At 64.8% G+C, this 55787-nt stretch carries 54 protein-coding genes (2 of these 54 cut by a window edge); 14 read left to right on the top strand and 40 right to left on the bottom strand.

Annotated features, from left to right (window positions below; genetic code table 11):
* The 7 genes from IB236_RS18810 to IB236_RS18780 all read right to left on the bottom strand — a co-directional run.
* Nucleotides 1-325 carry the start of a citrate synthase gene (locus tag IB236_RS18810; protein ID WP_056064903.1) on the bottom strand. The gene continues 986 nt to the left of window position 1, outside the view, so 325 of the gene's 1311 nt are visible here — the first part of the coding sequence; the start codon lies at nt 323-325; its stop codon lies beyond the left edge, outside the window.
* A gap of 59 nt (nt 326-384) precedes the next feature.
* On the bottom strand, nt 385-711 hold the full coding sequence (locus IB236_RS18805; RefSeq protein ID WP_192421772.1) for a succinate dehydrogenase assembly factor 2: 327 nt from the start codon (nt 709-711) through the stop codon (nt 385-387).
* A gap of 25 nt (nt 712-736) precedes the next feature.
* On the bottom strand, nt 737-1441 hold the full coding sequence (locus IB236_RS18800) for a succinate dehydrogenase iron-sulfur subunit (protein WP_056642496.1): 705 nt from the start codon (nt 1439-1441) through the stop codon (nt 737-739).
* Between the two features lie 25 nt (nt 1442-1466).
* A complete protein-coding gene (gene sdhA, locus IB236_RS18795; RefSeq protein WP_121942397.1) occupies nt 1467-3272 on the bottom strand; it encodes a succinate dehydrogenase flavoprotein subunit in 1806 nt (601 codons plus the stop codon).
* Nucleotides 3273-3294: 22 nt separating this feature from the next.
* Nucleotides 3295-3660, bottom strand: a complete 366-nt coding sequence (gene sdhD, locus IB236_RS18790) for a succinate dehydrogenase, hydrophobic membrane anchor protein (protein WP_192421771.1) — start codon at nt 3658-3660, stop codon at nt 3295-3297.
* A 63-nt stretch (nt 3661-3723) separates the two neighbouring features.
* Complete coding sequence (sdhC, locus tag IB236_RS18785; RefSeq protein ID WP_192421770.1) at nt 3724-4158, bottom strand: succinate dehydrogenase, cytochrome b556 subunit; 435 nt, start codon at nt 4156-4158, stop codon at nt 3724-3726.
* A 133-nt stretch (nt 4159-4291) separates the two neighbouring features.
* Nucleotides 4292-5080 carry a GntR family transcriptional regulator gene (locus IB236_RS18780; RefSeq protein ID WP_056064891.1) on the bottom strand — a complete coding sequence of 263 codons (789 nt, stop codon included), beginning with the start codon at nt 5078-5080 and terminating at the stop codon, nt 4292-4294.
* Between the two features lie 236 nt (nt 5081-5316).
* Here IB236_RS18780 and IB236_RS18775 point away from each other — a divergent pair, with 236 nt between their 5' ends.
* From IB236_RS18775 to sbmA, 5 genes are all read left to right on the top strand, one after another.
* Nucleotides 5317-6303, top strand: coding sequence for a malate dehydrogenase (locus IB236_RS18775; protein WP_192421769.1), 987 nt, complete (start codon nt 5317-5319; stop codon nt 6301-6303).
* A gap of 20 nt (nt 6304-6323) precedes the next feature.
* Nucleotides 6324-7391, top strand: a complete 1068-nt coding sequence (locus IB236_RS18770; RefSeq protein ID WP_192421768.1) for a CoA ester lyase — start codon at nt 6324-6326, stop codon at nt 7389-7391.
* Between the two features lie 32 nt (nt 7392-7423).
* Complete coding sequence (locus IB236_RS18765) at nt 7424-8065, top strand: hypothetical protein (RefSeq protein WP_192421767.1); 642 nt, start codon at nt 7424-7426, stop codon at nt 8063-8065.
* Nucleotides 8066-8152: 87 nt separating this feature from the next.
* The gene (gene acnB / locus IB236_RS18760; RefSeq protein WP_192421766.1) at nt 8153-10744 is read left to right on the top strand and encodes a bifunctional aconitate hydratase 2/2-methylisocitrate dehydratase; all 2592 of its coding nucleotides are present in this window, start codon (nt 8153-8155) and stop codon (nt 10742-10744) included.
* 203 nt (nt 10745-10947) lie between these two features.
* Nucleotides 10948-11937: a peptide antibiotic transporter SbmA gene (sbmA, locus tag IB236_RS18755; protein ID WP_121942402.1), complete on the top strand. Its 990-nt coding sequence runs from the start codon at nt 10948-10950 to the stop codon at nt 11935-11937.
* Between the two features lie 104 nt (nt 11938-12041).
* Here the strand turns inward: sbmA and IB236_RS18750 are convergent, their stop codons facing one another.
* Genes IB236_RS18750 through cyoA form a run of 7 tightly spaced genes read right to left on the bottom strand, consistent with a single transcriptional unit; the run spans nt 12042 to nt 18852 of the window.
* Nucleotides 12042-12587, bottom strand: a complete 546-nt coding sequence (locus IB236_RS18750; protein ID WP_056064872.1) for a response regulator transcription factor — start codon at nt 12585-12587, stop codon at nt 12042-12044.
* A gap of 19 nt (nt 12588-12606) precedes the next feature.
* Entirely contained in the window at nt 12607-13938 is a 1332-nt protein-coding gene (locus tag IB236_RS18745; RefSeq protein ID WP_056747020.1) for an ATP-binding protein, read from the bottom strand.
* Nucleotides 13913-14731: an SURF1 family protein gene (locus IB236_RS18740; RefSeq protein ID WP_192421765.1), complete on the bottom strand. Its 819-nt coding sequence runs from the start codon at nt 14729-14731 to the stop codon at nt 13913-13915. The genes IB236_RS18745 and IB236_RS18740 overlap by 26 nt, the downstream gene beginning before the upstream one ends.
* The gene (gene cyoD / locus IB236_RS18735) at nt 14731-15153 is read right to left on the bottom strand and encodes a cytochrome o ubiquinol oxidase subunit IV (protein ID WP_116747561.1); all 423 of its coding nucleotides are present in this window, start codon (nt 15151-15153) and stop codon (nt 14731-14733) included. The genes IB236_RS18740 and cyoD overlap by 1 nt, the downstream gene beginning before the upstream one ends.
* The gene (gene cyoC / locus IB236_RS18730; protein ID WP_015015041.1) at nt 15154-15789 is read right to left on the bottom strand and encodes a cytochrome o ubiquinol oxidase subunit III; all 636 of its coding nucleotides are present in this window, start codon (nt 15787-15789) and stop codon (nt 15154-15156) included.
* Nucleotides 15782-17785, bottom strand: a complete 2004-nt coding sequence (gene cyoB / locus IB236_RS18725; protein ID WP_192421764.1) for a cytochrome o ubiquinol oxidase subunit I — start codon at nt 17783-17785, stop codon at nt 15782-15784. The genes cyoC and cyoB overlap by 8 nt, the downstream gene beginning before the upstream one ends.
* Nucleotides 17786-17793: 8 nt before the next feature.
* Nucleotides 17794-18852, bottom strand: coding sequence for a ubiquinol oxidase subunit II (cyoA, locus tag IB236_RS18720; RefSeq protein ID WP_116747559.1), 1059 nt, complete (start codon nt 18850-18852; stop codon nt 17794-17796).
* A 260-nt stretch (nt 18853-19112) separates the two neighbouring features.
* On the opposite strand from cyoA, the gene IB236_RS18715 reads away from it, so the two are divergent.
* On the top strand, nt 19113-20453 hold the full coding sequence (locus IB236_RS18715; protein ID WP_056065185.1) for an MFS transporter: 1341 nt from the start codon (nt 19113-19115) through the stop codon (nt 20451-20453).
* Nucleotides 20454-20732: 279 nt separating this feature from the next.
* Here the strand turns inward: IB236_RS18715 and tolA are convergent, their stop codons facing one another.
* The 11 genes from tolA to IB236_RS18660 all read right to left on the bottom strand — a co-directional run bounded on the left by tolA (nt 20733) and on the right by IB236_RS18660 (nt 28790).
* Nucleotides 20733-21704, bottom strand: coding sequence for a cell envelope integrity protein TolA (tolA, locus tag IB236_RS18710; protein ID WP_056747025.1), 972 nt, complete (start codon nt 21702-21704; stop codon nt 20733-20735).
* Between the two features lie 31 nt (nt 21705-21735).
* Complete coding sequence (locus IB236_RS18705; protein ID WP_056064849.1) at nt 21736-22158, bottom strand: ExbD/TolR family protein; 423 nt, start codon at nt 22156-22158, stop codon at nt 21736-21738.
* 15 nt (nt 22159-22173) lie between these two features.
* Complete coding sequence (gene tolQ, locus IB236_RS18700; protein ID WP_192421763.1) at nt 22174-22887, bottom strand: protein TolQ; 714 nt, start codon at nt 22885-22887, stop codon at nt 22174-22176.
* The gene (gene ybgC / locus IB236_RS18695; RefSeq protein WP_192421812.1) at nt 22884-23303 is read right to left on the bottom strand and encodes a tol-pal system-associated acyl-CoA thioesterase; all 420 of its coding nucleotides are present in this window, start codon (nt 23301-23303) and stop codon (nt 22884-22886) included. The genes tolQ and ybgC overlap by 4 nt, the downstream gene beginning before the upstream one ends.
* Nucleotides 23304-23323: 20 nt before the next feature.
* On the bottom strand, nt 23324-24508 hold the full coding sequence (locus tag IB236_RS18690) for a pyridoxal phosphate-dependent aminotransferase (protein WP_192421762.1): 1185 nt from the start codon (nt 24506-24508) through the stop codon (nt 23324-23326).
* A gap of 119 nt (nt 24509-24627) precedes the next feature.
* Nucleotides 24628-25167, bottom strand: a complete 540-nt coding sequence (gene nusB / locus IB236_RS18685; RefSeq protein ID WP_192421761.1) for a transcription antitermination factor NusB — start codon at nt 25165-25167, stop codon at nt 24628-24630.
* Nucleotides 25164-25628 (bottom strand): 6,7-dimethyl-8-ribityllumazine synthase, encoded by a 465-nt coding sequence (gene ribH / locus IB236_RS18680; RefSeq protein ID WP_056064840.1) that lies wholly within the window; start codon nt 25626-25628, stop codon nt 25164-25166. The genes nusB and ribH overlap by 4 nt, the downstream gene beginning before the upstream one ends.
* A 19-nt stretch (nt 25629-25647) precedes the next feature.
* Entirely contained in the window at nt 25648-26769 is a 1122-nt protein-coding gene (ribBA, locus tag IB236_RS18675) for a bifunctional 3,4-dihydroxy-2-butanone-4-phosphate synthase/GTP cyclohydrolase II (RefSeq protein ID WP_192421760.1), read from the bottom strand.
* 225 nt (nt 26770-26994) lie between these two features.
* Complete coding sequence (locus tag IB236_RS18670) at nt 26995-27291, bottom strand: 2Fe-2S iron-sulfur cluster-binding protein (protein WP_056064834.1); 297 nt, start codon at nt 27289-27291, stop codon at nt 26995-26997.
* A gap of 12 nt (nt 27292-27303) precedes the next feature.
* On the bottom strand, nt 27304-27942 hold the full coding sequence (locus IB236_RS18665; protein WP_192421759.1) for a DUF938 domain-containing protein: 639 nt from the start codon (nt 27940-27942) through the stop codon (nt 27304-27306).
* Nucleotides 27943-28508: 566 nt separating this feature from the next.
* Nucleotides 28509-28790 carry a DUF427 domain-containing protein gene (locus IB236_RS18660; protein ID WP_192421758.1) on the bottom strand — a complete coding sequence of 94 codons (282 nt, stop codon included), beginning with the start codon at nt 28788-28790 and terminating at the stop codon, nt 28509-28511.
* A 317-nt stretch (nt 28791-29107) separates the two neighbouring features.
* Here IB236_RS18660 and IB236_RS18655 point away from each other — a divergent pair, with 317 nt between their 5' ends.
* Together IB236_RS18655 and gshA are read left to right on the top strand one after the other, a co-directional pair.
* A complete protein-coding gene (locus tag IB236_RS18655) occupies nt 29108-30016 on the top strand; it encodes an SDR family oxidoreductase (RefSeq protein WP_099730762.1) in 909 nt (302 codons plus the stop codon).
* A gap of 71 nt (nt 30017-30087) precedes the next feature.
* Nucleotides 30088-31614: a glutamate--cysteine ligase gene (gene gshA, locus IB236_RS18650; RefSeq protein ID WP_099730761.1), complete on the top strand. Its 1527-nt coding sequence runs from the start codon at nt 30088-30090 to the stop codon at nt 31612-31614.
* Between the two features lie 95 nt (nt 31615-31709).
* Here the strand turns inward: gshA and IB236_RS18645 are convergent, their stop codons facing one another.
* Nucleotides 31710-31880 carry an oxidoreductase-like domain-containing protein gene (locus tag IB236_RS18645; protein ID WP_056747202.1) on the bottom strand — a complete coding sequence of 57 codons (171 nt, stop codon included), beginning with the start codon at nt 31878-31880 and terminating at the stop codon, nt 31710-31712.
* A gap of 56 nt (nt 31881-31936) precedes the next feature.
* Nucleotides 31937-32188, bottom strand: a complete 252-nt coding sequence (locus tag IB236_RS18640) for a hypothetical protein (RefSeq protein WP_192421757.1) — start codon at nt 32186-32188, stop codon at nt 31937-31939.
* Nucleotides 32189-32282: 94 nt separating this feature from the next.
* On the opposite strand from IB236_RS18640, the gene ylqF reads away from it, so the two are divergent.
* Both ylqF and IB236_RS18630 read left to right on the top strand, forming a co-directional pair.
* Nucleotides 32283-33269, top strand: coding sequence for a ribosome biogenesis GTPase YlqF (gene ylqF, locus IB236_RS18635; protein ID WP_192421756.1), 987 nt, complete (start codon nt 32283-32285; stop codon nt 33267-33269).
* Between the two features lie 169 nt (nt 33270-33438).
* A complete protein-coding gene (locus IB236_RS18630) occupies nt 33439-35715 on the top strand; it encodes a bifunctional diguanylate cyclase/phosphodiesterase (RefSeq protein WP_192421755.1) in 2277 nt (758 codons plus the stop codon).
* A gap of 142 nt (nt 35716-35857) precedes the next feature.
* On the opposite strand, the gene IB236_RS18625 is transcribed toward IB236_RS18630, so the two are convergent.
* Nucleotides 35858-36001: a hypothetical protein gene (locus IB236_RS18625; protein ID WP_167514358.1), complete on the bottom strand. Its 144-nt coding sequence runs from the start codon at nt 35999-36001 to the stop codon at nt 35858-35860.
* Nucleotides 36002-36085: 84 nt separating this feature from the next.
* Nucleotides 36086-37372 carry an MFS transporter gene (locus tag IB236_RS18620; RefSeq protein WP_192421754.1) on the bottom strand — a complete coding sequence of 429 codons (1287 nt, stop codon included), beginning with the start codon at nt 37370-37372 and terminating at the stop codon, nt 36086-36088.
* Nucleotides 37373-37593: 221 nt separating this feature from the next.
* Between IB236_RS18620 and IB236_RS18615 the strand changes: the two genes are divergently transcribed.
* Nucleotides 37594-38247 carry a VOC family protein gene (locus tag IB236_RS18615; RefSeq protein ID WP_225581238.1) on the top strand — a complete coding sequence of 218 codons (654 nt, stop codon included), beginning with the start codon at nt 37594-37596 and terminating at the stop codon, nt 38245-38247.
* Between the two features lie 139 nt (nt 38248-38386).
* Here the strand turns inward: IB236_RS18615 and IB236_RS18610 are convergent, their stop codons facing one another.
* Nucleotides 38387-41515, bottom strand: a complete 3129-nt coding sequence (locus tag IB236_RS18610; protein ID WP_192421753.1) for a polymer-forming cytoskeletal protein — start codon at nt 41513-41515, stop codon at nt 38387-38389.
* Nucleotides 41516-41620: 105 nt separating this feature from the next.
* Here IB236_RS18610 and IB236_RS18605 point away from each other — a divergent pair, with 105 nt between their 5' ends.
* On the top strand, nt 41621-42556 hold the full coding sequence (locus IB236_RS18605; protein WP_192421752.1) for a succinylglutamate desuccinylase/aspartoacylase family protein: 936 nt from the start codon (nt 41621-41623) through the stop codon (nt 42554-42556).
* Nucleotides 42557-42599: 43 nt separating this feature from the next.
* Here the strand turns inward: IB236_RS18605 and IB236_RS18600 are convergent, their stop codons facing one another.
* The 7 genes from IB236_RS18600 to IB236_RS18570 all read right to left on the bottom strand — a co-directional run bounded on the left by IB236_RS18600 (nt 42600) and on the right by IB236_RS18570 (nt 51612).
* Nucleotides 42600-42815, bottom strand: coding sequence for a hypothetical protein (locus IB236_RS18600; RefSeq protein ID WP_056064801.1), 216 nt, complete (start codon nt 42813-42815; stop codon nt 42600-42602).
* A 128-nt stretch (nt 42816-42943) separates the two neighbouring features.
* Nucleotides 42944-43855, bottom strand: coding sequence for a DMT family transporter (locus IB236_RS18595; RefSeq protein WP_225581237.1), 912 nt, complete (start codon nt 43853-43855; stop codon nt 42944-42946).
* A 215-nt stretch (nt 43856-44070) separates the two neighbouring features.
* Nucleotides 44071-47724, bottom strand: a complete 3654-nt coding sequence (locus IB236_RS18590; protein ID WP_192421751.1) for a response regulator — start codon at nt 47722-47724, stop codon at nt 44071-44073.
* A gap of 25 nt (nt 47725-47749) precedes the next feature.
* Nucleotides 47750-48457 carry a histidine phosphatase family protein gene (locus IB236_RS18585; RefSeq protein ID WP_192421750.1) on the bottom strand — a complete coding sequence of 236 codons (708 nt, stop codon included), beginning with the start codon at nt 48455-48457 and terminating at the stop codon, nt 47750-47752.
* Nucleotides 48458-48460: 3 nt separating this feature from the next.
* Nucleotides 48461-49639, bottom strand: coding sequence for a two-component system response regulator (locus IB236_RS18580; protein ID WP_192421749.1), 1179 nt, complete (start codon nt 49637-49639; stop codon nt 48461-48463).
* A gap of 163 nt (nt 49640-49802) precedes the next feature.
* Nucleotides 49803-50753 (bottom strand): nitronate monooxygenase family protein, encoded by a 951-nt coding sequence (locus IB236_RS18575; RefSeq protein ID WP_192421748.1) that lies wholly within the window; start codon nt 50751-50753, stop codon nt 49803-49805.
* A 70-nt stretch (nt 50754-50823) separates the two neighbouring features.
* Nucleotides 50824-51612: a pseudouridine synthase gene (locus tag IB236_RS18570; RefSeq protein ID WP_225581236.1), complete on the bottom strand. Its 789-nt coding sequence runs from the start codon at nt 51610-51612 to the stop codon at nt 50824-50826.
* A gap of 272 nt (nt 51613-51884) precedes the next feature.
* Here IB236_RS18570 and IB236_RS18565 point away from each other — a divergent pair, with 272 nt between their 5' ends.
* Nucleotides 51885-52220, top strand: coding sequence for an ankyrin repeat domain-containing protein (locus IB236_RS18565; protein WP_116747541.1), 336 nt, complete (start codon nt 51885-51887; stop codon nt 52218-52220).
* A gap of 77 nt (nt 52221-52297) precedes the next feature.
* On the opposite strand, the gene IB236_RS18560 is transcribed toward IB236_RS18565, so the two are convergent.
* Nucleotides 52298-52777, bottom strand: coding sequence for a TerB family tellurite resistance protein (locus IB236_RS18560; protein WP_192421746.1), 480 nt, complete (start codon nt 52775-52777; stop codon nt 52298-52300).
* A 124-nt stretch (nt 52778-52901) separates the two neighbouring features.
* On the opposite strand from IB236_RS18560, the gene IB236_RS18555 reads away from it, so the two are divergent.
* Nucleotides 52902-53819 carry a DHH family phosphoesterase gene (locus IB236_RS18555; RefSeq protein ID WP_192421745.1) on the top strand — a complete coding sequence of 306 codons (918 nt, stop codon included), beginning with the start codon at nt 52902-52904 and terminating at the stop codon, nt 53817-53819.
* 98 nt (nt 53820-53917) lie between these two features.
* Here the strand turns inward: IB236_RS18555 and IB236_RS18550 are convergent, their stop codons facing one another.
* Both IB236_RS18550 and IB236_RS18545 read right to left on the bottom strand, forming a co-directional pair.
* Nucleotides 53918-55144, bottom strand: a complete 1227-nt coding sequence (locus IB236_RS18550) for a DUF1501 domain-containing protein (protein ID WP_192421744.1) — start codon at nt 55142-55144, stop codon at nt 53918-53920.
* Nucleotides 55145-55344: 200 nt separating this feature from the next.
* Nucleotides 55345-55787, bottom strand: partial view of a DUF1800 domain-containing protein gene (locus tag IB236_RS18545; RefSeq protein ID WP_192421743.1) — the end only. Its footprint extends 1168 nt past the window's final position; 443 of the gene's 1611 nt are visible here — the last part of the coding sequence; its start codon lies off the right edge, out of view; it ends in the stop codon at nt 55345-55347.

The following is a 55787-nucleotide window of genomic DNA, read 5'->3' as shown; positions in this document are numbered from 1 at the left end:
TGAAGTCGGTCTTTTGTGCTGCGTTGGGCAGATCGCCGTACAGCAGCAGGTGGCAGGTTTCCAGGAAGTCGCAGTTCTCAGCCAACTGCTCAATGGGGTAGCCGCGGTACAGCAACTCGCCCTTGTCGCCATCGATGTAGGTGATGGCCGACTGGGTGGCTGCTGTGGACAGGAAGCCCGGGTCATAGGTGAACATGCCCGTCTGCGCATACAGCTTGCGGATGTCGATGACGTCCGGGCCGATACTGCCCTGATAGACCGGCAGGTCCACGCTGGGGCTGCCGTTACTGAACGACAGGGTGGCTTTGTTGTCAGCTAGCTTCATTGTTACTTTCCTTGGGTAGGTTGCCGATACGAATCCGGTCTTGGTGCGAGGGCTGGGTGTCAGGCATGCACTGCCGTGGCGCCACCGCTTTGTCTCAGCATGCCGAGCACTTCACGCGCTTCTTGTGTGTCTTGTTCGCCCGAGGGCTCTCGCCGCCGCAGCAGCAGGTCCAGCAGGTCGTTGTCCGCCAGATCCATCAGCGCACGCATGCCTTGCGCGTGGCGCTGGGTCAACGTGGACTCGTAGCGGGTGAAGAACTGCTCGATGAACAGATCGTTCTCGAGCAGGCCGCGCCGGCAGCGCCAGTGCAGCTTGCTCAACTCACGCTCGTCCAGCAGCGGCGAGGCCGCCTCTGGTGCGATGGAGATGGTGGACGGTGATTGCATGGCCGGTGGCTCGGAGGGTGCAGGGTCAGATGGCGCGGCGCACCATCAGTTCCTTGATCTTGCCAATCGCCTTGGTGGGGTTCAGGCCCTTGGGGCACACGTCCACACAGTTCATGATGGTGTGGCAGCGGAACAGGCGGTACGGGTCTTCGAGGTTGTCGAGGCGCTCGCCCGTGGCATCGTCGCGGCTGTCGGCGATGAAGCGGTAGGCCTGCAGCAAGCCGGCAGGGCCCACGAACTTGTCAGGGTTCCACCAGAAGCTGGGGCAGCTGGTGGAGCAGCTCGCGCACAGAATGCACTCGTACAGGCCGTTGAGCTCGTCGCGCTCTTCGGGGCTTTGCAGGCGTTCTTTCTCGGGCAGCAGGCCTTCGTTGATCAGGTAGGGCTTGATCGAGTTGTACTGCTTGAAGAACTGCGTCATGTCCACGATCAGGTCGCGGATCACGGGCAGGCCGGGCAATGGCTTGAGCGTGATCACACCCTTGAGCGTGTTCATGTTGGTCAAGCAGGCCAGGCCGTTCTTTCCATTGATGTTCATGGCGTCAGAGCCACATACGCCTTCGCGGCAGGAGCGGCGGAACGACAACGTGGGGTCTTGTTCCTTGAGCTTGACCAGGGCGTCCAGCAGCATGCGCTCGTGACCGTCGAGTTCGATCTCGATGGTCTGCATGTAGGGCTTGGCGTCCTTGTCCGGATCGTAGCGGTAGATTTGGAATGTGCGCTTTTGCATGGTTCTGCTCTCGTGGGGCTACTGTTTAGAACGTCCGGACCTTGGGGGGAACGCTGTCTACCGTCAGGGGCTTGAGGTTCACTGGCTTGTAGGTCAGGCTGTTGTCGGCGCTGTGCCAGAGGGTGTGCTTCATCCACTCGGCGTCGTTGCGGCCCAGCGGTGCCGTGGGGTGGTCGGCAGGCTGTTCGTAGTCGTACACCGTATGGGCGCCACGGCATTCCTTGCGGGCAGCGGCCGACACCATCGTGGCCTGGGCCACTTCGATCAGGTTGTCCACTTCCAGCGCTTCGATGCGTGCGGTGTTGAACACCTTGGACTTGTCCTGCAGGGTGATGCCGGCCACGCGGCTGCGCAGTTCGGCGATCTTCTTGACGCCTTCGTCCATGCTGACCTGGGTGCGGAACACGCCGGCGTGCTGCTGCATGGCCGAGCGGATGTCGCCTGCCAGGGCTTGCGAATAGATGCCGCCCGTGGATTGGTCGAGCTGGTTCAGGCGCTCCAGCGTGCGGTCGGCCGCATCGGCTGGCAGGGGCTTGTGCTCCTTGTTCTTGTTGTTGAACTCGACGATGTGGCGGCCAGCGGCCTTGCCGAACACCAGCAGGTCCAGCAGCGAGTTGGTGCCCAGGCGGTTGGCGCCGTGCACGCTCACGCAGGAGCATTCGCCGACGGCGTACAGGCCATTGACGACCTTGTTGCCGGTGCCGTCATGGGTGACGACCTGGCCGTTGATGTTGGTGGGCACGCCACCCATCTGATAGTGGATGGTGGGCACCACAGGGATCGGTTCCTTGGTGATGTCCACGTTGGCGAAGTTGACGCCGATTTCGTACACCGAGGGCAGGCGCTTGTGGATGGTGTCTGCGCCCAGGTGGTCGAGCTTGAGCAGCACGTAGTCCTTGTTGGGGCCGCAGCCGCGACCTTCCTTGATTTCCTGGTCCATCGAGCGGGACACGAAATCGCGCGGTGCCAGGTCCTTCAGTGTGGGCGCATAGCGCTCCATGAAGCGCTCGCCGTTGCTGTTGAGCAGGATGGCACCTTCGCCACGGCAGCCTTCGGTCAGCAGCACACCCGCGCCGGCCACGCCGGTGGGGTGGAACTGCCAGAACTCCATGTCCTGCAGCGGGATGCCCGCGCGTGCGGCCATGCCCAGGCCGTCACCGGTGTTGATGAAGGCGTTGGTCGATGCGGCGAAGATGCGGCCGGCACCACCGGTGGCCAGCAGCACGGTCTTGGCTTCCAGGATGTACAGGTCGCCGGTTTCCATCTCGATGGCGGTCACGCCCACCACGTCGCCGTCGGCGTCGCGGATCAGGTCCAGGGCCATCCACTCCACGAAGAAGTTCGTCTTGGCCTTCACGTTCTGCTGATACAGCGTGTGCAGCATGGCGTGGCCGGTGCGGTCAGCGGCAGCGCAGGCGCGTTGCACGGGCTTTTCACCGTAGTTGGCGGTGTGGCCGCCAAAGGGGCGCTGGTAGATCGTGCCGTCGGGGTTGCGGTCGAACGGCATGCCGAAGTGTTCCAGCTCATACACCACGTTGGGTGCTTCGCGGCACATGAACTCGATGGCATCCTGGTCGCCCAGCCAGTCAGAGCCCTTGATGGTGTCGTAGAAGTGGTAGTGCCAGTTGTCCTCGGACATATTACCCAGCGATGCGCTCACGCCGCCTTGTGCTGCCACGGTGTGGGAGCGGGTAGGGAACACCTTGGACAGCGAGGCCACGTTCAGGCCTGCGCGGGAGAGTTCAAGCGCGGCACGCATGCCGGAGCCGCCGGCCCCGACGATGACAACGTCGAACTTGCGCTTAGTGATATTGGCTTTTGTATAGCTCATTGTGTACCTTCAATCGCGGGAATCAGAGACGCCACAGAACCTGGATGCCCCAGCCAGCGCAGCTGACCAGCCAGACAATGCTGAACACTTGCAGTGCCAGGCGCAGGCCCACGGGCTTGATGTAGTCCATCAGGACTTCGCGCAGGCCAATCCAGGCATGCCAAGCCAGAGAAATGATCACGGAGAAGGTCAGCACCTTCATCCATTGGGCCGAGAAAATGCCCGCCCACTTGTCGTAGCCCATGGGGCCTTTGGAGAAGATGACCTGGGCCAGCACGGCCAGGGTGAACAGTGCCATCAGGACCGCCGTGACACGCTGGCTGAGCCAGTCGCGCAGGCCATAGTGGGCGCCGACGACGACGCGCTTGGAACCGTAATTGACGGACATGGAAATTTCCTCTCGTTCTTCAACAGGCGCTGGCTGGCAGCGACCGCCGTTTTTGTGGGTTGATCAGTACAGGCCGAAAAGCTTGGCGCCCAGCACCAGGGCCAGCCCAATGCTGATGACCAGAACGCTAAGGGCAGAGCTCTTGCCAAATTGCTTGTTCACGGCGCTGTGGCTCACGTCCATCCACAGGTGGCGCAGGCCGGCAGTGAAGTGGTGCAGATAGGCCCAGATCAGGGCCAGAGCGACCAGCTTGATGAACCAGCCGGGCACAAAACCGATGCCGATATTGAAGGCCGCCGAGAATTTGGCGAACGAGATTTCGGAAGACACCGAGGTGTCGAACATCCAGATGATGAAAGGCAGCAGCAGGAACATGATCAGTCCGCTGGCGCGGTGCAAGATCGAAACCCACGCGGCAGGTGTCATGCGGTAGGTCGTCAAGTCCTTGAAGGCATTGATGTTGCGGAATTCAGGCCGTTTTTTGGCTAGTTCTGTCATTTCTGGTGCTTTCGTGGATGTAACTGCTTTGTAATTTGAAGATGCAAAGAACGCAAAATTCTATTGCAACGCAACACAAGGGTTTAGCCGGGCTTGAAATTTTCGACGTTAATGCTCGGGTGCCAGCCTGCTGTCAGCTCAATTCATTACGGTAGTGGTGGGTATCGGTGCGATACAGCCCACGGCGTAACTCCATGGGAACATCGTTGTAGGTGTAGGCAATGCGCTCGACGCTCAGCAGCGGTGTCACGGGTGTGATTTGCAGCAGTTGGGCTTGTTCCTCGTCGGGCAGCACGGCGCGGATTTTTTCTTCAGCCCGCACCATGCGCACGCCAAAGTCGAGTTCGAACATGGCGTAGGTCGGTCCCTGGTAGTTGGCGAGCTGCTCGGCCGTGAGGCCTTTGAAGGCTTGTCCGGGCAGCCAGATGTCTTCCAAAATGGTGGGCACTCCTGCAAACGACAGGATGCGCCGGGCCTGCATGACGGCATCGCCGCTGCGCAGCGCCAGTGCGCGGGCCACATCGGCGTTGGCCCGCACGCGGCGGCAATCGATCACGCGGCGCTGCGCAGGGCCTTCCACGCGGGCGTCTCCGGTGTCGGGCAACAGCTTGAGAAATCGGTACTGCACATGCTGCTCGGCGTGGGTGGCGACAAAAGTACCTTTGCCCTGCCGGCGCATCACCAGGTTCTCTGCGGCCAGTTCGTCAATCGCCTTGCGTACGGTGCCCTGGCTGACGCGAAAACGTGCAGCCAGCTCCATTTCGCTCGGAATGGCCTCGCCAGGCTTCCATTCGCCCTGCTGCAGGCTTTGCAGGATCAGCCCCTTGATCTGTTGGTACAGCGGGCTGAACGCTGGCGTGGCGGCTCCCGCTGCGCTCTGGGGGGGCGCGGGGCTGTCTGCTGCGAACGGAAGCGATGACATGGTGTGGGATCTGTAAGTTGTGCGTGTGTTGTGGTGCGGCAGTGCGGTTGCCACATGACAATCGAACGACAAACGGGGTGCAATCATATCTTATATAAGACATAAGACAAATTGACCGGGGTGTCCAATCAGGGGTAAACTCCAATGCTGTTTTGCGGGGCACGGGCTACTGGTGACAGGCGCTGGTGCTTGCGTTGCACTCACACCTGTTTTCCTCACTTCCTGGAGTTTTCACCATGAGCAAGAAGCCCGTTCGCGTTGCTGTCACCGGCGCCGCCGGTCAAATCGGTTACGCACTGCTGTTCCGTATCGCCTCCGGCGAAATGCTGGGCAAGGACCAGCCGGTCATTCTGCAATTGCTCGAAGTCCCTGTCGAAGGCCCTCAAAAGGCGCTCAAGGGCGTGATGATGGAGCTGGACGACTGCGCCTTCCCGCTGCTCGTCGAAATGACCGCCCACAGCGATCCCATGACAGCCTTCAAGGATGCCGACTACGCACTGCTGGTCGGCTCGCGCCCACGTGGCCCTGGCATGGAGCGTGCCGAACTGCTGGCCGTCAACGGCGCCATCTTCACGGCACAAGGCAAGGCCCTGAATGCCGTGGCTTCGCGTGACGTGAAGGTGCTGGTGGTGGGCAACCCTGCCAACACCAATGCCTACATCGCCATGAAGTCGGCCCCTGACCTGCCACGCAAGAACTTCACGGCCATGCTGCGCCTGGACCACAACCGCGCTGCCAGCCAGATCGCCGCCAAGACCGCCAAGGCTGTGGCCGACATCGAAAAGCTGACCGTGTGGGGCAACCACTCGCCCACGATGTACGCTGACTACCGTTTTGCCACCATCAAGGGCGAGAGCGTGGCCAAGATGATCAACGACCAGGAGTGGAACGCCAACACATTCCTGCCCACCGTTGGCAAGCGCGGCGCCGCCATCATTGAAGCCCGTGGCCTGTCGTCGGCAGCGTCTGCAGCCAATGCAGCCATCGACCACATGCGCGACTGGGCCCTGGGCACCAACGGCAAGTGGGTCACCATGGGTGTTCCATCCAACGGCGAATACGGCATTCCCAAGGACACGATGTTTGGTTTCCCCGTGACCTGCGAAAACGGCGAGTACAAGATTGTTGAAGGTCTGGACATCGACGCGTTCTCGCAAGAGCGTATCAACATCACGCTGGCCGAACTGCAAGGCGAGCAAGACGGCGTCAAGCACCTGCTGTAATCAAGCTGGTAAACGACGCGATGCAGCCGACGCCTTTGGCATCGGGCCTTCGGGCCGTCCAAGCCTCTGTACCGGGGCCGGGCGTTGCGTCCGTCCATCCGCGCGATGTGTTGCTCGGCGCCCAGGCGCAGACTGGTTTTCTGCCAGTCTGCGACCACTACAGCGGCGTGGAAGTGCGCATGCGCAAAAGCCTGCAATTGCAGGCAGAGATGACGCAGGAATTTGGCACCTGCGTCTTTGATGTCACTCTCGATTGTGAAGATGGCGCGCCTGTCGGGCTGGAGTCCCAGCATGCGTCGCTGGTGGCACGCCTGGCAGCCGCTGCGGCTCCAGAGGCTCGGGTAGCGGCTCGTGTTCATGCGGTGGATCACCCCGCTTTTGCCAATGATGTCGCCACCATTGTGGGCGAGGCAGGACACAGGCTGTGCCATCTCATGGTGCCCAAGGTCGAGTCGGTGGATGATGTGCTGATGGCTGAACGTGCGTTGGAGCGCGCGTCGGCGGCTCATGTGCCTCTGCATGTGTTGATCGAGTCCCCCGCTGCCGTGCAGCGCGCGTTTGAAATCGCTTCCCATCCCCGCGTCCAGAGCCTGAGTTTTGGCCTCATGGATTTTGTGTCCGCCCATGGAGGCGCCATTCCCGCGCAGGCAATGACCTCTGCCGGGCAGTTCACGCACCCGCTGGTGGTGCGTGCCAAGCTCGAAATCGCCTCGGCGTGCCACGCGCATGGCAAGGTGCCTTCCCATTGCGTGGTGACTGAGTTTTCGGACATGGCAGCCCTGCAAGGTGCTGCCGGCCGCGCATCGCGCGAGCTGGGCTACACACGGATGTGGAGCATCCATCCGGCGCAGATCCGCACCATCCTGCAGGCCTTTGCGCCCCTGCAGGACGATATCGACACCGCAGCCCGGATCATTTCGGCGGCAGCCTTGGAGGACTGGGCACCCATCAGTGTGGATGGGGTATTGCATGACCGTGCCAGCTACCGCTTTTATTGGCAGATTCTGGAGCGCGCCCACAGCACTGGGCGCGCACTACCCTTGGCGGTGTGTCACTGGTTTGACGCATCGACTCTCGTTCCATCGTGAACACCCCTGGATATTTCCACGCAGGACTTCCCATGAAATTCGTCATTGCCTCCGCTCTCATGTTGCTGGCTCCGACCTTTGCCTTGGCACAAACAACAGCCCAGCCAGCGGCCAAGTCCGACACCAAGTCTGCAGCCAAACCCGCTGCCAAGCCAACCGCCAAGACGGCCGCCAAGCCAGCAGAGGGCAAGACTGCAGCCAAGGCTCCCGCCAAGAGCCATGCCACTGCCAAGGCCGAACCCACCAGCAGCCGTACCCAGCTCAAGAGCGCCACCAACCAGGTGGCGGCCGGCATCATCGCCGCTGAAGCAGCCCTGTCGCCTGCCGAACTGGCGATTGCGGAGCGCGTGCACGTGGGGCGCATGCCCTGCGAGCTCGGTGCTTTTGTCACTGTGACAGCCGATCCCGCCACCCCAGGCCACTTTCACGTGGAAGGCAAGGGTTTCAAGTACTACATGTCGCCGGTGGCCACGACCACGGGCACTGTACGCCTGGAGGACGCCAAGGGTGGTGCCGTGTGGCTGCAGATCGCCAACAAATCCATGCTGATGAACCAGCGTGCTGGTCAGCGTCTGGCTGACGAGTGCATGAGCCCTGAGCAGGTGGTTGTGGCAGAAGCCATCAAGAAGAACCCGCCAGTGAGCGTGCTGGACCCGCTGCCCGCCGCCAAATAAAAACCGCGCGCACCCATCAACGACTGGTGTGTGCCGAGCCGACCGCTACACGCTACGCCCCACTTTAGAACGCAACTGGAGAAAACAATGTTGAAAGCCTACCGAGACCATGCTGCCGAACGCGCCGCACTGGGTATCCCCCCTCTGCCCCTGGACGCCAAGCAGGTGGCTGAGCTGATCGAATTGATCAAGAACCCACCCGCCGGTGAAGAGGCCTTTTTGCTGGACTTGCTCACCCATCGCGTGCCGCCTGGCGTGGACGACGCTGCCAAGGTCAAGGCCAGCTTCCTGGCTGCCGTGGCGCACGGCGACATCACCGTGGGTCTGATCTCCAAGGCCAAGGCCACGGAACTGCTGGGCACCATGGTGGGTGGCTACAACGTGCACCCGCTGATCGAGTTGCTGGACGATGCCGAAGTGGCTGGTGTGGCCGCAGAGGGTCTGAAGAAGACGCTGCTGATGTTCGACTTCTTCAATGACGTCGCTGTGAAAGCCAAGGCAGGCAACGCCAAGGCGCAGGAAGTCATCAAGAGCTGGGCCGATGCCGAGTGGTTCACCACCCGTCCTGAGGTCGAGAAGAAGATTACCGTCACGGTGTTCAAAGTGCCCGGTGAGACCAACACCGACGACCTGTCGCCCGCACCGGATGCCTGGAGCCGCCCAGACATCCCGCTGCACTACCTGGCCATGCTGAAGAACACCCGCCCTGATGCGGCGTTCAAGCCCGAAGAAGACGGCAAGCGTGGTCCGATGCAGTTCATCGAAGACCTCAAGAAGAAGGGCAACCTCGTGGCCTACGTGGGCGACGTGGTGGGCACCGGTTCAAGCCGCAAGTCGGCCACCAACAGTGTGATCTGGGCCACGGGCCAGGACATCCCGTTTGTGCCGAACAAGCGTTTTGGTGGTGTCACGCTGGGCGGCAAGATCGCTCCCATCTTCTTCAACACGCAAGAAGATTCGGGCTCGCTGCCGATCGAAGTCGATGTATCCAAGCTCGAAATGGGCGACGTGGTCGACATCCTGCCCTACGACGGCAAGATTGTGAAGAACGGCGCCACCGTGGCCGAGTTCAAGCTCAAGAGCGATGTGCTGTTTGACGAAGTGCGTGCCGGTGGCCGTATCAACCTCATCATCGGTCGTTCGCTGACGGCCAAGGCCCGCGAGTTCCTGGGCCTGGCAGCATCCACGCTGTTCCGTCTGCCCCAGGCGCCTGCTGCGTCGAACGCTGGCTTCACGTTGGCCCAGAAGATGGTCGGACGTGCTGTCGGTCTGCCAGAAGGCCAGGGCGTGCGCCCCGGTACCTACTGCGAGCCCAAGATGACCACCGTGGGTTCGCAAGACACCACGGGCCCCATGACCCGCGACGAGCTGAAGGATCTGGCCTGCCTGGGCTTCTCGGCCGACCTGGTCATGCAGTCGTTCTGCCACACGGCTGCCTACCCCAAGCCCGTGGATGTGAAGACCCACCGCGAACTGCCCGCGTTCATCAGCAACCGCGGTGGTGTGGCCCTGCGCCCCGGCGACGGCGTGATCCACAGCTGGCTCAACCGCCTGCTGCTGCCTGACACCGTGGGTACGGGCGGCGACTCGCACACACGTTTCCCCATCGGTATTTCGTTCCCGGCAGGCTCTGGCCTGGTGGCTTTCGGCGCTGCGACGGGGGTGATGCCTCTGGACATGCCCGAGTCGGTGCTGGTGCGCTTCAAGGGCGAAATGCAGCCGGGCGTGACGCTGCGCGACCTGGTGCACGCGATTCCGCTGTACGCGATCAAGGCTGGTCTGCTGACGGTGGCCAAGGCGGGCAAGAAGAACATCTTCTCGGGCCGCATTCTGGAAATCGAAGGCCTGCCCAACCTGAAGGTCGAGCAAGCGTTTGAACTGTCGGACGCTTCGGCGGAGCGCTCCGCAGCCGGTTGCACCATCAAGCTCAACCCTGAGCCGGTCAAGGAATACCTCACCAGCAACGTGGTGCTGATGAAGAACATGATCGCTGACGGCTATGCCGATGCCCGCACGCTGCAGCGCCGCATCGAGAAGGTGGAAGCCTGGCTGGCCAACCCCAACCTGCTCGAAGCCGACAAGGATGCCGAATACGCAGCCGTCATCGAGATCGATCTGGCCGACATCAAGGAACCCATCCTGTGCTGCCCCAACGACCCCGACGACGCCAAGACCCTGTCGGAAGTGGCTGGCACCAAGATCGATGAAGCCTTCATTGGTTCTTGCATGACCAACATCGGCCACTTCCGTGCAGCTGCCAAGCTGCTGGGCGGCAGCCGTGACATCCCCGTCAAGCTGTGGGTGGCACCGCCCACCAAGATGGACGAGAGCGAGCTGATCAAGGAAGGCCATTACGCCAACTTTGGTGCTGCCGGTGCTCGTACCGAAATGCCCGGCTGCTCGCTGTGCATGGGTAACCAGGCCCAGGTGCGCGAAGGCGCTACCGTGGTGTCCACCTCCACCCGCAACTTCCCCAACCGCCTGGGCAAGAACACCAACGTGTTCCTGGCCTCTGCCGAGCTGGCCGCCATTGCGTCCAAGCTGGGCAAGATCCCGACGGTGACCGAGTACCACGAAGCCATGGGCATCGTGAACAAGGATGGTGCTTCGATCTACAAGTACCTGAACTTCGACCAGATCGAAGAGTACGCGGACGTGGCCAAGGGCGTGGCCGCCTGATCGCATCCTCGCGACGATGCTCCCGCGCAAAGCGGCCCCTCGGGGCCGCTTTTTTTTGGTGCGCCCCACGGTCCGTGGTGTTGCACTTCGATCGGTTCGTGTGTGCCTTGAGGAGAACGGGGAGGAGGCCACGGCACTTCTCGCGGAACGTTCATTCTGTGTTGCACTCAGAGTCCGCAGAACCATTCCAACACGGCACTACGATGTTCAAGTCCTTCTTTTTCGCCCGCCGCTGGTGGGCCTGGTCCATCTTGGGTTCTCTCGTCATTCTTCTGGCCACGGCTTACCGTGTGCAGCTGGACGTGCAGATCAACGACTGGTTCGGCAGCTTTTACGATCTTATACAGGAGGCTCTGGGTAAGCCTGGCAGCATCACCGCAGAGGAGTTCTGGGGACAGCTTGCAACCTTCGCGCGCATTGCCATGATCTATGTGACGACGGCGGTGCTGGCGGATTTTTTCAGCAAACACTACATCTTTCGTTGGCGGCAGGCGATGAATGAGCATTACATGGCGGCCTGGCCACGCCTGCGGCACATCGAAGGTGCGGCACAGCGTGTGCAGGAGGACACCATGCGTTTCGCCCGCACCATGGAAGATCTGGGCCTGAGTTTCATGCGCAGCCTCATGACGCTCGGGGCCTTTCTGCCGGTGCTCTGGACGTTGTCCGACAAAGTCACTGCGCTGCCCTTGATCGGCGCCGTTCCGCATTCCCTGGTCTGGGTCGCACTGGCCTGGTCACTGGGGGGCACGCTGCTGCTGGCCTGCGTGGGGGTGAAGCTACCGGGGCTGGAGTTTCACAACCAGCGGGTGGAGGCGGCGTACCGCAAGGAGCTGGTGTTGGGCGAGGACGACCCGAACCGGGCTTCTCCGCCGACGGCGGCTGAGCTGTTCGCGGGCGTGCGCCGCAATTACTTCCGGCTGTTTTTCCACTACCTGTACTTCGATGTGGTGAAGTGGTCCTACCTGCAGGTGAGTGTGCTGGTGCCTCTGGTGGCGTTGGGCCCCACGCTGATCGCGGGGGTGATCACCCTGGGGGTGATGCAGCAGATTGCCCGGGCCTTTGACAAGGTGCTGGAGTCGTTCCAGTTTCTGGTGCTGAACTGGAGCACGGTGGTGGAACAGATATCGATCTACAAGCGTTTGCGCGCTTTCGAGCAGCAGATGCTGAAGGCGGTGCCTGAGGCTGCCTGAGTGCTGTTTGGGAGCCAAGGGAGCGCGTGACCGGCCGTGCAGATTGCGCCCCGCGAGATGGATCGGCACCGAAACAGGGGAGGGCGGGTCCAAAGCCGTTGGGGCTAACGCACCTGTTTCTTTTCGAGCTTGCGTGTGAGGGTGCGGCGGTGCATACCCAGGCGCCGCGCGGCCTCTGACAGGTTGAAGCCTGTTTCAGCCAGCACCTCGTTGATGCGTTCCCATTCCAGCGTCTTGATGGAACTGGAACGGTTGGTCAGTTCCACCTCGGCATTGCCTTCCTTGAGTCCAAACGCAGCTTCAATGTCGTCGGTGTTGGAGGGCTTGGCGAGATAGTGGCACGCGCCCAGTTTCACGGCTTCCACGGCGGTGGCAATGCTGGCAAAACCCGTGAGCACCACGATCAGCATCTCGTCGTCAGCGGCGTGCAGTGTCTGCACGCAGGCCAGGCCTGAGGCCTCTCCCTTGAGCTTGAGGTCCACCACCGCATACCCGGGCTGGTGCTGCTCCAGCAACACCTCTACGTCGGCCAGGCTCGCTGCCTGCAACACGCTGTAGCCGCGCCGTTCAAACGAGCGGGCCAGCGTGCGCGCAAAGGCTTCGTCGTCCTCGACGATCAGCAGCTGTCGTTGCGCTTCTTCAGTGTCCACGGTGGGTTCTTTCGTTCATTCATACCTTCGGGGGAAGCGCAATCGAGGCCAGGGGCAATTCGATGGTCACCTGTGCGCCCCCTTCGGGACGGTTGCGCGCCTCCACGCTGCCGCCCAGGGTTCGGGCCACGTTCAGCACCAGATACAGGCCCAGACCACCGCCGGGGCGGTTTTTGGAGGACTGGTAGGGAGTACCCAGCTTGGACAGCATGTCGGGCGCAAAGCCGGGGCCGGCATCGGTCACAGTCATGCACAGGGCGTCGGCATTGCGCGTGACCGCCAGCCGCACCCAGCCTGGCGAGGCGTCGCGTGCATTGTCCAGCACATTGAAAACCATTTGCTTGAGGGTGGTGTCCGACACCATGGGCGTGTCGGTGCCGAAGTCGTTGTCGTAGTCAAACTGGGGGATCGTGCGGGTGCTGCGCCACTCCTGTGCCAGCGCATCGACAAACTTGCGCACAGTGGTCTGCACCGACGCCTCGCCGCGCGTTTCACCCGCCGAGAGCAGGATGCCGCTCACGATGCTTTTGCAACGTTGCACCTGGGTCTGCATCTCGGCAATGTCTTCCTTGAGCGCGGCGTTGCTGGCCAGCCGCTTGTCGTGTTGCCAGTCGCCCAGGATCACCGCAAGGGTGGACAGCGGGGTGCCCAGTTCGTGCGCAGCGCCGGACGCCAACAGGCCCATGCGCACGATGTGCTCTTCTTCCACGCGGCGCCGGCGTGCGGCCGCCAGGCGGGCATCGCGCTCGCGCAGGTTGCGGTTGATGCGGGTGATGAACACCATCACCAGCGTGGCGTTGAGCACAAAACACACCAGCAGCCCAAGCACATACAGGCTCGACAGGCCCTGGTGCAGATCCTGGGGCAGGGCCAGTGGCAGGTGGTGGTCTGCCAGCGCCGCAAAGCACAGGACGGTGATGATCACGATGGACCAGATGTAGGCACCGCGCAGCAGCACGGCGCCGAGCGTGATCTGCAACAGGTACAAAAACACGAAGGGGTTGCTGGTGCCACCGCTCAGGTACAGCTGCACCGTGAGCACCGCCACGTCGATCAGCAGCGCCAGAAACAGCTCCACATTGCGTACCGCGCGGCCCGTGCGCAGGCGCAGCAGGCTCACCACGTTGAAGACCGCCAGGCAGCCGACCACGAGCAGCATCTCCTGCAGCGGCAGCTTCAAGCCCAGGCTGTAGTGCGCCATCTCGATGGTGAATACCTGGCCCACCACTGCAATCCAGCGCAGCTCGATCAGTTGCTGGAGGTTCTTGATCCCGGCGGCGGCGTCGGCGGAGCGTGCATTGCGCGGCGCAGTGGCCAGCGCAGGGTCAGGGCGTTGTGGGAGGGTGTTCATCGTTGGTCGGGAGGCGGCTGGTGGCCCGTGCGCCCAGGCGGCGCTCATAGCGTGCCACATACCAGCCGGCAACGACAACCATGAGCGCAAGACCATACCAGGTCAGGGCGTACACCAGGTGGCTGTTGTGGAACCGGATGACGGTCAGGCCAGCGCGGGGCCAGCCGGAGGCGGCTGAAGACGCCGCTGCGTTACCCGGAAGTCCGGCGTCCACAAAAAATGGAGCCGCCTGGGTCAGACCCAGCGCGCTGCTGATGGCCGCCACGTCGCGCGAGTACCAGCGCTGTTGCGCCGGGTCGTTGGTGCGCAGAAAGCCGCCGCCCGGCTCTGGCATGCGCAACAGCCCCTGGACGGTGGCCGTGCCATCGGCGGGTGGCTGGGCCTCCAGCCATTGGGCGCGTTGCTCCTGGGGCACAAAGCCCCGGTTCACCAGCACCTGGGTACCGTCATCCCGTTGCAGGGCAGTCATTACCCAGAACCCCGCGCCCAGCTCGGTGACCGCCTGCGTCAGCACCGTTTTGCCGGGCAGCCAGTGGCCCTGAAAGACCACCGGCAGGTACTCATGCTGTGCGGCACGGATGTCAGACCATTGCTCCACAGGGGGCAAGGCGGCTGGTGCGGCGTGCACCCGTCGGTCTACTCTTTCGATGAGATCCAGCTTCCAGGCACGGCGCTGGACCTGCCAGGTGCCCAGCGACACAAAGCCCAGGAACAGGGCCATGCCCAGCACCAGCAGGACTGCGCGGCGCAAGCCTCGGCGCGGCAGTGCCATGGTGGTGGGGGCTGCAGGCATCAGGGCGTGGAGTGTCCAGGCGCCTCGTGCGTGGGCGGCGTGGGCGTGGGGTGCTCGGGCATCATGTTGGCATTCATGTGGAACATCACCCACAAGGTCCCCGCGATGGCGATGGCCACGAACACCACGGTGAAGATGGTGGACAGCAGCGTCCAGCCGCCTTCGATCTTGCCGTTCATGTGCAGGAAGAACACCATGTGCACCAGGATCTGGATCACGGCGAAGCCGCCCAGCACCAGCACGGCCGTGTTGCGGTCCGCAATCACCTTGGCCATCACCAGCCAGAAGGGAATGGCCGTGAGGATGACGGACAGCACAAACCCCGTCACATAGCCCGAAAAGGTGCTGTGGGGGCCTGCGTCGTGGTGGTGATCGTCATGCCCATGCGCATCGTGCGCGTGTGTTGCGTGTTGTGCGCTCATTTACAGCACCCCCATCAGGTACACAAAGGTGAAAACGCCGATCCAGACCACGTCCAAGAAGTGCCAGAACATGGACAGGCACATCAGGCGGCGGTTGTTCTCGGGGATCAGGCCATGCTTGCCAATCTGGACCATCAGCACCACCAGCCAGATCAGGCCGAAGGTGACGTGCAGGCCGTGGGTGCCCACCAGCGTGAAGAACGCCGACAGGAAGGCACTGCGCTGCGGGCCTGCGCCCTCGTGCAGCAGGTGTGAGAACTCATACAGCTCCAGGCCCAGGAAGCACAGGCCAAACACGCCCGTGACCGCCAGCCACAGCAGCGTGCCCTTCACGTCGCCCAGCTGCTTGCGCAGCATGGCAAAACCGAAGGTGATGGACGACAGCAGCAGGAAGGCGGTGTTGATGGCCACCAGGGTCAGGTCGAAAAGCTGCGCGCCGGTGGGGCCTGCGGCATAGCTGCGGCCCAGCACGCCGTAAGTGGCGAACAGTGCTGCAAAGATGAGACAGTCGCTCATCAGGTACAGCCAGAAACCCAGGGCCGTGCCGTTTTCAGGATGGGGCTCGTGCGCGAGGTGGTACTCGCGCGGGGCCAGGGCGCCTGCTGCGGCGCCAGCGTGGATGCGGATATCAGACATGGCGGGCCAGATGGAGTGTGCGGGCTTCTTCGGTGGAGATCACTTCGGATGCCGGGATGTAGAAGTCACGCTTGTAGTTGAACGTGTGGATGATGGCGGCCAGAACGACGGCCGCAAACGAGACGCCCGCCAGCAGCCACATGTGCCAGATCAGTGCAAAGCCGAACACCAGCGACAGCCCCGAGATCACCACGCCAGCGCCGGTGTTGGCAGGCATGTGGATGGGCTGGAAGCCCGCCAGAGGACGCTTGTATCCGTGCTTCTTCATGTCCCACCACGCGTCGATCTCGTGCACCACGGGGGTGAAGGCGAAGTTGTAGTTGGGTGGAGGCGAAGAGGTGGCCCATTCCAGCGTGCGGCCGTCCCAGGGGTCGCCCGTCCAGTCGCGCAGTTGTTCGCGCTTGAGGAAGCTGACCACCAGCTGGATCAGGAAGCAGCCAATGCCGGCGGCAATCATGGCCGCGCCGATGGCAGCGATGACGAACCAGATCTGCAGCGACTGGTCTTCGAAGTGGTTGGCACGGCGGGTGACACCCATCAGGCCCAGCACATACAGCGGCGTGAACGCCACCCAGAAGCCCACCAGCCACAGCCAGAAGGAGCGCACGCCCCAGGTGCGGTCCAGCTTGTAGCCAAACGCCTTGGGGTACCAGTAGTTGATGCCGGCAAACATGGCAAACACCACGCCGCCGATGATCACGTTGTGGAAGTGGGCGATCAGGAACAGGCTGTTGTGCAGCACGAAGTCGGCAGGGGGCACGGCCAGCAGCACGCCGGTCATGCCGCCGATGGCGAACGTGACCATGAATGCCACGGTCCACATCATGGGCAGCTCGAAGCGGATGCGGCCCTTGTACATGGTGAACAGCCAGTTGAAGATCTTCGCGCCCGTGGGGATCGAGATGATCATCGTCGTGATACCGAAGAAGGTGTTCACGCTGGCACCCGAACCCATGGTGAAGAAGTGGTGCAGCCACACCAGGTACGACAGGATGGTGATACACACCGTGGCATACACCATGGACGTGTAGCCGAACAGGCGCTTTTTGCTGAACGTGGCGACCACTTCGGAGAACACACCGAACGCGGGCAGCACCAGGATGTACACCTCAGGGTGGCCCCAGATCCAGATCAGGTTCACGTAGAGCATGGGGTTGCCACCCAGCTCGTTGGTGAAGAAGTTGGTGCCGACATAGCGGTCCAGTGACATCAGCACCAGCGCGGCCGTGAGCACTGGGAACGACGCAACGATCAGTGCGTTGGTGCACAGGGCGGTCCAGGTGAACACGGGCATCTTCATCAGGCTCATGCCCGGCGCGCGCATCTTGATGATGGTCACGATCAGGTTGATGCCCGAGAGCGTCGTGCCCACCCCCGCGATCTGCAGCGCCCAGATGTAGTAGTCCAGGCCGGTGCTGGGGCTCTGCGCCCCCAGGTTGGACAGTGCCAGCCAGCCGGAGGTGGAGAACTCGCCCAGGAACAGCGACACCATCACCAGCACGGCGCCGGCCGTGGTCATCCAGAAGCTGAAGTTGTTCAGGAACGGGAACGACACGTCGCGCGCGCCGATCTGCAGCGGCACCAGGTAGTTCATCAGGCCGGTGACCAGCGGCATCGCCACGAAGAAGATCATGATCACGCCGTGGGCGGTGAAGATCTGGTCGTAGTGGTGCGGAGGCAGGTAACCCATGTTGTCGCCAAAGGCCATGGCCTGCTGCAGGCGCATCATCACGGCGTCGGCAAAGCCGCGCAGCAGCATCACCAGGCCCAGGATCATGTACATGATGCCGATGCGTTTGTGGTCAATGCTGCAGATCCAGTCGCGCCACAGGGGTCCCCACAGGCGGAACTTGGTGATGCCGGCCAGAACGACCAGGCCGCCCAACACCACGGCAATGAAGGTGGCCAGCACGATGGGCTCATGCGCCATCGGTACGGCGTCCCAGCTCAGGCGGCCCAGCGCCCAGTGGGATGGAGAAAGGGTTTCGGAGGACATAGTAGTGCTCATTGACGGATGCTGGCGCCAGTCGTTGGTGCCGGTGCGTTGCGGGTTTCGAGTGCGGCCACCACCTGGGCGGCGTTTTGCACAGTGCAGACGTCCTGGGGCAGGTTCAGCCCTGCAGCGCGCATGTAAGCGTCGCCACCCAGGGCATCGATGGCCATCATGTGGTGCATGCACATCTTTCCGTCTTCGACGCAGCGGTTGAGCACCTTGTCATACAGGCCTTCTTCCACCGAGGCAAAGCGCTGCACCGGATCACGTTCGCTGGGCTTGACCAGGTTCAGGTAGGTGCCCTTGTCCAGGGGCTTGCCTTCGGTCTTGGCTTTTTGCACCCACTGGGCAAAGTCCTCGTTGCTCAGGCCATGGAACTTGAACGTCATGCCCGAGAAACCCGCGCCGCTGTAGTGCGACGACATGCCCTTGAACACGCCAGGCTTGTTGATCACCGCGTTCAGCTCGGTCTGCATGCCGGGCATGGCGTAGATCATGCCGGCAAGGTCTGGCACGTAGAACGCGTTCATGGTGGACGTGGCCGTCAGCTTGAACAGGATCGGGCGGTCCACCGGGGCCGCCACTTCATTCACGGTGGCGATGCCTTGCTCGGGGTAGAAGAACAGCCACTTCCAGTCCATGGCCACTACCTGCACTTCAAGCGGCTTCACATCGGCGGGGACGGCGCGCTGCGCGTCGATGCGGTCCAGGGGACGGTAGGGGTCGAGCTTGTGGGTGCCGATCCAGGTGATGGCGCCCAGCGCAATGATGATCAGCAGCGGCACGGTCCAGATCACCAGCTCCAGCGTGGTGGAGTGGTGCCATTCCGGGTCGTACTCGGCCTCGGTGTTGCCCTGGCGGTATTTCCAGGCAAACAGCAGGGTGAGCGCGATCACGGGCACGATGATGATCAGCATCAGCAGCGTGGCGGTGATGACCATCTGGCCCTGCTGGGCAGCGACGTCACCGGCAGGGTTGAGCACGACAGCCTTGCTGCAGCCTGCCAGGCTACCCAGCGCTGTCAGGGCGAGCAGCCAGGTGGGCCCACGAAGTTGGGGAAGTTTGAGCATGTGTAGAGCGCGATCAATGCGTTTCAGGGTAAACGCGGATAACGGGATGTGTGCGAATGTACTAGCGCTAGCTTTTTTGTCGATTGGACATTTTGTCCAAGGTCAAACGCACGGGCAGTATTTGCACCAAGTTGGTGCAATTAGAGCGTTGAAGGACATTTCCTGCAGCTGGCATAGTGAAACCGCACTTGTCGCCCACAGAAGTTGCGTGTAGAACGGAATGGTCTGAGTTAGCTACACAACGTCAAGGAGCCATGTTCATGAGCAGCCCCGCCACTGCCACTTACCCCGCGGCCGGTTTTCACGAAAGCGCCGCCTCTCTCTCGCGGGCTGATACGCATGAAGACGTCACCCCCAGCGAAATCGCTGTGGGCGTGATCATCGGACGCTCGTCCGAGTATTTCGACTTCTTCGTTTTCGGGATCGCCTGCGTTCTTGTCTTCCCGTCCTTCCTGTTTCCCTTCCTGTCGCGCCTGGACGGCACGCTGATGGCCTTTGCGCTGCTGGCCGTTGCCTTCGTGGTCCGCCCGGTGGGTACCGCCATCTCCATGGCCATCCAGCGGCGCTGGGGGCGGGGCACCAAGCTGACCATTGCGCTGTTCGTGCTGGGCGTCTGCACGGTGGGCATGGCCTTTTTGCCGGGCTACAAGGATGTGGGCACTACAGCCATCGTGGCGTTGCTGATCCTGCGTGTGGGCCAGGGCTTGGCGCTGGGTGGTTCGTGGGACGGCTTGCCGTCGCTGCTGGCCATGTCGGCCCCCAAGGAGCGCCGGGGCTGGTACGCCATGATCGGCCAGCTGGGCGCGCCTCTGGGCTTTGTGCTGGCTGCGGGCCTGTTTGCCTACCTGTACAGCAGCCTCACGGTGCAAGAGTTTCTGGCCTGGGGCTGGCGTTATCCGTTTTTTGTGGCCTTTGCCGTGAACGTGGTGGCCCTGTTTGCCCGCCTGCGTCTGGTGGTGGGGCAGTCGTACTCCGAACTGCTCAAGGACCGCGAGTTGCAGCCCGTGCCTGTGAGCCGCGTCATGCGTGATGAAGGCAGCAACGTGTTGCTGGGCGCCTTTGCGGCGCTGGCCAGCTTTGCACTGTTCCACCTGGTCACGGTTTTCCCGCTGTCATGGATCACGCTGTACTCCGACCAGCCTGTCACCCAGATCCTGGGCGTGCAGATCGTCGGCGCGTTCCTCGCGGCGGGCGCCATCATGGTGTCGGGCTGGCTGTCGGACCACCTGGGCCGCCGCAAGCTGCTGGGCGGCATGGCCGTGCTGATTGGCGTGTTCAGCTTTATGGCGCCGGTGTTGCTCAACACCGGCGAGGTGGGTAGCACCATGTTCCTGTTGCTGGGCTTTGTGTTGCTGGGCCTGTCGTACGGCCAGGCATCGGGCACGGTCACGGCCAACTTCTCGCCGCAGTATCGCTACACCGGCGCCGCCCTGTCGGCCGACCTGGCCTGGATCATTGGTGCAGCCTTCGCACCGCTGGTGGCCCTGTATCTGTCATCGCAGTTCGGTCTGCTGGCAGTGACGGTGTATCTGCTGTCGGGTGTGGCCTGCACGCTGGGCGCGCTGAACCTGAACCGCCGCATGGAGCGGCGTGACCGCTGATGCATGCCGGCGAATTGCTATCGAATGTATAGCTTGTAGCGCATATTCCACTAGCGCTACCAGCATAAAAGGCTCAAAAAGCGCCCGGTTCTGCCGGGCGCTTTGCTTTGGGGGGCTTGCAATCCACGGCTCAGTCCATCGTACCGGGGCACACTGCCACAAGGGCTCAGACGCAGGCGGTCAGCGTTGCTGCGGCGTGGGCTCCAGCAGCGCCTCAGCAACGAGGCGAGGGACCACGGCAGAAGTGCAAGCCCCGTGAGGGCGGGGCTCGGGGCCCGCTCAGTCCTGGGGCCTGAAGCCGATGGTGAGGGAGGGCGGCACGCGCCCGTCCACATCGCGCGGCAGTGTCTCGGTCTTGTCCAGGGCCCGCAGCACCGCGTCGTCCCAGGCCTTGTTGCCGCTGGACTGCACCAGCCGCTTGCCCACAATGGTGCCGTCGGGTGACAGCCGCACTTCCACCTCGGCGCGCGGGTTGCCCGAGATGGCGTCTGGATACACGATGTTGGGCTTGACCTTGGCCGCGACCTTGCCTCCGTAGCTGCCCGAGGGGCTGCGACTCTCCTTGTCTTTGCCCGTGGCGTTCTCGCCCCCTGTGGCTCCTGCCATGCCCTGAATGCGGCGCAGGTTGGCTTCGCGCTGTTCGGCCAGTTGCTTGGCCTCGGTTTCTGCCTTGCGCTTGGCGGCCTCGTCGGCCTTGCGTTTGTCTTCCGCCAGCTTCTTCTGCTTGTCCTGCTCGGCCTTTTTCTGTTCGGCCAGCTGCTTTTCGCGCTGTTCCTTTTCTTTGTCGCGTTCTTTTTGCAGGCGCTCTTTTTTCTCCTGCTCCAGGCGGTCGCGGCGTTCTTCTTCCTTGCGCTCACGCTCGCGCTTTTCACGCAGCTGCTGTTGCTCGCGGGCTTTCTTTTCCTGCTCCAGGCGCTTTTTCTCGCGCTCGATGGCGATGTCCGCCTCGCGCGTATCGGGCGGCTCGGCCGCACGCACTGGGGGGGCAGGGGGCGGGGGAGGGGTGACCTGCTGCACAGGCGGTGGTGGCGGGGGCGGTGGGGGCTCCACGGCGCGGGGCGCAGCCTGGGTGGGCACGGCGGCCCACAACTCAGCTTCTACGGCGGGCTGGTCGGCCGTGTTCTTCCAGTTCACACCCCAGGTCAACGCGCCGATCAGCACTGCATGCACCAGCACCGCCAGCGTGATGGCGCGCAGGCGCGCCGGTGGACGGGGCGGGGCAAACTGGTCGCGGTCGGTGTGGGCGTGCATGGGCGTCTGAGCGGTGCCGGGCGGGTTCGGTTCAACCGCCTTGCTTGACCGACAGGCCTACGCGTTGCACGCCTGCCTTTTGCAGGGCGTCCATCGCCTTCACCACGGTTTCGTACTGCACGCCCTTGTCGGCGCTGATGACCACGGCGCTCTCGGGCCCCTGGCCCTTTTGCCAGCGGCTGGCGGCATCGCCAATCTCCCGCTGGTTCAGGCTGCGCGTGGCTTCGGGGGTCTTGAACTGCAGTGTGCCGTCCTTGTTGACGATGACCTGGGCCACTACCTTGGGCATGTTCTTGCTCTTGCCCACGCTGGGCACATCGACCACGCCGGGTGTGAGCATGGGCGCCGTCACCATGAAGATGATGAGCAGCACCAGCATGACGTCAATGAACGGGACCATGTTGATCTCGTTGATGGTGCGGCGGCCTCGGCCGCGGGATGCCATGGCGGGCATGGGGCGCCTCCCGGATCAGTGGCCCGAGGCCGTGTGGCCTGTGGACGCGGGCTGGGCGCCCAGGTTGCGCTGCAGGATGTTGGAGAACTCTTCGATGAAGGTCTCCTGGTGCGTGGCCACGCGGTCAATGTCGCGCGCAAAGCGGTTGTAGGCGATCACGGCGGGGATGGCCGAGAACAGGCCGATGGCGGTGGCGACCAGCGCCTCGGCGATGCCAGGGGCCACGGTAGCGAGCGTGACCTGTTCCATGCCTGCAAAGCCGGTGAAGGCGTGCATGATGCCCCACACGGTGCCGAACAGGCCCACATACGGCGATACGGAGCCGACCGATGCCAGGAAGGAAAGGCTCGACTCGACCACATCCATCTCACGCTGGAAGCTGGCACGCATCGCGCGGCGCGCGCCGTCCAGCAAGGTGCCTGGGTCGGTGATGCGGCGCTCGCGCAGTTTCTGGTACTCACGCATGCCGCTGGCAAAAATGCGTTCCATGGGGCCGGCCTGCTTGGCGTTCTGGGCGGCCGCTGCGTACAGGTCGTTCAGGCTGGTGCCCGACCAGAACTCGCGCTCGAAATCCTCGTTCAGTGTCTTCACGCGCTTCAAGGCAAACAGCTTGCGGAAGATGGCGGCCCAACTGGCCACCGACACGCCCAGCAGCAGCAGCATCACGAGTTGCACCACCCAGCTGGCGTGCAGCACCAGGGAGATGATGGACATGTTTTGGGTATTCATGGTGTGAGTTGTTCCAGGAGGGTGCTTGGAATTCTGGCGGGGCGCAGGGTGGCGGCATCCACCCATCCGATGCGGATGGTGCCTTCGGTCAGCAAGGTCGGGGGCTGGTCGGTCATCTGCTCTGGTTTCAGGAGCGCCTGCTGCACTATTGTCAACGATGCGCGGCCACTGCCTTGCAAGGCGGCGGTAACAATCAGTTCATCGTCCAGCCGCGCAGGGCGGTGGTAGCGCAGCTGCGCGTCGGTTACGACAAACATGCCGCCGGTTTGTTCCCGCAACTGCTGTTGGCCCACACCCAACGAGCGCAGCCACTCGGTGCGCGCGCGCTCAAAGAACTTGAGGTAGTTGGCGTAGAACACGATGCCACCGGCATCGGTGTCCTCCCAGTAAATCCGGATCGGAAATTCAAACGCCATCGTGGGGTCGCTCGCCTTGGTCATCCGAGCAGCTTGCGCAGCCGCTCCACGGACTCCTGCAATTGCGCCATGGAGTTGGCGGTCGAGAAGCGGATGAAGCGCTCGGGCTCGGCCGTTCCAAAGTCGCGCCCCGGTGTCACGGCGATGTGCGCGCGGCGCATCAGCTCAAACGCAAAGTCCCAGCTGCCGCTCACGCCCAGATGCTGCGCGGCCTGCGTGCAGTCGGCCCAGGCATAGAAGGCGCCATCAGGCATCACGGGCACATTCAGACCCAGCGACTGCAGCGCGGGGATGAAGAAGTCGCGCCGCGCCTTGAACTCGGCACGGCGGCGTTCGTATTCGGCAATGCTCTCTGCCTCGAAGCAGGCCAGCGCTGCATGCTGCGACACGGTGCTGGCGCAGATGAACAGGTTCTGCGCCAGGCGCTCGACCACAGGCACCATGGCCTCGGGCACCACCATCCAGCCCAGGCGCCAGCCGGTCATGTTGAAGTATTTGCTGAAGCTGTTGATGCTGATGATGTTGTCGTCGATGGCGAGCGCGGTGTGGCCAAACTCTTCCTCGTACGACAGGCCCAGGTAGATCTCGTCGATCATCGTGATGCCGTCGTGCGACCGCACCACGTCATGGATGCGGCGCAGCTCGTCGGGCGCTATCGAGGTGCCCGTGGGGTTGGACGGCGAGGCCAGCAGCACGCCACGCGTTTTTTCATTCCATGCCGCACGCACCTTGTCGGCGCTCAGCTGGTAGCGCTCCGCCGCCGTGGTGGGCAGCAGCACGGCCTTGCCTTCTGCTGCGCTCACAAAGTGGCGGTTGCAGGGGTAGCTCGGGTCGGGCATCAAAATTTCGTCGCCCGACTCGATGAGCGCCAGGCACGCCAGCTGCAGCGCGGCCGATGCACCGGCAGTGACCACGATGCGGCGCGCAGGCACGTTGACGCCAAAGCGGCTCCGGTACCAGCCGCTGATGCGCTCGCGCAGCGCATCCAGCCCCAGCGCGTTGGTGTACTGCGTGGCGCCGTTGTGCACGGCGCGGGCAGCGGCTTCCTGCACCAGGGGCGGGGCGGTGAAGTCGGGCTCGCCGATGTTCAAGAAGATCATCGGCTCGCGCGTGCTGGCCACCTCGCGGGCCAGGGCCTGCGCGGCCTTGGCGACCTCCATCACATAGAACGGTTCAATGCGCTCGGCGCGCGTGGAAAACTTCATGGAATGGCATCCTGCCCCGACCGGGCCCCTTGTGGACGTGGTGGCGTGAGGGCGTAGAAAGAAAAGAAACAAAGCCGCCCCGGTTCAACGGGCAGGGCGGCAGCGGGGCGGTGGCAGGGTCAGGCAGCGCCCGCGCCTGCGGCCTTGTCGGCCGCCACTTCCACGGTGCGCAGTTGGGGGGCCAGGCCGTTGAGCACGGCGTTCACGTACTTGTGGCCGTCCGTGCCGCCAAATTCCTTGGCGAGTTCGATGCATTCGTTGAGCACCACGCGCCAGGGCACATCCAGGCAGTTCTGGAACTCGTACACGCCGATCCACATGGTGGCGTGTTCGATGGGCGAGATCTCGGCCATCTTGCGGTCCAGCAACGGGGTGATCAATGCGTCCATGCTGGCGGCATGCTCGATGCAGCCATGCAGCAGCGCGTCGTAGTGCGCCGAGTCAGCCTTGTGGAAGCCCGCCAGGTCGCGCGTGAACGCATCGATGGCAGTAGCGTCGTTGCCGCCCACCAGGTGCTGATACAGCGCCTGCAGCGCGAATTCGCGTGCACGGCTGCGGTTGGACTTGGAGGCGGCCTTGCGGGTGCCCGTGCTTTTGAGGCCGGTGCGGGTTTGCTTGGGCGGACGTGCCGACGATGGCGTAGGGGTGTTTTCGCTCATGACAGTTCGTCCAGCAGGTTGGCCATTTCCACCGCCACGCGGGCTGCGTCCACGCCCTTGTCGGTCTGGCGGGCGATGGCCTGTTCCATGTTCTCGGTGGTGATGATGGCGTTGGCAATCGGGATCTGGTAGTCCAGCGACAGGCGCGTGACGCCCGCGCCGGATTCGTTGGCTACCAGCTCGAAGTGGTAGGTCTCGCCGCGGATGATGCAGCCCAGCGCGATCAGCGCGTCGTACTCGTCGCTCTCGGCCATGGCCTGCAGGGCCACGGGCACTTCGAGCGCGCCGGGCACCAGCACATGCTTGATGTGCTTTTCCTGCACGCCGAGGGCCAGCAGCTCTGCGCGGCAGGCAGCAGCCAGGGTGTTGGTGATGCTCTCGTTGAAACGGGCCTGCACGATGCCGATGTGCAGCTTCTTGCCGTCCAGTTTGTCTGCGGTGCCTTTGTCTGCGCCAAACATAGTGATCCTGTTCCTGTCTTTATTCTTTGGGGATGAAGCCGGTGATTTCGAGGCCGTAGCCTGTCATGCTGGGCATGCGGCGTGGCTGGCCCATCAGGGCCATCTTGTGCACGCCGCATTCGCGCAGGATCTGCGCGCCCACGCCGTAGGTACGCAGGTCCATGCGGCCGCGCTCGGGCGCCTGGGCGGAGCGGGCGGTGCCTTCAAACTGCGCCAGCAGCTGGGAGGCGCTTTCGCCGCAATTGAGCAGCACGGCCACGCCCTTGCCTTGTTTGGCCAGGTATTGCAGGCTGGTGCCCAGGCCCCAGGAGTGCATGGAGCGGTTGACTTCGAGCGCATCGAACACCGACAGCGGCTCGTGCACACGCACGGGCACCACGTCGTCGGCGCTCCACTGGCCCTTGACCAGTGCCAGGTGCACGGCCTGGCTGGGCTTGTCGCGGAAGGCATGGGCGGTGAACTCGCCATACGCCGTCTGCAGTGTGCGCGTGCCGACCTTTTCGACCAGCGACTCGTTGCGGCTGCGGTATTCGATGAGGTCCGCGATGGTGCCGATCTTGAGGCCGTGCTCGGCGGCAAACAGCTGCAGATCGGGCAGGCGGGCCATGGTGCCGTCGTCCTTCATGATCTCGCAGATCACCGATGCGGGGCTGCAGCCCGCCATGGCGGCCAGGTCGCAACCGGCTTCGGTATGGCCGGCGCGCATCAGCACGCCGCCGTCCACCGCCTGCAGCGGGAAGATGTGGCCGGGCTGCACCAGGTCGCTGTGCTGGCTGTTGCGGTCCACCGCCACCTGCACGGTGCGGGCGCGGTCGGCGGCCGAGATGCCGGTGGTCACGCCCTCGGCGGCTTCGATGGAGACGGTGAACGCCGTGCTGTACACCGTGCCGTTGCGCGCTGCCATGGGCGGCAGCTTGAGGAACTCGCAGCGCTCGCGGCTCAATGTCAGGCAGATCAGGCCCCGGCCGAAGCGGGCCATGAAGTTGATGGCCTCGGGCGTCACATGGTCGGCGGCCAGGACGAGGTCGCCTTCGTTTTCGCGGTCTTCTTCATCCACCAGGATGACGATGCGCCCGGCGCGCATCTCGGCCACGATGTCCTCGACGGGCGAGATCGGCACGGGGGTGAGGGGGGTGTTCATGGAAGGTTGGGGCTTTCTGTAGAGCCTCTGGCGGTTGCCAGCTGGCGGTGTGCTGCAGCACAGGTCCCCGTGGCCGAAGGCAACTGTGGTGCCTCCAAGAAACCGCCCCAAAGAACATGCGATGCGGCGCTGCCGCACGTCAAAGGGGCATCGTGCCCCCAAAGCCCTGGATTTTAGTGCACCGGGGCCTGCTTGGTGTTTGAAAGGCGCGGTGCCTGACGCAGATCAGATGGCGCTGCCCTGCAGCACCACGTCCGACGTGGGATAGGCCACGCAGGGCAACACGCAACCTTCTTCCTTTTCTTCGGCCGTGAGGCCTGGCCATTCGATGGCGTAGCGCACCGTGCCTTCGACCAGCTGGCCCAGGCAGGTGCGGCAGGTGCCGTTGCGGCAGGAGCTGGGCCAATCGATGCCGCCTTGCTCCATGGACAGCAGCAGCGGCTGCTCGGGCCAGGCGTCGCACTGGGTGCCATCGGGCTCGACCTTGGCGATGAAGAAGGGAGCGGCGGTGGGTGTCGTCATGGACGTGTCTCTTCAGGGTTGGTGGGCGGCGTGGGTCCACACCAGCAGCAGGTTGTTGGCGGGCATCGCGTGCCGCGCTGCCAGTTGCAGGTCGGCCTGGGCGGCCACCGCCATCACGTCTTCGATGCGGCGGATGCCCCAGGCGGCGTCTTGCGCGCGCAGGCTGGCGTCAAAGGCCAGGTTGCCGGGGGCGGTGGGCACGCCGTCTTCCAGGTAGGGGCCGTAGGTGACCAGGTGGCCGTCAGGCGCCAGGTGGCGGGCGGCGCCCTGCATCAGCCCGGTGCAGCAGGCCCAGGGGGCGATGTGCAGCATGTTGGCGCAATAGACCAGGTCGAACGACGCGGCGCCGAATGCCGGGCCGTCGCTGGGCCACTGGTCGTGCAGCACGTCCAGCCGCCGGGGCGCCTGCACGTTGCGGGCACCGGCCTGCGCGGCCCAGCCGGTGATGGAGGCGAAATGGGTGTCCTGCAGGTCGGTGGGCTGCCAGGTCCAGCCGGGCAGGGCGGCTGCAAAGTGCGCGGCGTGCTGGCCGGTGCCACTGGCAATCTCCAGCGCGGCGCCGGTGTTGGGCAGCAACGCCAGCAGCTGCGCCAGGATGGGCCCCTGGTTGCGCTCTGCGGCGGGACTGTGCTGAAGGTACGTGGTGGACACTGGTAGATGGAGTATTTTTGGCCGCTAGCGCTAGTGGATCATGCGCTGGCAGCTATGAAATAAAGAGCGGCCAACCAAGGGCCGACGTGCACTGTACCGCAGACGATTTACCCATCCGTGCTGCCTGTTTTTTCAGCAGCACAAGAAGTTGCCTTGTAAATCAATGACTTAAGACTGTCATACAAGGCTTGTTCACAGTTATCCACAAGATTGTCCAGTGCGGGCAGGGATAACCGGGGGGTTGGATGCCTGTGAAGGGGCATCGGCCGCACGTGGCAAAGGAGGTTCTGCAATTGCCTGTTTTTTGAGCGATGCAAGGATATTCCTTGCAAATCAACCACTTAAACGTGCCATACAAGGCTTATCCAAGGTTATCCACACCATTGTCCAGTGTGCGCCGGGATAACCCATGCCATGATTTACCGGGTTGCCTAAAAATAAGGCAATGCAGTGCATTTCCTTGCAAATCAAGCACTTGGCGTTGTCATACAAGACTTGCCAAAACTTATCCACACGATTGTCCAGTGCGCGCAGGGATAACCTGCGCAGGGTGCTGGCAGGCCGTTTCAGGCCGTGACCTTCACACCCTTCCAGAACGCGACGCGGCCTTTGATCTCGGCGGCCTCGGGCTTGGGGTCGGCATAGAACCACGCAGCGTCGGTGTTCATCTCGCCGTTGACCAGCAGCGACAGGTAGCTGGCCTGGCCCTTCCAGGCGCAGGTGGTCTTGTGGTTGCTGAACGTGAAGTAGTCGCGGTGCAGCGCGTTTTCGGGAAAGTAGTGATTACCTTCCACCACCACGGTGTCGTCGCTCTCGGCAACCACCACGCCGTTCCAGATTGCTTTCATGGGAGATCCTTGGGTAAAAATGGCCGATAGCGCAGGTGTTACATGCGCCAATAGCTATCAAAAAATGAGTGTAGGGGGGCTGCGCCGGCCGCTACCCCGGGGCTGGCGCAGGCACCCATTATTCCCAATGTGCCGCGTGGGCGTGTGCGGTGCTCCGCCAGCGTTGGTGGAGGTGGTGGAGGGGCCAGTCGCCTGTGCAACCTGCTCGGGCTGCGCTGTGGCTTACAGTGCAGCGCGCGGCGCCAGCCCATTCGGGCAGGTGCCAGAGTTTTTTATTCCACTGACCGATTGACCAAGACAACAGGAGAACCTTCACCATGGGTATTGATTTCCAAGGCCGCGTGGCCATCGTGACGGGCGCGGGCGGCGGCCTGGGCCGCCAGCATGCTCTGGCGCTGGCCAAGCGCGGCGCCAAGGTGCTGGTCAACGACCTGGGCGGCGCGGTGGACGGCAGCGGCGGCACCGTGGGTGCGGCGCAGGCCGTGGTCGATGAGATCCGCGCTGCGGGCGGCGAGGCGCTGGCCAATGGCGCGTCGGTCACCGACTTTGCGGCGGTCGAGGCCATGGTGCAGCAGGCCATCGACGCCTGGGGCCGGGTGGACATCCTGGTCAACAACGCCGGTATCCTGCGCGACAAATCGTTCGCCAAGATGAGCATGGATGACTTCCGCCTGGTGGTGGATGTGCACCTGATGGGCGCCGCCAACTGCTGCAAGGCCGCGTGGCCGCACATGGTGGCCCAGCAATATGGCCGCATCGTGATGACCACTTCGTCCACCGGCCTGTATGGCAACTTTGGCCAGGCCAACTATGGCGCAGCCAAGCTGGCCCAGGTGGGGCTGATGCAGACTCTGGCCATCGAAGGCGCCAAGTACAACATCCATGTGAACGCCCTGGCCCCCACGGCCGCCACGCGCATGACCGAGGGCCTGATGCCCCAGGAAGTGCTGGACGCCTTGAAGCCCGAGGCCGTGGTGCCCGCCATGCTGGTGCTGGCGCACGAAAGCGCGCCCACGCGCACCATCCTGTGTGCCGGTGCGGGCACGTTTGAAGCCGCCCACATCACCCTCACCCAAGGTATCCATCTGGGCATTGGCGCCGATGTGCCCGAGCAACTGGCGGCCCGCCTGGCCGAGGTGACGGAGCGGGCGGGCGAGCAAGTACCACAAAGTGGCGCAGCGCAGGGAACCAACGAGGTTGGACGCGCTTTGGCCGCAAGGGCTTGACACCCCTCTGGGCGGGCCAGCGCTCAACGTGCTAAGTTCCGGGCCGACAGAAGTTGGATCGGTATAAACATATGAGCAAACTGCACGAGAGACTGGCCGCCTACCCGGCGGACGCCCTGGGGGGGATTCGCCGTGGCATCGAAAAGGAAGGGCTGCGCGTGCTGCCCACCGGTGGCCTGGCCCTCACCCCCCACCCGCTGGCGCTGGGCTCGGCCCTCACACATCCCCTGATCACCACGGACTACAGCGAGTCGCAGCTGGAGCTGATCACTGGCGCCCACAAGGGCGTGCAGCAGTGCCTGGATGAGCTGACCGAGGTGCACCAGTTCGTGCACCACACCTTGAAGGACAGCGGCGGCGAGCTGCTGTGGGCCTCCAGCATGCCCTGCGGCCTGCCCACGGACGAGACCATTCCCATCGGCCGCTACGGCAGCTCCAACGTGGGCCGCGCCAAGAGCGTATACCGCATGGGCCTGGGCCACCGCTATGGCCGGCGCATGCAGACCATTTCGGGCATTCACTACAACTGGTCGCTGCCGGGCGTGGACAGCGAGCAGTATTTCGCGCTGATTCGCAACTTCCGGCGCCACGCGTTTGTGCTGCTGTACCTGTTTGGCGCCTCACCCGCCTTGTGCCCTTGTTTTGTGGAGGGGCGCGAGCACCGCCTGGAGCGCATGGAGGGCGGCAGCGCGCTGTACCTGCCCCACGCCACATCGCTGCGCATGGGCCGCCTGGGCTACCAGAGCGACGCGCAAGCCACGCTGGCCGTGAGCTACAACGGCCTCACGGGCTACGCTAACTCGCTGCACGAGGCACTGACCAAGCCATACCCCGCCTACGAAACGGTGGGTGTGCGCAACCCCGGCGGTGACTACAACCAGCTCGGCACCAGCCTGCTGCAGATCGAAAACGAGTTCTACGGCACCATCCGCCCTAAGCGCACGGTGCGCACGGGCGAGCGCCCGCTGCATGCCCTGCGCGAGCGCGGGGTCGAATACGTCGAAGTGCGCCTGATGGACCTGGACCCGTTCGTGCCCGTGGGCATCACCGCACCCACCATGCGCCTGCTCGACGTGTTTTTGCTGCACTGCCTGCTGTCCGACAGCCCGCCCGACACGCCCGCAGAAATTGCCGAACTCAAGCAGAACCAGCACCTCACCGCCGAGCGGGGCCGCGAGCCCGGCCTGCGCCTGTCGCGCAACGGCCAGAGCGTGCCGCTGACCGAATGGGGCACTGAAGTGCTGGCCGCTTGCGAGCCCTTGGCCGCTGCGCTGGATGCCACCCACGGCACCAACGACTACAGCGTTGCACTGCGCGATGCCCGCGCACTGATGGCTGCGCCCGAGCGCACACCATCGGCCCGCGTGCTGGACAGCATGGCGCGCGAGCACCAGCACCACTTTGAAGCCTTTGCACGGCAGCAGTCCATCGCCGCCCGCGACGCACTGCTGGCCCTGCCCTGGACGGCCGAGCAGCAGGCGCGTTACCTGGCGATGGCCGATGAGTCGATTGCCGCGCAAAAGGCCATCGAAGCCGCAGACACGCTCCCGTTTGAAGAATGGCGCGAGCAGTACATGGCGGTGGAGCAGCTGGGCTGAGCGTGCGACCGTGCCGAGTGGCATGGGCGTGCTATTAATTTGGTAGCTGCCTGGGCATATCGCACTAGCGCTACCAGCCCAAAATGGCTTCAAAATCAGTCTTGCAGCTGCAGCAGGGCCTCTTGCCGCCAGTATTCGGCGGCGTCCAGGAATCCTTCCCACACGCAGCCATTGCAGCCGCGCCCACAGCAGGTGGTGGGCTCGGGCGGCGGGTTGCGCAGCGTGATGCCCGCAGTGGCCGCGCGTTGCTGCAGCGCCGCGAACATGGCTTGCGCCGTGGCGCCGTCCACCGCCGGTGCCGGGGCCGTCCACTCCGGCAAGGTCACGGCTGGCGGCGCCCCGCCTTGGCGCGGCGCAGGCCGTACTGCACGCCGAATGCTATGCCCAGCACCAGCGCAAACCAGCCCACCAGCGCCGCCTGGGTCATGAGGTCGCGCACGCTGCTGGAGCGGGCGACATAGGGCGCCAGCAAGATGACCAGGCCGATGAGGGCCAGGGTCACGCTCTTGAACAGCAGCTCCTTGTCGGCCTTGGTGGCATTGGCTTTGCGCGAGTTGTCGAGAGGGGCTGGCATGGAGGTCAAATAGCGCGGTGGCGTGGTGCAAGTGGGACCGCGATTATCCTTGCCACCCTCAGAACCTGTTGAATCAAGAAGAAAGTACCCCCGCATGGCCATCCAGTGGTTCCCCGGTCACATGCACCTGACCCGCAAAGCCATCACCGAACGCATCAAGGACATTGACGTGGTGATCGAGGTGCTGGACGCGCGCCTGCCTGGCTCCAGCGCCAACCCGCTGCTGGCCGAGATCACGGGCCACAAGCCCACGCTCAAGGTGCTCAACAAGCAGGACGTGGCCGACCCCGAGCGCACAGCGCTGTGGGTGGACTGGTACAACGCCCTGAGCGACACGCGCGCCGTGCCGCTGGATGCGTCCGACCGCGCCCCTGCGCGCAAGCTCATCGACGCCTGCCATCTGCTGTCGCCCAACCGCGGGGGCATGGCCAAGCCCATGCGGGTGCTCATCTGCGGCGTGCCCAACGTGGGCAAGTCCACGCTGATCAACACCTTGACCAACAAGCGCCATGCCAAGACGGGCGACGAGGCGGGCATCACCAAGCTGGAGCAGCGCATCACCCTGGCCGACGACTTCTACCTGTGGGACACGCCGGGCATGCTGTGGCCGCGCATTGTGGTGCCCGAAAGTGGCTACAACCTGGCCGCCAGCGGCGCCGTGGGCCGCAATGCCTACGACGAGGAACTGGTGGCGCTGGAGCTGCTGCGCCGCCTGCAAAAACACTACGCCCCCTTGCTGGAGTCCCGCTACAAGCTGGGCCTGCCTGCGGGTGCCGTGGCCACGATGCACGACGAGGAACTGCTCGCAGCCATCGGCAAGAAGCGCGGCGCCATGCTGGGTGGCGGCAAGGTCAACCTGCAAAAGACGGCCGAGATTGTGATGACGGACTTTCGCACCGCCATCCTGGGCCGCATCACTCTGGAAACGCCCGCCGAGTTTGAAGCCTGGCGTGCTGCAGGCCTGGCCGAAGACGCCAAGCGCCAGGCCAAGAAAGACGCGCGTGCCAAGGCCAAGGGCAAGGGCTCTGGCGTGCGCGAGCAGGGCAGCAACTCGGACCACACGCCCGACGACGGCGAGTGAGGGACGCTCCGTCGGCAACCGGTCCGTGGCGGGGGGCTGGTGTAGGCAGGGGCGGTGACAGCGGGGCAGGGGGCTGGGTGTGATGGAGTCCCAACGCTGACGACAATCAAGTCTCGATAGCCGTGATGTATCGAGTTACCATGCCAGTCTGGCAGTTACCGGCTTCACCATGCCCGCTGTTGTCCCCTCATCGCCCCCCGAAAGAGACGATGCCACCACCGAGCAGCTGGTGCGCGTGGGTGCGTGGACCGTGATGCTGGCGGGCACCACCATCGCCGCTTTGCTGCTGCTGGACCGGCCCCTGTCCTGGACGCAGGTGCTGCTCAACCTGGGCGCCGGGGCGATGGGCGGCCTGGCCGTGTTCCTGGGCCACCTGCAGCGCTGGCGCCAGGCAGCCCTGGTGCTGATCTGGGGCGTATGGGCCATGGTCTCGGTGGTCGCTGCCAACAACGGCGGTCTGCGGGGGCCCAACCTGCTCAATTTTCCGGTGCTGATCGTTTTTTCGGGCTGGATCCTGGGCGCGCGGCCCACGCTGCTGCTCACCGGTGCCACAGGCGGGCTGTTCCTGTTTTTTGTCTGGGCCGACTTGTACGACTGGCTGCCACCTGCACGCTACAGCAATCGTCTGGCCTACGTGGCCTATCTGGGGGCCATCCTCGCAGTGACGGCGGCCGCGACCCTGTTGTCGCGCCGCAGCTACCTGCGCCGCGTGCAGGAGGCACGGCTTACCGCCACCAACCTGGCCGCGGTCGATGCTGAGCTGCGCAAGCTGCAACGCGCGGTGGAGCAAAGCCCCGAGAGCATTGTCATCACCGACCTGGAAGGGCGCATCGAATACGTCAATGCCGCCTTTCTGTCCCGCACGGGCTACGCGCGTGACGAAGCGCTGGGCCAGCTGTCGGCGCAGATCTCCAGCAACGGCCTGGCGCCCGCACAGCGCCAGGGACTGTGCGATACGCTGGCGCGCGGCGACAACTGGGCGGGCGAGCAGGTCAACCGCCGCAAGGACGGCGCCGAGATCACCGAGGCCGTGGTGGTGGCCCCCATCCGCCAGACCGACGGCCGCGTGAGCCACTATGTGGAGCTCAAGCAGGACATCACCGAACGCAAGCGCGCTGCCGACGAAATTCACCGCCTCGCGCATTTCGACGGCCTCACCAGCCTTCCCAATCGGTCCACCCTGATGGAGCGGCTGCACGTGTTGCGCGGGCGTGCAGGTCGCCCGCCTTCCACCCAGCATGCCTTGCTGCTGCTGGACCTGGACCGGTTCACCACTTTCAACGATGCGCGCGGCAGCGAGATGGGGGACCGACTGCTCTGTGCCGTGGCGCTGCGGCTGTCCGAGATCCTGCCGCCCCAAGACCTGCTGGTGCGCGTGGCGGGCGATGAGTTTGCCGTGGTGCTGCATGGCCTGGGGGTGGATGCCTCGCTGGCGGGCCGGCATGCGCTGGCCTTTGCCGAAAAACTGCAGGCCGCCTTGCTGCGCCCCTTGCGTCTGGAGGGCGATGCGCAGGACGCCCAACTGGGCGCCAGCGTGGGTATCACCCTGTACCCCCAAACGTCGGACGACGGTGCTCACGATGCGCTGCGGCGCGCGGGCACCGCCCTGCACCGCGCCAAGCAGGCCGGGGGCGGACGGGCTGCGTTTTTTGAGCAGGGCATGGGCGAGGCCGCCGAGCAGCGCTTTCGGGTGGAGCGCGAACTGCGCCATGCCATTGGCGCAGGCGAGCTGCGGCTGCACCTGCAGTCGCAGGTGGATGTGTCGGGCCAGGTCACGGGTGCCGAGGTGCTGGTGCGCTGGCAGCATCCGCGTGACGGCCTGGTGGCGCCGGGCGTGTTCATTCCGGTGGCCGAGGAGTCCGACCTCATCGTCAGCCTGGGCGAGTGGGTGCTGGCCCATGCCTGTGCGCTGCTGGCGCAGCCGGTGTTCCGCGAGCGGCGGTTGCGGCTCTCGGTCAACCTCAGCGCGCGGCAGTTCCGGCAGGCGGGTTTTGTGGGGCAACTGCGGGCGGTGCTGGCGGCCACGGGGGCCGACCCCCGGCTGCTGACGCTGGAGGTGACCGAAGGCCTGGTGATCGACGACTTTGATGATGCGGTGGCCAAGATGCGCGCCCTGGCCGCGCTGGGCGTGGACATGTCGCTGGACGACTTTGGCACCGGCTACTCATCGCTGGCCTACCTCAAGCGCCTGCCCATCCAGGAGATCAAGATCGACCGATCGTTCGTGCACGAGGCCCCCACCAATGCCGACGATGGCGTGCTGGTCGAAGGCATCTTGTCGGTGGCCCGGCACTTCGGCCTGCGCGTGGTGGCCGAGGGGGTGGAGACCCAGGCCCAGGCCGACTTTCTGCGCCAGCGCGCCCCGGACATCGTGTACCAGGGCTACCTGTTTGGCCGGCCAGAGCCCGATGCACAGTGGCTGGCGCGGTGGGCCCAGCCTGCCTGAGCCCTTCGGCGGCGAGCGCCGAATGAAGGGCTGCCTGATGCGGAATTTCAAGCAAAAATAGCTGCAGGCGCTTATGTGATATGCGCCTGCAGCTATTGTTTTAGTAGCGCATTCGCCGGGGCAGGCGGAGTGCTGGTGTGACCTATTTGTTTTTGTCTTTGCCCTTGGGCATGACGGTGGTCATCGGCGGCATGGGCCGGTCCGATGCGCTGTGTTCCTTGGGCGGCGAGGTGTCCTTTTTGGGTTTCTTCGCCATCTTGTTGCTGCGCTGTTCACCTTTGGCCATGGGGCCTCCTTGAAAGGTCTCGGGATGGGACCGTGCGAGGATGGTACGTCACAAATTGCGCTGTTGGCGGCCGCGGGGGGGGGGCTACGCGCCTGCGCCCTCTGTAGCCTGCCGCACACCTTCACCCAGCGCCCGCACGGCCAGCCGCTGGTCGTAAGCCAGTGCCATCGCGTTCAGCACGGCAAGGCCCATGCCCAGCGCGCAGGTGGCGCCCCATCCGCCCCACAGCCAGGCCACCGACCCCATCGCCGAGCCCGTGGCCGCACCGGCAAAATAGCTGGTCATGTACACCGCGTTCAGCCGCGCGCGGGCGGTGGGGTCCAGCCGGTAGATCACGTTCTGGTTGCTGATGTGCACGCCCTGCAGCGCCAGGTCGGCCACCAGCATGCCCACCACAAACCACACCAGGCTGCTGGCGCCCAGCCACAGCGCGCCCCAGCCCAGCAGCAGCAAACCTACCGATGTGGCGGTGGCCACGTGCGCCTGCCCACGGTCGGCCATGCGGCCCGCCACATTGGCCATGAGTGCACCAGCCACGCCCGCCAACCCCACCAGCCCAATGCCGGCGTCGCCCAGTCGGTGTGCGGGCCCCGCCAGCAGCAGCGCCATGGTGGAGAACAACACACTGACCGAGGCAAACGACAACCCTCCCAGCAAGGCCCGGCTGCGCAACCGGGGGTGATGCAGGGCCAGCGTGCCCAGCGACCGCAAGACCTGTCCATACCCCTGTGTCGGTGCTGAGGTGGTATTGCGTGACATGGGCATCACCCACCGCAGCGCCAGCGCCACGGCCACCATGGCGACGCCCGCCACCCGGTACACCAGCGTCCAGCCGCCCACCTCCGACAGCAGCCCTGCCACACTGCGCGCCGCCAGAATCCCGGTCAGCAGCCCGCTCATCACCAGCCCCACGGCCCGGCCGCTGCGGCCCGGCGCTGCCAGGGTGGCTGCCAGCGGCACCAGCACCTGTGCCGCCACCGAAAACAGGCCGGTGAGCAGCGTGCCCAGCGCAAGCATGGCGTAGTTGCGCGCAAACCCGCTGGTAAACAGTCCCAGAGCGGCCAGCAGCATCAGCGTGGTGATGAGCCGCCGCCGCTCCAGCAGGTCGCCCAGCGGCACCAACAGCAGCAGCCCTGCCGCGTATGCCACCTGCGCCAGCGTCACGATGAGCGCCGCCGACGCGTCCCGCACTTGCAGCTGCGTGGCAATGGAGTGCAGCAGCGGCTGATTGAAGTAGTTGCTGCCCGCACACAGGCCGCAGGCCACGGCCATGAGCAAGAGCACCGGCGTGCTGAGGCCGGGGGCGCTGGGTGGCGGCGCATCTGGATGAGCGGGTGCGCTGGAGCGGGCTGAGCGGTGGGATGAAGTCATGGAGGGTGCAAGTGCGTGCAGGGCGCGCATGCAACGCTCATGCCATGCACGGCTGCCGTCGCCTCGATTTCCAAGAGCTTGTCGTGAAGCTCCGCGGAATTTATGCTTGACCTGTCAGACAGTGGACCCCTTCAAACCGAGACCGCACTCCATCTTCGGGAGAAATCAGTGTCAAAGAGAACCAGTATGGGCCAGTCGATCCTGCATGTTTTGCTGTCCAAATGACGTTTGGCTTCACAGAGCGGATGGCGTCGCGTCTCGACCACATCACCATCGTCGCACCCAGCCTCGATGCTGGATCAGCCTATGTTGAGACTGCTCTTGGCGTAGCTCCGGGGCCGGGCAGAGAGCATCCCAGCATGGCGACGCATAACCTGCTGCTGGCCCTTGGACCTTCGGTTTATTTGGAGGTGATCGCAGCCAACCGTGACGCAGCGCCTGTTTCGCGGGCTCGCTGGTTTGGCATCGACGACATACCGGACGGCGCTACACCTCGTTTGGCTGCCTGGGTAGCGAGTACAAATGACATCGCTGCCGCGACAGTACCTGCCATTGGTCAGGTTGAGACGATGCACCGTGACTCCCATACTTGGCGGATGGCGTTCCGTCCAGACGGTGCACTCGCGCTGGATGGGGCTGTGCCGCTATTGATTCAAAGGGCCGCTGACGCCAATCCTGTTGCAGCGCTGCCCACGAATCCCCTTCATTTCAGATCACTTCACATAGTGCATCCTGCGCCCGAAGAAGTGCTCGCACTCTTTGCCGCCATTGGCCTCGCTTCAACACCACCCGTCGCAGTCGCTCAAGGAGCGGCATGTGCCTTGGTGGCAGAGATACAAACGCCGTCAGGGCTGCGCAGGCTGGGTGGCGCTTGAGTCCTCGCTCAAGCGGAGCACCGACGGCTGCAATGGGCCACCCGCCGACAAATTCGACGCCATGGTTTGCTGGTTCCCGTTGGCTCGGTATTTGGTATCCATGGAACCTGTGGCCTCGTAAGGAGCCGTGGCATATCGCCTACCACCGCACCGGCCCCACCTCATCCCGCCAGAATATCCACCGCCGCGTCTCCACATACAGTGACGTGCTGATGGAGTAAGGGTCCATGCCCGCCTCGCTGCGCTGCAGCCGCACCAGGTAGCCGCCATAGCTGGCCGCCCACAGGGTTTCTCCATCGGGGGAGGCATCGATAGCGCTGATCGTGCTGCCGATGTGGTGGCGCCACAGGGCTTGTCCCTCGTCGCTGATGGCATGCAGGTAGCCGTCCGCATCGCCCAGGATCACCAGGCCCGGCAAGGTGACAGAGGCGTACACGCGGCAGCGTTCGTCCAGTGGTGGGGTGTCCTCACCGGTCGCTTCTTGCGTTGCCGCCCCGACGGGGATCGAGCAGGTATTGCCCCAATACAGATGGCATGAGTTGGCAAACAGGCGTGTGCCGTCGTGCGAGAACGCCGCGTGGTGGGGGTAAGACGATAGGGGCTCGTGCTCGGCCACCACAGCGCCGTGCGCGTCCAGCAGGATGTGGCAGCTGTCCTGGTCACCCACGGCGATGTGACGCTCATCAGGCGACAGGGCCATGTGCAGCATGTCCAGCGCCAGCACGGTGACGGTCTCACCATCGACCTTTTCATCCATCTGGTTCTTGGGCCAGGTGTAGGGGCCATCTTCTTCAAACGTCTGCGGGTGCAGGCGTTGCACTGGGCTGTCGGCACCTTGGGCTGCGGGGTGCAGAAGATACACCCCTGTGGGGTTGCGCAGCAGCACGCGCAGGCCATCGTTGAAGGGAATGATGTCATCGCAGCGCTGCCCCATCGGGCCTGCCGACACCTGCACCTGCGGGGGCAGGCCTTCGTTGCCGCGCGGCAGGGCAAATTGCGCAATCACGGGGCCATTCCATCCGTGGTGGGTGGTGATGTGCAGGCCGTCGCATTGGGCAAAGCACCGGCGATCGGGCGAGCGGCCCAGGCCCTGGATGGCGGGCAGGGGCGTGTGCTCTGTGCCATGCAGCAACACCCAGCGGGCGTCGTCGTCATGGGCCGCGCCGATGCGGGCGACCACACGGTCATCGTCCAGCACAAACACGGGGCCGATGAATTGGCCGGCCTGGGCGGCACGCGCCACATAGGCATCCGGGGCAAAGGCAAAGCGCTGGCGAAACCGCGTGGCAAGCTCTTCGTCGGCCCAGTGGCTCACCACCCGCGCCAGTTGCAGCACGGTGGGCGCATCGGCCTTGCGCGGGTCTTCGGGCAGGGCGTTGTCGCGTTCTTCTGCTCCGTTGTCCTCATCGCCGCCACCGGCTGTTGCCGAGGCCTCGGCGCGGTGGGCATCGTTGGCCAGCTGGTGCGCGCGGATGGCCGCTACGTAGGCTTGCCCATCGGCCTGCCACTGCTCCGACAGCGTCATGAGTTCGACGGGAAACACGGCGGCATCCGGCAGGTCGGGCGGCAAGGGTGGGGTGGTCAGCAGTTGCACGGCGGCTTCGATGCGGCGGGCCTCGGCCTGCTGGGCCTGCGCCTTTTCGTGCCGCGCGCGGATGCGGGCCTGCACCAGACCGTGAAAGCGCAGCAGGCGGGCAATGTGGTCGGCGGCGCAGCGGGGCAGGGGGGCGCGGCTGTCGCTCTGGCGCTGGGCGTAGCTGAACTCGACAGCGGCCGGCCCCTCGCGCGCCTCGTCCACATGGATCTGGTAGGCGCTGTGGGCGTTGTCTTCGTCATCGCCCGGCGCGTCATCACCGTTGCGCCAGCTGTATTTGAGCGCGCGGCCCCAGGGTTCGCCGTCGTGCATGCAGGGCTGGCGCGCCCCCACCCAGACCTCGCCCTCCCAGTAGCCGTTGCGGTCGCTGTCCCACCAGTCGTTGTACTGCTCGGTGAACACGGGCAGGCTGGTGAAGGCCTCGATGTGCTCTGCCGTCAACGTGGCCTGCAGGCGCTGGTAGAGCGGGTAGCGTGCGCGGTGCTGGCCCACGGCTTTGCGCACGTAGTTCAGCACACCGCGCCAGGCGTGTTCGCAGGCCTTCCAGGCGTCGGGGTCGTGACCGGGTTCCGTGGGGGGGGCCAGCACCTGCCAGTCCCCAGGCTCGCTCTGTGCGTAGCGGCGGTACAGCAGCGTGCGCTGCGCTACCGTGGGGGCAGCATGGCGCCACAGCTTGGTGGCCACACGCTCCATCCAATTGCGGGGCGCGGGCACCTGCTCCACCGACAGGTAGAAGTCCCAGGTTTTCCACACCGTGATGAAAACGTTGTCGTCGCGCGCGTCGCCTTCTTCGTCCACATGCCGTTGGCACAGCGAAAAATCAGTCTGCTGGAACCAGCCGTAGGCTTTGTGTTCCTTGTGCGCGATCACTGGCGTGTGCACCACGGCCAGGATGTTGTCAATGCTGATGGTGTTGTCGGCGCACAGGTCGTCGGCCACAGGCTGGTCGGCGTGGATGTCTGCGCTGCTGCGCACCGCGCTCTGGCCTGCCCGCACGGCGGCCAGCACCTGGCGGCGGCTGATCATGGCGGCCAGGCCGTCTTCGCCTGCGTCCACGCCCTCGTGGAACTCGGGGGCGAACACGGCACCCACGATCTCGGCCGAGAACTCCGCACGGTGCGGCACACCGCGCACCTCGTCCAGTAAAAACTCCACCTGTTCTGGGCCTGTGATGTCTACGTGGTACCCGTCGGTGAACAGCGCCACCCGGGTCTGCAGCCCACCACGCACGCGCAGCTCGCCATGGTTGTAGTGGCCCCAAAGCAGGTCATGCACCTGCAGTGCACCTTGCACACGCACCAGCTGTCCGCCGATCACGGCGTTCTGCACATGCAGGTTGCCGTTGACGACCAGGTGCGTCGTGCCATCGGTGTCGGCGCTGGTCAAGGCGCCGTCGATGCGCAGGTCTCCATCCACCACGATCACAAAGGGCGCACGGGGTACGGAGGCCTCATTGGGGCCGTCGGATTGCTCTTGCAGCCATTGGCGCAGCGGGCTGCCCTGGGCCAGGGGGACGTCTAGGTGCAGCGCAGGCCAGTGCGCATCGCCGGTGATCCACAGCGCGGTTTCATCAGCCAGGGCCTCAGGGTCCTGCGCCAGACGCTCGGCCATCCAGCAGTCGGGGGGAATGCGGTGGGCCAGATCGGCCAGTGGGCAAAGTCGGGCAGTGGGCATAGGCAGGGACGCAGGAGGGACTCAACCGGCGGGCATCGTACACCGCGCCCAGCACTGATCCGGCTTTGCGCAGACAATGATGTGTCATCTTATTAATTCATTGCCATGACGCAGAACCCCCCCGTTTTTGAAGTCCTCCCCCGCGACCTCTCTGCCTACCGCCAGGGCAATGTCGGCATCGACTATGTGCACCGCTTCGAGTCGGGCAAGCCTGGCCCGCATGTGCTCATCAATGCACTCACGCACGGCAACGAGATCTGCGGCATGGTGGCGGCCACCCACCTGCTGGACACGGGTGTGCGTCCCCTCATCGGCACGCTGACCGTCAGCTTTGCCAACGTGGCCGCCTACGAATCGTTTGACCAGAGCCGTCCGTTCGAGAGCCGACAGCTGGTGCACAACCTCAACCGCATCTGGTCGGCGGCCGAGCTGGACGGCACGGCCGACAGCCCCGAGTTGCAGCGTGCCCGCATCCTGCGCCCCGTGGTGGCTGCGGCCGATCACATCCTCGACATCCATTCCACCAGCCAGGACGTGCAGCCGTTCTGGGTGTACCCAGCCTATCCGCGTAATGCAGAGGTGGCGCTGGCCATCGGCCGCCCGCCGGTGCACCTGGTGATGCCCAGCGGCCTGGGTTCGGGCACGCCGCTCATCCAGCACGGTCGCCACGGGCGGGCCGAGGGAGATGGGGTGGCGCTGGTGGTGGAATGCGGCCAGCACTTCCGCCAATCGGCGGCCGACATGGCCACTGCGGTGGCGCTGGACTTTCTGGCGCACTTTGGCCTCATCGCACCGGTGGCCGACCGGCCCACGCCCGCCGAGCAGCGCCGCTACGAGCTGCTGGAGACCTGCATGGTGCGCACGTCGGACTTCCGCTTCACAAAGCCCGTGCAAGGGTTTGAGGTGTTTGCCAAGGGTGACCTCATCGCCACCGATGGCCCGTATGAGATCCGCGCGCTGTGCGACGACTGCACCATCCTCATGCCCACCCGCGAGCCCATCGTGGGCCGCGAGGCGGTGTACCTCACGCGGCCGATCTGATCCGGCTGGGACGGCAGGGAGGTCCGGGGCGTGGGCGCCCGGGCTATTTCTTGAAACGGATCTTGCCGTCCTTGACGTACTGGTTGAACTGGTCGGGAGGTAGCGCCGCAGACCCGACGATGTCTTCTTCGACCGACCAGCTCAGCGTGGTGCTGTCCGCGCTGGTGGTCACCTCGATCGGGCCCTCGGGGATGGCGATCGGGGCGCCGTCGCCCGGGGTGTAGGTCACGTGGCCGTGGACGGTGGCGTGTTGTGTCATGGCGATTTCCTTGCGGCAGTGCCGCTGTGTTCATCGCTTCATTACAGGGTGAACTGCCTGACTGCCGTGTCAGCGCATGCCGCGCCGGAGCGACGGCAAGTGGCCGGTCTAGCACCGGTTCGCGCCGGTCAGGGTGGCACCACTGCCTGCGTGCGCTCCTGGCGCACCAGGTACAGGCCGCTGCCAATGATGATGGCGCCGCCCAGCAGCGTGCTGTAGCCCGGGACCGTCTGCCACAGCACCCAATCCAGCCCCATGCCCCAGGCCAGCGCCGTGTATTCAAATGGCGCCACCACGGAAGCCTGCCCGTGGCGAAAGGCTTCGGTGATCGCCAACTGGCCTGCAAACCCTGTGATGGCGAGCCCTGCCACCAGTGGCCAATGCACCTGCGCCACGCCCACCCAATGCGGCCAGGCCAGCGCGCCGGCACCCAGTGCCAGCAGCGTGGTGGTCCAGAACACCAGGCTGGCACTGGAGTCGGTGCGGGTGAGCATGCGGCCCGTGATGGCCGACACCGCATAGCAGGTGGCTGCCGCCAGCACGGCCAGCGCTCCCAGGGTAAAGAATGCCTCCTGATTGGGTCGCAGAGCCACCAGCACGCCCACCATGCCCAGCGCAATGGCGACCCAGTGGGCAGCGCGCACCTTCTCGCGCAGCACCACGGTAGACAGCGCAGTGATGAGCAGCGGCGCAATGAAGAACAGTGTGTAGGCCTCGGCCAGTGCCAGTTCACGGATGGCAAATGCAAACAGTGCCAGCATGGCCACGTTGAGTCCGCCACGCAGCAAGTGCAGGGGCCAGCGCACCTTCAGCAACCGTGGCACCTCGCCACGCCACAGCGCATAGAGCGCCACCAGCGGCAGCGCAGCCCAGCCCCGCAACGCCGCGACCTGCATGGCGGGGTAGTGGGCGCTCAGCGTCTTGAGCAGCGCATCCATCAGCGAAAAGAAACCCACCGCAGCCACCATGGCGATGATGCCGCGCAGGTTGCCCGAGGGCATCGACAGGCCTGCAGAGGCGTTGGGTTGCCCCTCAGACATGGTGCGGCCCTTTGGCTGCGCGCGCGCAGGCCAGGCCTCGCTGGCGGTCATGTGGGACAGTAGCCTGTGCAGAGAAAAGGCTCGGCAATGGCGGGCTGGGCAGGTGCATGAGAACTTGGGCCGTGCGGGACCAGCCTGTGGTGTGGCCAGACCATTGCAGGGCGTGTGCGGCAAGGCCAAAAAGTGTAGCCCAGGCGCGCTGCGCCGCGGTGCAGTCAGCCCGCTGGAGCGGCGGGCATCTGCGTGCTGGCAGGGGGGGTATCGCTGCTGCTTCCGCCGTCCGCCGAGGCGAGGATGGCATCAAGTAGCGCCAGCGCCTGCAGAAAGTCGAACCCATCGATGGCCTGTGCCAGCGCCTGGGCGCGGTCCGGGTAGTGCTGCAGCATCGCCGGGTGCAGTTCGGCATACGCGGCGCTGGCATCGAGATCGTCACTGGCCAGCAAGGGCCGCAGCGTGCGCAAGCCTTGTCGCAGGTGGTCCGCACTGGCGGCAGGGGCTGTACTTGTTGTCTGCGCAGAAGCATCCACCACGAAGTGCAGGGATTGCACCAGCTGATGCAGTCGTGCATCCAGGTCTTGCAGCGCGTGTTGGGCGTCGGCGTCCAGGCCCCCTGGCGGAGCGGCCTGTACTCTGGCCTCGGCTTGCTGCGCGGCCACCTGCAAGCCGGTGAGTCCTGCTGTACCCGCCAGGCCCTTGAGGGTGTGCAAGATGCGCTGCGTTTCGGCCAGGTCGCCACCTTGCCAGGCCTGCAGAGCCTTTTGCGCGTCCTGGGGGTGTTCCATCACCATGCGCTGCAGCAGCCGTACCAGCGCTGCAAAGTTGTTGCCCAGCGATCGCAGCCCCTGCTCCAGCTGAAAGCCTACCACGCTCTGGAGTTGCGCCCGCATCTGGGTTTCATGCGCCAGCGTGGGGGTCGATGTCGCAACGCTGGGCGTTGGGGCGGCGCCCGTGGCGTCCACGGAATGGGGCAGCAGGCGCGCCAGCACGCGCGCCAGTTGTGCCGGGTCCACGGGCTTGGGCAGGTGGTCGTTCATGCCAGCGGCCAGCGCGGCTGCGCGGTCTTCGGCGAATGCGTTGGCGGTCATGGCCACGATGGGCGTCTGCGCATGGCCTGGCAGCGCGCGGATCTGGCGCGTGGCCTGCAGGCCATCCAGGTGGGGCATCTGGATGTCCATCAGGATCAGGTCGTAGTGACGTTCGCGCGCGCGCTCCACCGCAATTGTCCCGTCGCCCGCCACATCTACGGCAAAGCCCAGTTGGCGCAACAGCTCGCCCGCCACCTCCTGGTTCAGCGCGTTGTCTTCGGCCAGCAGCAATTGCAGCCCCGGGGTGAAACGGACGGGCGCATCGGCGGCCAATGCGGGCGCAGCGGCCTCTGGCAGCTGCGCATGGTTCCACACGCGCACCAGCACGTCTTCCAGCGCCGTGGGCAGCACGGGTTTGGGTAGGAAGGCCGCAAACGGCCCGGCATCCACCTCGTCGGCAGGGCAGCTCAGGCTGCCGCTGACCAGAATGCAGGCGGGGCGGTGTTGGAGCGGCAAGGCGCAGATCTGTTGCCAGGTCTGGGTGCCGTTCAGGCCCGGCATCAGCCAGTCGGTGAGCACCAGCTCGTAGGGGTCGCCGAGTTCGTCGGCCTGTGCCACCGCCTGCACGGCCAGCGCGCCGGACGATACGGCATCGGCCCGCGCTCCCAGGTGGGTGAGCATGTCGGCCAGCAGCTCGCGGGCCTCTTCCATGTCGTCCACCACCAGGACGCGGGTGCTGGGGGGCAGGGCCTGCACATGCTGCGGTGCTGCAGCCTGGGAGCTGATGCCAAAGGGCGCCTCAAACCAGAAGGTGCTGCCCCTGCCAGGCTCGCTGCGCACACCCACTTGCCCGTCCATCAGGTCGGCCAGGCGGCGCGATATGGCCAGCCCCAGGCCGGTACCGCCGTGGGTGCGGGTGGTGGAGACATCGGCCTGCTGAAACGCCAGGAACAGCTTGCCCTGTTGCTCGGGGCTCAGCCCGATACCGGTGTCGCGCACCTCAAAGCGCAGGCGCACTTGGTTGGCTTCGCGATGGGTGACAAACGCGTGCAAGGACACGCTGCCGCGTTCGGTGAACTTGACTGCGTTGCCCATGAAGTTGGTCAGGATCTGACCCAGCCGCATCCCGTCCCCATGCAGTATTGGGGGTACACCTGCAAGCTCGGCCATCACCTCCAGGCCCTTGGCCTCGGCCTTGTCGCCGGTGATGGTGAACACGTTGCTCACCACCTTCTCCAGCTCGAAATCGGTCGGGTCCAGGGCCATCTTGCCCGCCTCGATTTTGGAGAAATCCAGGATGTCGTTGATGACGGCCAGCAGGTGCATGGCAGCGCCCGACACCTTGTCGAGTTGCTGGCGCTGGTGCGGGTTGGTGGTGTCGCGGCGGATCAGGTGGGTCAGCCCGATGATCGCATTCATGGGCGTGCGGATCTCGTGGCTCATGTTGGCCAGGAAGGCGCTCTTAGCCTGGTTGGCTTCGTCGGCCATGGCCTTGGCGCTGCGCAGCTGGGCATTGGTGTGCTGCAGCTCTAGGGTTTGCTGAGCCAGGGCCTGGCTGGTCTTTTCGAGATCGAGCGTGCGCTCAGCCACCAGCTGTTCTAGCTCGTCGCGGTAACGAGCCAGCTCACGCTCAGACTGCTTGCGGCTGGTGATGTCCACCCATATGCCGGTCATGCAGTCGCGGTCGTGCAGGTGCAGGGGGCGCATGGAAACCCAGAAGTCGCGCACGTTGCCGGCCTTATCGCGCCGCTGGGTCTCGAAGTCCTGGCCGCCCAGGGCCTGGATGCGCCGCAGCTTTGCATCGACCTTGCTTCTGTCCGAGTTCAGCTGCAGGTCGTAGAGGTTCATCTGTGAAAATTCTTCGCGCGTGTAGCCCAGCGATTCGTAGGTGGCATCGTTGAAGCTCACAAACTGCAGTGTCTGCAGGTCCAGCACCACGATGCCGATGGGGGCCTGGCTGATGATGTTGGCGTGCAGCTCCTCGCGGTCGTGCAGTTCCGCCAGGGCCAGACGGCGTTCATCCTGTGTTTTCTGAAAGGCCAGCACTGCATTGGCCATGTCTCCGATGTGCGTGCCTTCGCGTGCGGCCATGGCCTTGATGCGGGAGAAGGTCTTGTAGTCGCTCAAGCCGCTTTCGCCGCGCGAGAGCTTTTGCAGGATGGTGTTGAGCTGGTCCAGCTGGCGGGATGTGGACCGCGACAGCACAAACCACAGTGCCAGAAACACCAGCGCGGCCAGCGTGCTGTAGAGGCGCATGCGGCGATCGAAATCCTGCAGCTGGTTGCGCGTGGTGGCGGCATTCTCTATGGCGTGGTCCATGAAGGTCTTGGCAATGTCGCCCATGCGCAGTGCGAACACGCCGTAGTACGCCGTGGCGCTGATTAGGTGCTCGCCTGCCGCTGACTGGTCGATGGCCATCTGGTCCGAACTCATCAGCGCAAACTGGCGAAACTCTTGAAAGGCTCTGAGCGCAGCGGGGTAATGCGTGCTGACATGCGAGAAGTCGTGGGCTGTGGTCAGCGCAGTCAGGTCCTTTTCGAGCGCGGCCATTTCGTCCACGATGAGCCCGTGGAGCTGGTAGGCCTTGGCTTCGTCCACCTCGCGGTATTTGGAGACAGTCAGGGTCTGTGTCAGCCGCAGCTTGATCTCCAGCAGTTTTCGGCTGATGGCTTCCGCCTTGGCGGCCACCTGGATGTCTTCCTCCTGGCTTTGCAGTGCCTTGCGTTGCACGGTCTGGGTGTGCTGCTGCACTGCGTAGTCAAACCCCATGCCCACCAGAACGGCCAGCACCACCGGCAGAAAAAAACGCAGAAAAAACCGTTGGCGTTTGAGCAGGAGGAGCATGGGCGATGGGTGGCGCGATGGTGGGTCAGCGCTTAGGGGATGCGGGCAGCAGGGCGGCCCAGTGAGACGGCGGAATGCTGCCAAGGTATTCAAACCGCGACTGCCCCAAGGGACGCAGCACCACCATCGTTCCCTCGGGCTTGACGAAATAACCCATCAGATCCGCCATGTTGGGTGCGTGTGCCACGATGACGCGGTTGGTGCCTGCAGGAACCGGGGTGGATACCAGGGCCCGCGTGGCGGCGATCACCGGCTTTTTCTGCTCGCTTGTGAGGTTGGCGGTGTAGGCCAGAAGGGGCTCTGCGCGCAGCAACTCCGGCTGAGTGGCAAACGTGAGCTGCGCGCTTTCGCGGGCCCTGCACAGCGGGCTGTGGATGACCTCGCCCACGGGAATGCGGGCGCGCTGCAGCGTGACACCGAGGTCGCGCGCCTGCTGCCGCCCCGCATCACTGAGGACTCGTTGGGTATTACAGTCGTTCAGGTCCACCTGCGGGGCCTGATCCATCCGGCTGCTGTCGGTGGCGCCGTGGCGCAGGTACAGCACAAAGCCTCCCTGGCGCAGTTGCGCCAGCAGGGCCGGGCTGACGAGAGTTTCCTGAAAGTCCTGGTCCTGTGCGCTGCATACCCCAGGCCACCCTGCCGCTGCCGCAGCGGCCAGCACACAAGCACCCACCGTGGCCCGGCGGACGGGCGGGTTGCCGTGCAGTGCGATGGCCGGGGAGAAGGCAAGCATGCTTCACGGCTCCAGCGCGGGCGCCGGGTGGTCTGCAAACTGCTCGGCGATGGCTGCAAACTGCGGCACCAGCTCTACAAACGCATCACAGATGTCGGGGTCGAAATGCTGGCCACGGCCTTTGCGGATGATGTCCACCGCATCGTCGAGCGTGAACGCGCGTTTGTAGTGGCGGCGCGAGATCAGCGCGTCAAACACATCGGCGATGGCCATCAGCCGTGCGGGCAACGGGATGGCGTCGCCCTGCAGTCCCTCGGGGTAGCCCGAGCCATCCCACTTTTCATGGTGGCCTGCCGCGATCTGGCGTGCGGTCTCCAGGAACTCCAGCGCCGAGTTTCTGGGGGCGCTGGCCGGATGGGCCGGCTGCTGGCGCCCCATCTGCAGCACGCTGCGGATGGCCTCGTCGATGGCGTCGGCACCAATGCGTGCATGGGTCTTCATGATCTCGAACTCATCAGGGGTGAGCTTCCCTGGCTTGAGCAGGATCGCGTCGGGGATGCCCACCTTGCCGATGTCGTGCAGGGGCGCGGCCTTGGCGATTTGCTGGCGCTGGTGGGGGCTGCCCAGCAGGTGCTGAAAGCGCGGGTGGTCCTGCAGGTGCAGCATCAGCGCCTCGATGTAGGCCTGCGTGCGGTGCAGGTGGTTGCCGGTTTCGTTGTCGCGCTTCTCGGCCAGCGTGGCCATGGCGTGCAGGCTGAAGTCCTTGATCAGCTCGTTCTCGGCCATGCGCCGTTGCACCTCGGCGTCTAGGTAGCTGTTCTGGTCGGCCAGCCAGTCGCGCGCGGCCTTCAGCTCCAGATGGGTGCGCACCCGCGCCAGCAGCACGGCGGGCTTGATGGGCTTGGCCACGTAGTCCACCGCGCCCGCCTGCAGGCCGCGTTCTTCGTCCGCGATGGCGTCGAGGGCGGTCACAAAGATCACCGGGATCTCGCGGGTCTCCGGCGCTGCACGCAGGGCTGCCAGCACCTCGTAACCGTCCATCTCCGGCATCATCACATCGAGCAGGATGATGTCGGGCACCGGCTGGGTGTGTGCGACCTGCAAGGCCCGCTGCCCCGAGTTGGCCACCCGCACGTGGTAGTAAGGGCGCAGCAGCTGGCCGATGACGGTCAGGTTTTCGCGGGTGTCATCGACGACCAGTACCGTTTTGAGCAGGGCTTTGTCATCGGTCGGCAAAAACATGGTCGGAGTGCTTTCGGGCTACCGAGCAGAGAATCTGCAGGGTGTAAGCGCATGTTACTGCCCTTACGGAAGCTGACAAGCTTTCCATGGTGCGGTGGTCGGACAGCCCCTCCGCATCCATCCATTGCGGGCGCAGCACCTGCCCGGCGGGAGGCGCCCCTTTTTAGCCAAACGACCGCGCTGCGGCCATGGCGCCCATGCGCTGGCTGATGGCAAAAAACTCTGCCACGGTGTCGTCAATGATCTGCTGAGCGGTCTTGACGGAGTCAATCAATCCCGCGGTCTGCCCCGCCAGCGCAGGGGCCGCCTCCATGTCACCGTCAAAGTACACGCGCTGGATGCCCGCAAAGCTGTCGGCGGGCATCAGGCCCGCTTCGTGGATGGCCTGGGTGCGCTGCGACTTGAGCGCGCGGATGCAGGGGCTGGCCTTGGTGTTGAGCATCCAGGTGCCGGTTACGCCCGCATCGACGATCGCGTTCTTGTAGTTGGCGTGCACGGGGCTTTCGGCGCAGCTGACAAACCGTGTGCCCATCTGCACCGCCTCGGCCCCCAGCGCAAAGGCTGCGGCCATGCCGCGCCCGTCGCAGATGCCACCTGCCGCCACCAGCGGCACCTCCACCCGCGCGCGGATGGCCTGCAGCAGCACCAGGGTGGAGACCTCTTCGGGGTTCTTGAAGCCGCCGCCTTCACCGCCTTCGACCACCAGGCCGTCAATGCCTGCGTCCACGCATTTCAGCGCTGCGTCCACCGTGGGCACCGCGTGGTACACGGTGATGCCCGCGTCCTTCAGCGGCGCGATGAACTTGGCCGGGCTGCCCGCCGAGGTGGTCACAAACTTCACGCCCGATGCACACACAAAGCGCAGCATGGCGTCGTCCTTCAAAAAGCGGATGGGCAGGTTCACGCCAAACGGCAGGCCCAGCGCGCTCATCTTGGTGATCTCGGCCTGGCAATTGGCCGTCTCGCCGGAGGACGTCTCAATGATGCCCAGCCCCCCCGCGCGCGACACCGCCGAGGCCAGCTGCGTGCGCGCAATCCAGCCCATGGGCGCCTGGATGATGGGGTAGCGCGCGCCCGTGTGGGCCAGGACGCGGTTCGTGGCGGGTGAGGTCATGGGCAAGGTCTCCTAGTTTTTTGAGAGCGCCCATTATTTCGACGGGCATGCCGTCGCCGTGTCGCCCGCGTTACGGGGCCGGGGCGGGGGTCTCGTGCCAGGGCAGCTTGGCAAACAGGCGCTGCCAGTCGGCGCATGGCACGGTGGAGTCGTCGGAGGGGGCGTGCCCGCAGTCCCAGTCCGCGGGTCCCGGCCAGCGCAGCCCGCTGTCGAAGGTCATCGCCGCCCCCGTCACCGGGTGGGGCACCGTGAGCTGCCAGGCATGCAGCCACAGCCGCTGCTGGCCCAGCCGCTCGGCCCACCAGCGGTTGAGCGGGCCCTTGCCGTGCGTGGCATCGCCAATGATGGGGTGCGCCAGGTGCTTGAGGTGGCGGCGGATCTGGTGGCGCCGCCCCGTGGTCGGGAGGGCCTCGACCAGCGAGGCGCGCGTGGTGGCAAAACGCGCATCGCTGGCCTCGGGCAATGTGAGCTGTGCCAGCCGCCAAAAGCGTGTGTGGGCGTCCTGTACGGCGGCATCCGCAGGCGCATCGTCGGGCTTCAAGGCGTGGTCCACCTCGATGGCCTCAGGCGCCCAGCCGCGCACCATCGCCAGGTAGCGCTTGTGCGTGGCGCCATGCTCAAACGCCTGCGACAGCGCGCGCGCCGCATCGCTGTGCAAACCCATCACCAGCACGCCGCAGGTGCCCTTGTCGAGCCGGTGCACAGGGAACACATGTTGGCCCAGCTGGTCGCGCAGGGTCTGCATCACAAACCGCGTCTCGCCCGCGTCCAGCCCCGTGCGGTGCACCAGCCAGCCAGCAGGCTTGTAAACGGCCACCAGGTGCTCGTCGCGCCAGAGGATGTGCAGGGGAGGGGGCATGGAGGAATGTGTGTGGGCCATCGCGGGCTAGGGATCCTCTGCACGAATCAAGCGGCAAGTGAGCGCAGCGGATCGGGAGGGGCTGCAAGGCGCAAAAACGCAGCAATAGCCGTAGCTATTGCGAGTATTTGCAACGCTGCAGACCGCCCGAGGCCGCTGATGCACACGGCGCGCTGATTCGTGCAGAGGATCCCTAGGGGAAGGCGCGGATTGTGCCGCACGCGCCGCTGCCTACACTGGCCCCGTTCAACCCTTGCAAAGGATGCCCAGGTATGTCCGCTGGAGACTGGAAAGACATGTACGCCGCCGCCGTGGCGGGCGACCTGGCGCTGGTGCGCCACCACATCAGTGCAGGCGTGAACCCCAACTACCAGCATCCCGAGATCCTTTGCACGCCGTTGGTGGCGAGCCTTATCCAGGGCCACCACGAGATCGCCCACTACCTGCTGGCGCATGGGGCTGACCCGGGGCTGCGGTCGGACTTCGACGACATGACCCCGCTGGAGGCCGCGCGCCGCTACCGGCGCACCGAGTTCATCGCCTTGCTGCAGGCGCAGGGCGCCAAGGAAGAGCGCAAGCCGTTCTGGTGGCGCTGGTTGCCCATTTAGCCCCCTGGGTTGCTTGGCGTCCTTTCCCCAAGGGACGCCACCCGTGCGCTGCGGCGCTCACCGGGGCCGCGCCCGTCTCAATGGGGCGACTGGCCTGCGTGTGCTGTTTCTTTCGCCCTGAGCTTGGCGCCGATGTACTCGCCGTGCGTCACATGCAGCAGGCCGGCCACCTTGCTGATGGTGTGCATCTCGTTCTCGTCCGGGCGTGCGTCCGCGTAGGCGACCTGCCACATGGCTTCAACGAGCTGGATCTTCTCGTCCTGCGTGAAATGCTCGTTCAGCTGGCTGGTGAAGCGCTGGTAGTCGTAGGCGGTTCTGGAGGTGGCTGCGGCCTGTTCCAGCAGGCGCTGCAGTTCATCTTCACTTAGTGCAAATTGCCGGTGCAGTGCGGTTTGCATCACGCTGCGCTCCGCATCGCCCACCGCCGACTGGGTCCGTACCACCTCCACCAGCAACACGGCGGCTGCCAGTTGCACAGACCGCGCACGCTCTGCGGGAGATGGCGTGGGGTTGAATGGGGTGAGGCTTTCAAGCAGGTCTTTGAGGGCTTGGAACATCGTGTGGTTTGCTGGCTGCGTCAGTAGGGTGGAGGCGTTGGGGATGGGGTTGGTTCCGCTGACATGTGCTGGCTGCGCACGTTGCGCTCGCTGCGGCACAAAGCCCCGGCGACAATCGGGGGCCATGACGAAGAAAACCATACTCCCCCTGCAACTGCTGGTTGCCCCCGACAAGAACGACCCCGCACCGCTGATCCTGTACCACGGGCGCAACTGCCCCGATGGCTTTGGCGCGGCGCTGGCGGCATGGCTGTACTACGGCGACCAGGCTGAATACGTGGGGCTGGACCACGGTGATGTCAAGACCGTGGACGACCTGCCGCCCCTGCAAGGCCGCGCGGTCTACATCCTCGACTTCTCGTTTGCCAACGAGGTGATGGCCGCCATCGACGAGCGCGCCGCCAAGCTGGTCATGCTGGACCACCACAAGAGCGCGGCCGAAAAGCTCACCGGCTTTGCCTGCCGCTGCGGTGTGGTGCACTTCGACATGAACAAGTCGGGCGCGCGGCTGGCGTGGGAGTTTTTCCATCCGCACGAACCGATGCCTGCCCTGTTCAAATACGTGGAAGACCGCGATATCTGGAAGTGGGAGTTTGCCGAGAGCGCTGCCTTCCTGTCAGCCCTGGACATGGAAGAGCAAGGCTTTGCGCGCTGGCGCGAGATTGCCGACTTCACGCCCGAGCAGCTCCAACAGTTCATGGTGCGCGGCGAGGCCATGGACCAGAAGTACCGCAAGCTCTGCGCCGACATCGCCGAAGGCGCGCAGCCGCTGGTGTTCAACGGCATCACCGGCCTGATGGTCAACGCCCCCGGCATGTTCCACAGCCTGGTGGGCGACATCCTCTCGGCCAAAACGGGCACCTTTGCGCTGATGTGGAGTGCTGGCGACAAGGGCGTGAAGGTGGGGCTGCGTGCACAGCGCAACTTTGACTGCATCGCGCTGGCCGAAAGCATGAGCGGCGGTGGCCATGCGCAGGCCTGCGGCTTCAAGATGAAGGTGGATCGCCTGCCAGAGCTGCTGACAGGTACCTTCAACGCGTGATGCCCGGGCGATTTTGAGTATCAATCGCCTGTAGCGCTAGAGCTATATGCCTGATTAGCTATCAAAAATATAGTGAATGATATTGCGCGCCAGCGCGGCTAAACCAGCCGCAGGTCGGCCCCCTGGGTCCCTGGAAACACCCGCGCCACGGCCGCCGCGTTCAGCCCGTACATGAGGGCGAACAGTCCCCCCAACACACTGCGGTAGTCGTTGAGCACGGGGTAGTCGCGGTTCTGGAACAGCGTGGTGGCGGTCAGCGCCTGCTGCTCGCCCGCAATGCGGCCGCCATTCACCCCGCCGCCCAGCACCCAGAACACGGTGCCGTGGCCATGGTCCGTGCCCCGGTTGCCGTTCTCGCGGAAGGTGCGGCCAAACTCGCTGATGACCACCACCACGGTGGACTTCCACGCGGGGCCCATCTCGTCGGCAAAGCCTGCCAGGCCCCGGCCCAGTTCCTCCAGGCGGTTGGCCAGCGTGCCGGTGGCGGCGCCCTGGCCCACATGGGTGTCCCAGCCGCCCACGTCCACAAAGCCGAGCTGGTAGCGCGACTGCATGAGCCGCGCCATGCGCCGGGCCGTGCCTTCAAATCCCTTGGTACTCAGCGCATTGCGGCTGGCGGCCTCCATCTCGCCCTGCATGGTGCGGGCGACCTCATCCCGGGTGGCAAAGCCTTCGTTCACGGGCGTGGCCAGCGGTGTGCCCCGGTACATGGAGGCGATGAGTTCGGCCTGCCGCGCATCCACACCACCGCGCCCCGCGCCTGCGCTCAGTGCGGTGTTGGGCACGTCCACCGCCCCGCGCAGCACCAGGGGCAGGGTGCTGGTGAACGCCATCGGCTGCAGCGCCACCGGGGCACTGTCGGCGCGCGGGTTCAGCTCGGCCACCAACCGGTTCAGAAAGCCTGATCGGTAGTCGCGCCGCCCGCCCAGGGGCTGGCCCAGCTCGATGCTGTCCTGGGTGTCGAAGTGGCTGCGGGAGAGGTCGTCCGTACCTGCAAACGGCACAAAGGCGAGCTGGCGCTGCTGGTACAGCGGCAGCATCGATTCAGCGAGTGCCGGGTGCAGGCCCCAGTCGGGGGTGAGCGGCAGGGCGCCGCCCTCCTGCCCCGGCCGGGCGATGGCGATGTTGGGCCGCGTCTCGTAGTAGTAGCTGCTGGCCGTGGGCACCAGCAGGCTGGCGCAGTCGTAGCCACCGCGCAAGAACACCAGCAGAAAGCGCGCGTCCTGCGCGCGGGGTGCGGCGAGCACGCTGGCGCTGTACACGCCCAGGCCCGTGCCGAGTGCGCTGGCGCCCAGGGCCTGGAGAAGGTGTCGTCTACAAAGCATGGGGCTGTCCTTTCAACCTATTCAATGGCGCCCGAACGCATCATCGGCTGCTGCGCAGGCGCGTCGCGGTCAAAGCCGTGGCAGCCGTGCAAGTGCCGCCCCGCCGCACGGGCTGCGTCCCCCTTCCCGAAGGGCGAAGCCATTCGAGAGAAGGGGGAAGGCGCGAAGCGACTCAGGGGGATGTACTCCATCTCCTCTCCTCATCCGTGCATGAACTCAGGGGATGCGAGGAACAGCAGGTTCCATTCGCGCGGTGAGGTGGCCTGTGCCAGGGCGCTGCGTGTGGTCGGGGACCAGGTGGGCTCCAGCGTACGCACGTAGGCGGTCTGCGCCAGGGCTGGGGGCACGCGCGGCGCGGCGCGGGGTGCCGCGTCATCGTTCGCTGGTGGGGCGGCCATGGCGCCTGCCCCCAAGGCCCGCGCCATCTCAAAGCGCGTGCTCATCTGCCCCGAGCCTGACCATGTCGCGGAGTCCAGCGGGTAGCCATCGGGCGTGACACGGCCATACAAAGGCTCGGCCAGCCGTTGCAGCCATGCCAGCGCAGGGTCGGTGCTGGGCAGCACGGCATCGCCGTGGGCCAGGCGCAGGCCCGCCAGTGCGTAGTGCACCGGGTCCCGAAAACGCTGGCCCAGGGACGCACGGA

Origin of the sequence: Acidovorax sp. ACV02 (assembly GCF_014851475.1) — a bacterium.
Taxonomy (GTDB): Bacteria; Pseudomonadota; Gammaproteobacteria; order Burkholderiales; family Burkholderiaceae_C; genus Acidovorax; species Acidovorax delafieldii.
This window is presented reverse-complemented; position numbering and strand designations above follow the sequence as displayed.

Excerpts from the sequence above, each read along its gene's own strand:
- nusB (WP_192421761.1), bottom strand. The coding sequence starts at position 25,167 with ATGAGCGAAAACACCCCTACGCCATCGTCGGCACGTCCGCCCAAGCAA.
- IB236_RS18565 (WP_116747541.1), top strand. The coding sequence starts at position 51,885 with ATGTCCGCTGGAGACTGGAAAGACATGTACGCCGCCGCCGTGGCGGGC.
- IB236_RS18780 (WP_056064891.1), bottom strand. The coding sequence starts at position 5,080 with ATGTCATCGCTTCCGTTCGCAGCAGACAGCCCCGCGCCCCCCCAGAGC.
- ybgC (WP_192421812.1), bottom strand. The coding sequence starts at position 23,303 with ATGGCGTTTGAATTTCCGATCCGGATTTACTGGGAGGACACCGATGCC.
- gshA (WP_099730761.1), top strand. The coding sequence starts at position 30,088 with ATGAGCAAACTGCACGAGAGACTGGCCGCCTACCCGGCGGACGCCCTG.
- acnB (WP_192421766.1), top strand. The coding sequence starts at position 8,153 with ATGTTGAAAGCCTACCGAGACCATGCTGCCGAACGCGCCGCACTGGGT.
- IB236_RS18740 (WP_192421765.1), bottom strand. The coding sequence starts at position 14,731 with ATGCCTGCAGCCCCCACCACCATGGCACTGCCGCGCCGAGGCTTGCGC.
- IB236_RS18660 (WP_192421758.1), bottom strand. The coding sequence starts at position 28,790 with ATGAAAGCAATCTGGAACGGCGTGGTGGTTGCCGAGAGCGACGACACC.
- IB236_RS18765 (WP_192421767.1), top strand. The coding sequence starts at position 7,424 with ATGAAATTCGTCATTGCCTCCGCTCTCATGTTGCTGGCTCCGACCTTT.
- sbmA (WP_121942402.1), top strand. The coding sequence starts at position 10,948 with ATGTTCAAGTCCTTCTTTTTCGCCCGCCGCTGGTGGGCCTGGTCCATC.
- sdhC (WP_192421770.1), bottom strand. The coding sequence starts at position 4,158 with ATGACAGAACTAGCCAAAAAACGGCCTGAATTCCGCAACATCAATGCC.
- IB236_RS18770 (WP_192421768.1), top strand. The coding sequence starts at position 6,324 with ATGCAGCCGACGCCTTTGGCATCGGGCCTTCGGGCCGTCCAAGCCTCT.
- IB236_RS18555 (WP_192421745.1), top strand. The coding sequence starts at position 52,902 with ATGACGAAGAAAACCATACTCCCCCTGCAACTGCTGGTTGCCCCCGAC.
- IB236_RS18670 (WP_056064834.1), bottom strand. The coding sequence starts at position 27,291 with ATGACGACACCCACCGCCGCTCCCTTCTTCATCGCCAAGGTCGAGCCC.
- IB236_RS18705 (WP_056064849.1), bottom strand. The coding sequence starts at position 22,158 with ATGCCCGCCATGGCATCCCGCGGCCGAGGCCGCCGCACCATCAACGAG.
- cyoA (WP_116747559.1), bottom strand. The coding sequence starts at position 18,852 with ATGCTCAAACTTCCCCAACTTCGTGGGCCCACCTGGCTGCTCGCCCTG.
- cyoB (WP_192421764.1), bottom strand. The coding sequence starts at position 17,785 with ATGTCCTCCGAAACCCTTTCTCCATCCCACTGGGCGCTGGGCCGCCTG.
- IB236_RS18570 (WP_225581236.1), bottom strand. The coding sequence starts at position 51,612 with ATGCCCCCTCCCCTGCACATCCTCTGGCGCGACGAGCACCTGGTGGCC.
- IB236_RS18600 (WP_056064801.1), bottom strand. The coding sequence starts at position 42,815 with ATGACACAACACGCCACCGTCCACGGCCACGTGACCTACACCCCGGGC.
- IB236_RS18580 (WP_192421749.1), bottom strand. The coding sequence starts at position 49,639 with ATGTTTTTGCCGACCGATGACAAAGCCCTGCTCAAAACGGTACTGGTC.
- IB236_RS18645 (WP_056747202.1), bottom strand. The coding sequence starts at position 31,880 with ATGTTCGCGGCGCTGCAGCAACGCGCGGCCACTGCGGGCATCACGCTG.
- cyoD (WP_116747561.1), bottom strand. The coding sequence starts at position 15,153 with ATGAGCGCACAACACGCAACACACGCGCACGATGCGCATGGGCATGAC.
- IB236_RS18595 (WP_225581237.1), bottom strand. The coding sequence starts at position 43,855 with ATGTCTGAGGGGCAACCCAACGCCTCTGCAGGCCTGTCGATGCCCTCG.
- IB236_RS18590 (WP_192421751.1), bottom strand. The coding sequence starts at position 47,724 with ATGCTCCTCCTGCTCAAACGCCAACGGTTTTTTCTGCGTTTTTTTCTG.
- tolQ (WP_192421763.1), bottom strand. The coding sequence starts at position 22,887 with ATGAATACCCAAAACATGTCCATCATCTCCCTGGTGCTGCACGCCAGC.
- IB236_RS18575 (WP_192421748.1), bottom strand. The coding sequence starts at position 50,753 with ATGACCTCACCCGCCACGAACCGCGTCCTGGCCCACACGGGCGCGCGC.
- tolA (WP_056747025.1), bottom strand. The coding sequence starts at position 21,704 with ATGCACGCCCACACCGACCGCGACCAGTTTGCCCCGCCCCGTCCACCG.
- sdhD (WP_192421771.1), bottom strand. The coding sequence starts at position 3,660 with ATGTCCGTCAATTACGGTTCCAAGCGCGTCGTCGTCGGCGCCCACTAT.
- IB236_RS18620 (WP_192421754.1), bottom strand. The coding sequence starts at position 37,372 with ATGACTTCATCCCACCGCTCAGCCCGCTCCAGCGCACCCGCTCATCCA.
- IB236_RS18550 (WP_192421744.1), bottom strand. The coding sequence starts at position 55,144 with ATGCTTTGTAGACGACACCTTCTCCAGGCCCTGGGCGCCAGCGCACTC.
- ribH (WP_056064840.1), bottom strand. The coding sequence starts at position 25,628 with ATGTTTGGCGCAGACAAAGGCACCGCAGACAAACTGGACGGCAAGAAG.
- IB236_RS18690 (WP_192421762.1), bottom strand. The coding sequence starts at position 24,508 with ATGAAGTTTTCCACGCGCGCCGAGCGCATTGAACCGTTCTATGTGATG.
- ylqF (WP_192421756.1), top strand. The coding sequence starts at position 32,283 with ATGGCCATCCAGTGGTTCCCCGGTCACATGCACCTGACCCGCAAAGCC.
- IB236_RS18625 (WP_167514358.1), bottom strand. The coding sequence starts at position 36,001 with ATGGCCAAAGGTGAACAGCGCAGCAACAAGATGGCGAAGAAACCCAAA.
- IB236_RS18805 (WP_192421772.1), bottom strand. The coding sequence starts at position 711 with ATGCAATCACCGTCCACCATCTCCATCGCACCAGAGGCGGCCTCGCCG.
- ribBA (WP_192421760.1), bottom strand. The coding sequence starts at position 26,769 with ATGAACACCCCCCTCACCCCCGTGCCGATCTCGCCCGTCGAGGACATC.
- IB236_RS18775 (WP_192421769.1), top strand. The coding sequence starts at position 5,317 with ATGAGCAAGAAGCCCGTTCGCGTTGCTGTCACCGGCGCCGCCGGTCAA.
- IB236_RS18655 (WP_099730762.1), top strand. The coding sequence starts at position 29,108 with ATGGGTATTGATTTCCAAGGCCGCGTGGCCATCGTGACGGGCGCGGGC.
- IB236_RS18800 (WP_056642496.1), bottom strand. The coding sequence starts at position 1,441 with ATGCAAAAGCGCACATTCCAAATCTACCGCTACGATCCGGACAAGGAC.
- IB236_RS18560 (WP_192421746.1), bottom strand. The coding sequence starts at position 52,777 with ATGTTCCAAGCCCTCAAAGACCTGCTTGAAAGCCTCACCCCATTCAAC.
- IB236_RS18640 (WP_192421757.1), bottom strand. The coding sequence starts at position 32,188 with ATGCCAGCCCCTCTCGACAACTCGCGCAAAGCCAATGCCACCAAGGCC.
- IB236_RS18605 (WP_192421752.1), top strand. The coding sequence starts at position 41,621 with ATGACGCAGAACCCCCCCGTTTTTGAAGTCCTCCCCCGCGACCTCTCT.
- IB236_RS18630 (WP_192421755.1), top strand. The coding sequence starts at position 33,439 with ATGCCCGCTGTTGTCCCCTCATCGCCCCCCGAAAGAGACGATGCCACC.
- IB236_RS18745 (WP_056747020.1), bottom strand. The coding sequence starts at position 13,938 with ATGAACACCCTCCCACAACGCCCTGACCCTGCGCTGGCCACTGCGCCG.
- IB236_RS18715 (WP_056065185.1), top strand. The coding sequence starts at position 19,113 with ATGAGCAGCCCCGCCACTGCCACTTACCCCGCGGCCGGTTTTCACGAA.
- IB236_RS18610 (WP_192421753.1), bottom strand. The coding sequence starts at position 41,515 with ATGCCCACTGCCCGACTTTGCCCACTGGCCGATCTGGCCCACCGCATT.
- cyoC (WP_015015041.1), bottom strand. The coding sequence starts at position 15,789 with ATGTCTGATATCCGCATCCACGCTGGCGCCGCAGCAGGCGCCCTGGCC.
- IB236_RS18615 (WP_225581238.1), top strand. The coding sequence starts at position 37,594 with ATGACGTTTGGCTTCACAGAGCGGATGGCGTCGCGTCTCGACCACATC.
- IB236_RS18585 (WP_192421750.1), bottom strand. The coding sequence starts at position 48,457 with ATGCTTGCCTTCTCCCCGGCCATCGCACTGCACGGCAACCCGCCCGTC.
- sdhA (WP_121942397.1), bottom strand. The coding sequence starts at position 3,272 with ATGAGCTATACAAAAGCCAATATCACTAAGCGCAAGTTCGACGTTGTC.